Consider the following 57671-nt stretch of genomic DNA (forward strand, 5'->3'; position numbering starts at 1 on the left):
CTTTTATTGATTGGTATAATTTTATAAATATATTATTTATCGTATAAACAATACCTTATATACATTTTTTTAAGAATCTATCATTTTTATTTTATTCTAAAAAGCAAAAAGCCACTGTTCTCAGTGGCTTTTTTATGTACATAAAAACTTAGTTTTTATGACGCATATGTGGGAATAAGATTACATCACGAATACTTGGTGCATTGGCAAACAACATCACCAAACGGTCGATCCCAATCCCTTCGCCTGCTGTTGGCGGCAAACCATATTCCAAAGCTTCAACAAAATCAGCATCATAATGCATTGCTTCATCATCGCCTGCATCTTTTTCAGCAACTTGTGCTTGGAAACGTTCTGCTTGGTCGATTGGGTCATTTAATTCTGAGAAGCCATTTGCCAACTCACGGCCGCCAATGAAAAATTCGAAACGATCAGTGATATGTGGATTATCATCATTACGACGTGCCAATGGCGAAGTTTCTGCAGGATATTCAGTAATAAATGTCGGTTGACGAAGTTTGGTTTCAACTGTTTCTTCAAACACGATGGTTTGAAGTTTACCTAAACCAAAGCCTGATTTTACTTGTTCTTTCAATTCTTCTTGAACAAATTTCGCCAAGAACTCACGATCATTGACATTTTCAGGTGTAAATTCTGGATTGTGTTCTAAAATCGCATCAAACATCGAGATTTTCTTAAATGGACCTTTAAAGCTATATACTTCATCGCCATAAGGAACATCGGTTGAACCCAAAATATCGATTGCCAATTTTTCGAGCATATTTTCAGTCAAAGCCATCAAGTCTTTATAATCTGCATAAGCTTGGTAGAACTCAATCATCGTAAATTCTGGATTATGACGTGTTGAAACCCCTTCGTTACGGAAATTACGGTTAATTTCGAATACACGCTCAAAACCACCGACTACGAGACGTTTTAAATACAGCTCAGGTGCAATACGTAAGAAAAGCGGCATATCTAATGCATTGTGATGTGTTTCAAATGGACGTGCAGATGCACCACCCGGAATCACATGCATCATTGGAGTTTCAACTTCCATGAAACGTTCATTCGTTAAATAACTACGAATACCTGACACAACTTTTGCACGAATTTCAAAAGTTTTACGGGTTTCTTCATTTACAATTAGGTCTAAATAACGTTTACGGTATTTAACTTCAGTATCCGTTAAACCATGAAATTTGTCTGGAAGTGGACGCAATGATTTGGTCAGTAATTCAAAATGCTCAATATGCACATAAAGATCACCTTTACCAGAACGCCCCATATAGCCTTTCACAGCAATGATATCGCCCAAGTCCAAACCTTTAATGGTTTCTAAAACATCTTTTTCTAATTCTTTACGGGGTACATACAACTGAATACGCCCCGTCATATCTTGAATGACAATGAACGAGCCACGGTTTAACATCACACGTCCCGCAACCGAAACATGAATTTGTTCACCAGCTTCAATTTGTTCTTTTGATTGGTCTGCAAATTGGTCTTGTAAATCTTGTGCGTAATGTTCACGCTTAAATGTATTTGGCCAAGGGCTAACACCAGTCGCTTGAGCTTGTTCTTGGATGTGCTTTAACTTGGCATGACGCTGTGCAATTAAATCGTTTTCGGAAATAGCTGGTTCAGAAGTCGATTGAACGTTATGTTGCGTCATCTCTGCCTCGATTGTAATAAAAAACGGAAGTTGCATAGCATAGCAGATTTACAACATAATAAGCAGCATACAATCGCAGCAATTTCCAATTAAAGCCAAATTTAAAATTCAACCTTATGTCAAGATTAGCTGTTATTTTTATTTCAACCCTGTTTCTATCTACAACGACTTGGGCGATTGAATCGAATCAGCAACAAAATAATCTGCCAGAATTATCGCTGCCTACTTTGAAACTCATTGAACACAGCAATTTAAATACGGAAAATTATATTTGGAAAATTCAACTGCTTTTAAACCTAGAAAATAAAAGTATTTCAAGCTACTTAATCAACCCTCATCCAGCATTTCCTATGTTGAACCAACGTGCTTTAGAGCTTGCTCAAAACCATCTTGCAAAAAACTATCATGATGAAAAATTAGCACATCTCCATCCAAGTCAATTGGAAAATCTAAGGTCAAATACGACTCCATCCACACCTGAGCACACACAAAGCTATATGCTAAACGTTAAATTTCCACAGGGTGTGGCATGGAAGATCAAGCCTCGCTTTCAGGAGTTAGCACAAATTTCTGCAAAATTCTGTAAACTCCAACCACAGCATCCAAATTATGAAAATGCCATTATTCGTAAAGATCGTCACTATACTTTTCAAACAAAACTTTATATCAATGCTAATGGTATAGTGAAATCTGTAGAATTGTTGAATCCATCTGCAGATACCACGCTGAACAAGATCGTTCAAAAAGAACTCAGTGCATCACGCTTTCAACCTTATAATGAAAATGGGATTCCCACAGCATTTCTAGCAGAACAACCCATACAACTTGTCTGTCCAAATTAAAATGATGCGTACTGAATTTAGTTAATATTTTATTTTTAAAGCTTATAAAGACATTGGTCACGCCTATAACTTTAGTCTGAGTTCAATGTCTACGCTGAGCAGATTTTTCAAATTAGTAAAATTAAAAACATCTTATTTTAGATCACAGTAATGCTATTTCCACATGCATAAAAATTATTAAAACAACAACTTAAATAACATTTAAATTAAAAAATATTATCTAATGCACAAAAATTCTTTAATCGACAAACATAAACTAAAAATTTCCTAACTAAGCCTTAGACCAAAATCTAACTACATTTTTAAAAGATGATGCGTACAATAATTTTAGAAATAGTTGAAAAGTAAACTATATCAACCTGACTATCTTTGTGACAAAAGACAGTTTTAACGTGATAAAAATGAATATGTATATGTCAAAAATATTATTTATGCATGGGCTTGATTCTTCAAAAGATTCAACCAAATTTCATGCGCTAGATGCTGCACAAAAGTATTGTATTGATATTGATTATCGTAATTTAAACTACGATACCGTAGCGCATTTATATCAGGATATTATTCAAAAAATCCAACCTAAACTTATTGTCGGGCATAGTTTAGGCGGCTATTGGGCATTGAAAATGTCACAACTTTTTCGTATTCCTGCCATCATTGCTAACCCAAGCTTACAGCCTGATTTTCGTTCAGATTATGTACCGATTACAGAGCTAGACCTAGAACATGATATTCCACAAACAGCGTATATCGAACTTGGGGATGAAGTGCTGGATATGTATAAAACATCACATATGCTTGAACCATATATGCATGTAGAAATGATGCAAGGCGGACATCATCGCTTGGCTTTGCCTGAAAATTTAAACCGTATGATCGAGTATATGCAAAATACGTTTATCATATAAAAAGCCTTGCAAGCATATACTTACAAGGCTTTCAAAATTATTTAAAAAATTAATTACTTATAAACTTAAAAATAAACTCAATCAAGCAACTGCGGCTTCAGGTTTAGATTGTTCATCTAAAACAGACCAAATATTTAAACCCAAATCACCATGTAAATCTTGCAAATCAAGGAAGATACTTGCACCTAACACAGTATGATTACACTTATTCATCAACTGTTTAACCGCTTTTAAAGTACCCCCTGTTGCCAATACATCATCCACAATCATGACTTTTTGTGGCTGAATTTCTGCTGACATTTCCAAACGGTCTAAACCATATTCAAGGCTATAACCGACACCAATCACAGGTGGTGGTAATTTTCCAGCTTTGCGTACCAACAATAAACCCTTACCTGTACGCTGTGCCAATAAACTTGCTAAAACAAAGCCACGTGCTTCTACAGCCACAAAACTTTCAACTTGTGCAAGCTGTTCGGTAGGAATACTTGCAATTAATGCATCAGTAAGTGGTTCAAGATTTTTCATGAAAAGTGGTGTTAAATCATAAAAACAAATCCCTGGTTTTGGGAAATCTTGGACAGTACGAATGTGAGACCACAAAGCTGTAGACGTATTCATCATGGGAGAGCATATCAAGAAAAGAATGACACAATTTTAACGAGAATATTGATGTTTTTAAAGCCACTAAGCCAATGAAAAATTAATTCATTTTTATAAGTTATTGATTTAACAATAGCCATTTATTTACTAAATGTTAGCTATTGATTAGTTTAATCTAATTTTACTAAAAAAGTGCACAAAAAGCTGTTAGACCATCGTCTAAATACTCGCATTTTCACTTAATTTATCTTGAATAAAAAAGATACAATGTAAATTAATCTTTTATTTTTAATAACACGCTGCTTTATTTTATATTTCAATAACGCTAAGCATCAGACCAAAACTTAACAAATGCGATAAAACTTAAAATTAAATTTATTATTGTCTAACAAAAACACCCTAAATTTGCCCAAACAACCGTGCTTTTGTCCTACTCTGCCATTCAGCTTTATGATTAGTTCGGTAAACTCCCATATTTATTTTACATTCGTTCTTGAACTACGTAAAAATTTGTTTGAATATGTACCTATTGCAATGCATATCACTCGCATCAAATTAATAGCAGGATTTTTGACTGACAGCAAAACATAAGCCATCTGTCAGATTTTGGAGAAGTAGATGAAAAAATATCAATGCATCGTTTGTGGTTGGATTTATGACGAAGCAGAAGGCTGGCCACAAGATGGCATCGCAGCAGGTACGAAATGGGAAGATATTCCAGATGACTGGACTTGCCCAGATTGTGGTGTTTCTAAAGCTGATTTTGAAATGGTAGAAGTATAAACACCCTGTAAAAGACCATGTTTACATGGTCTTTTTTATCACTTTTAAAAATATAGAAAATAGTGTGGAGAATCATATGCAACCAGTCGTCATCGTGGGTTCAGGAATGGCGGGTTACACCCTCGCAAGAGAATTTCGTAAATTAAGCACAGAGCAAGCGCTTGTAATGATCAGTGCAGACGATGCGGTGAATTATGCCAAACCTACACTTTCTAACGCTTTAGTTGGAAATAAAGCGCCAGACCAAATTGGTTTAGGTGATGCTGAAAAAATGGCAAGCCAACTAAATATGCGTATTGAAACTGAAACTTGGGTCAAGTCAATTGATGCAGAAAAACATCAACTGATCTTAGAAAAAGATGGTCAAGTTTCAACACAAGATTATTCAAAACTGATTTTAGCTGTGGGAGCAAACCCAATTCGCCTTGCGATTGCGGGTGATGGTAGTGATGATATTCATGTAGTGAACTCCCTGATTGACTATCGTGCATTCCGTGATTCACTGGATAATTGCTCAACAGGCGAATGTGATGATAAACGTGTTGTGATTTTAGGTGCAGGTCTAATTGGTTGTGAGTTTGCCAATGACTTACAAAACACAGGTCATCAAGTGACAGTGATTGATTTAGCACCTCAGCCTTTGGGTCGTCTATTACCAAATCATGTTGCCCAAGCATTTAAAGAAAACCTTGAAGAATCAGGCATCAAGTTTGCACTAGGTACAACTGTAGAAAAAGTCTCTAAAACTGAGCGTGGTTATGTGATTTCTTTGGCAAATGGTCAATCCTTAGTTGCCGATGTTGTGCTTTCTGCAATTGGTTTACAGCCAAATATTAACCTTGCTAAAACTGCAAATATTGCCACCAGTCGTGGTGTTATTACCAATACATTATTAGAAACCAATCAAGCAGATATTTATGCGATTGGTGACTGTGCAGAAGTGAACGGTACCTTGCTGCCTTATGTCATGCCATTGATGCAACAAGCACGTGCTTTAGCCAAAACCTTAAGTGGTCAAAGTACCAATGTTCACTACCCTGCAATGCCTGTAGCAGTAAAAACACCTGCTGCACCATTAACTGTCTTACCTGCTCCGATTGGCGTTGATGTCACTTGGGACAATGAAGAATTTGACGATGGTATGTTATCAAAAGCAACGGATGCAGAAGGCACACTTCGTGGTTTTGTGCTTCTCGGTGCAACTGCTGGGAAACAACGTTTAGCACTCACTAAACTTGTGCCAGACCTTATTCCAGCTTCTGTTTAAATTAAAGCTCTATGTTAAGGATGTTCTAAAAACAGAACATCCTTTTTAGGAAAATAAAAAAATGAATAGCGCACTCCAATTTCAAAGCTCCCCATACACCTCTTTTATGCAAGAAACCAAAGTTGATTTAGGCAATGGTATTCAACTGCATGTCGAATCTGGAGGCGATCCTAAAAATCCAACCATCCTGTTGGTGATGGGCTTGGGTGCGCAAATGTTATTTTGGCCTGATTTTTTTTGTAAATCGTTAATTGATCAAGGCTACCATGTGGTTCGTTTTGACAATCGAGATATTGGTCTATCTTCAAAAATTCGCCATAAAGGCCCACGCTTAAACTCATATAAATTAATGGGAAGATTTGCATTAGGTTTACCTAATGATGGTGCACCTTATAACTTATATGACATGGCAGATGATGTCGCACTTTTGATTGACCATTTGGGCTTAGGCAAAGTTAATATTTTAGGTGCATCTATGGGCGGCATGATTTCTCAAATTTTAGCTGCCAAGTATCCTGAAAAGATTGATAAAATTGGATTATTATTTACCAGCAATAACCAACCCTTATTACCTCCACCATTTCCAAAACAACTCTTTAGTCTAATAGGCAAGCCACCTTCTCGTGATGAAGAAGGCATTGTGAACCATTCATTAAAGATATTTCATACCATTGGTTCACCAGGTTATATTAATCAAATGGAAGCGCTGCAGATCGCACGTAAATTATATCAACGTAGTTACCATCCAGCGGGTGTACTTCAACAGTTTTTAGCAATATTATGTACAGGCTCATTACTGCAATTAGATAAGCAAATTCAACAGCCAACTTTGGTGGTACATGGCTCACGTGACCGTTTACTTCCACCGAGTCACGGTAAAGCTGTAGCGAAGGCAATCAAAGGCGCTAAATTTGAATTAATTCAAGGAATGGGGCATGATATACCTCCGCACTTTATTCCTCAGCTTAGCGGTTTATTTGCGCATCATTTTAAATCATAAAATTAGGACACTATGGCTGCATTACCATCCCTAAGACAGCTGTCATACCTCGTAACACTGTCTGAGACGTTGCACTTTACTGAAGCAGCGCGCCGTTCGTTTGTCACTCAATCCACCCTTTCAGGCGGGATTATGGAGCTGGAACGTTTATTGGGTGGCGTACTCGTTGAACGTGATCGCCAAAATGTACGTTTAACCCCATTAGGCGAGCAAGTCGTTGCCCGAGCCCGTGTTCTACTCGCAGATGCTCAAGACTTGATGCGTTTAAGTCGTGAGATGAGTGAGCCTTTAACTGGCGATTTACATCTCGGAATTATTCCAACGATAGCACCGTTTATTTTGTCGCAACTTTTGAATGAGGTGCATAAGCAACTTCCAAAAATTCAATTGCATTTGCACGAAGCGCAAAGTGAAAAAATTGTAGAAAAACTTGAACATGGTAATTTAGACATGATCATGTTGGCGCTACCGTTTGACACACGCGGTTTAAAAGTGGCAGAGATTGCAAAAGAAAACTTATTTTTGGTGTGCAATAAAGCCGACCAAAATGCAGCCAATGCACGCTCTTTAGATGATTTAGACTTATCGCATCTGATGTTACTTGAAGAAGGTCATTGCTTAAGAGATCACACTTTAAGTGCTTGTCCTATCGGTGAGCGTAAAAATGATCATCGTTTAAAAGCAAGCTCTTTGCCAACATTGGTTGAAATGGTAAATTCTAATTTAGGCTTTACCCTTCTGCCTGAAATCGCTGTCCATACACATATGCTGAAAAGCAATGAACAACTGATTGTTAAATCAATTGAAAATGCACCTTCTCGCACTTTGGCATTAGTGACACGTAAAAGTACACCATTGCAAAGTGAGTTTGATGTCTTGGTACAGATTTTACAAAAAATCATTGCTGTAGAATTGCATTAAAATCTTGAAATTGTTTTTTAAGATTTAATAGATCATTCATAAAAAATGGAGTCATTTGACTCCATTTTTTTATCGCTTAATTCTGTTTAAATGCGTCTATTAACGCTCTTTGTGAATTATGCAACTCTTCACCTTCTTTCGGCTCAGCACGTACCCAAGTACCATCCCCTTGTAACAACCAAGCTTGTTGATTATCTTGCAAATAATTCAACAACCCTTGTTGATAAATACGTTTCTTTAACGCAGGATCTTCGACAGGGAAGCAGACTTCTACACGGTTAAATAAATTACGATCCATCCAGTCGGCACTTGAACAATAAATTCGCGCATTCCCATTATTGCTAAAATAATAAACACGTGTATGTTCTAAGAAACGTCCCACAATCGAACGTACGCGGATATTTTCCGAAAGGTTTGGCAAACCCGGACGCAAGCAGCAAATTGAACGGATAATTAAGTCAATTTGTACGCCAGCTTGCGATGCTTCATAGAGCTTATTGATCAACTGAACTTCGGTTAAAGCATTAACTTTCACAATAATCTGCGCAGGCTTACCTGCTTTGGCATTGGCAATCTCATCATCAATAAAAGCCAAAAGCTGTGCATGCAAGGTAAATGGTGCATGCAGAAGCTTTTTCAACTTCGCCATTTTGCCCATACCTGTCAGTTCTTGGAAAATACGATGCACATCCTCACACAATTCTTTGTCAGTGGTCATCAAACCATAGTCAGTATAGATTCGAGCATTGGTTGCATGGTAGTTACCCGTACCTAAATGCACATAACGCACCAGTTTATTGTTTTCTCGGCGTACCACCAAAATCATTTTGGCATGGGTTTTATAACCGACAATGCCATACACCACGACTGCACCCGCTTCTTGCAAGACATTTGCTACTGCAATATTCGACTCTTCATCAAAACGGGCACGCAACTCGATCACAGCGGTGACTTCTTTACCATTACGAGCTGCTTCGGCAAGTACTTGCACAATTTCTGAATCTGCGCCACTACGATATAATGTTTGTTTAATCGCCAATACTTGTGGATCACGTGCCGCTTCACGCAATAAGTTAATAACTGGTGCAAAAGACTCAAATGGATGATGCAATAAAATGTCTTGTTTTTGCATGGCTGCAAAAATATTTTCAGTCTTTTTCAGCACTTTTGGAATCGCAGGAATATGTGCATCATAACGCATATGTGGACGTTTAAAGTTTGAGACCAAACGTGCCAAATTCACAGGGCCATCGACTTTATAAAGTTGCTCTTCGTGTAAATCGAACTCTTCTAAAAGATACTCATAAATCGGCTGAGGACAATTTTCCGTGACTTCTAAACGAACTGCACGACCAAAACGACGTGAGCTTAATTCACCTTTGAGTGCTTTGGCGAGGTCTTCTACATCCTCATTCAATGCCAGATCAGCATTTCGAGTAACACGGAATTGATAACAGCCTGTTGCCGTCATGCCAGGGAACAAGTCAGACACATGCTCATGAATAATGGCAGACAACATCACAAAATGCTCTTTGCCACCTGTGAGCTCATCAGGTAAACGCACCACACGCGGTAATGAACGTGGTGCAGGCACCACAGCTAGGTCGATCTGACGACCAAATGCATCTTTACCTTCCAAAGTCACAATAAAATTTAAACTTTTATTGACTAAGCGTGGAAATGGATGCGCTGGATCAAGACTGATCGGTGTTAACACAGGAGCAACTTGTTCTTGAAAGTATTTTTTAACCCATGCAGATTGTGCAGGTGTTAACTCACCACGACGTAAAAAACAAATGTCTTCTTCACGCAATTTTGGAAAGATTTCATCATTTAAAATACGATATTGACGTTCAATCGCAGCATGCGCTGTTTTAGAAATTGACTCTAAAACTTGGCGTGGTGTTAAACCATCTGGACTACGGCTTTCATTCCCCAAAGCCAGTTGTTCCATCACACCTGCAACACGGATTTCAAAAAATTCATCCATATTACGTGAAAAGATCAATAAAAAATTCATCCGATCTAATATCGGATGTAAAGGGTCAACCGCTTGTTCTAACACACGTAAATGAAAGTCTAAAATTGACAATTCACGGTTAATATAGCGTTCATTATAGGTATATTCAGCTGGTGGATTATTTGGTGCGCTACTCATGCAACTCGCCTGCATTTAAAGATCTTTCTATTAGTATGCTTCAATTTTGTGACAATTTCATAAAAAAAGTGCAATTAGCTGCACTTTTAAAAGATAAATTTATTTGTATTGCAATGTCTTAACATCTAATTAGGTACACGGGTTGATCGCATATATTTTAAGATCAATCCTTTCCGATAGTTCAATTTACGATCATCTGGATGCTCTTGATAATATTTAGGATTTGTCAAAATAGCCGCCAAAAATGCCGCTTGTTCACGGGTCAAACTTTTGGCAGTTTTTCCATAATAATGCCGTGTTGCGGCTTCCACCCCATAAATGTGATCACCAAACTCCACCGAGTTCATATACACTTCTAAAATGCGCTGTTTTGACCACATGCGTTCCATCATGATGGTGGCAATGGTTTCTTGACCTTTACGAATATAAGAACGACGATTATAAAAAAATAGATTTTTCGCCAACTGCTGTGAAATAGTCGAACCACCAGCAACCACTTTTTCCTTTTTCATATTACGTTCAAGTGCATTTTCGATACCATCCCAGTCAAAACCATGGTGATCGAGAAATTTAGCATCTTCAGCAGCCACAATCGCATGTTTGAAATTATCGCTGATCTCATCATAATCACGCCATTGGTGCTTGATCGGTTTAAAATCTGACAAATAAGTCCAACGCATAAACATGGTCGTTTCGACAGGATTGCTGCGCCAATACACCAAACTTGAAAAAATCCACAACTGAATCAGAATAAGAATACTGACAATGATTAACAAACTACGAACAATAAAGGCTTTCATGTCAGTCAGTTACTCCAAATTCAAGAAAAATTCATGTTAAGCTTAAGTCCATAACAACGCACAGAATATAATGTTATGTCAGAAATGCAACCACCTTTCCAAGTTCAACCACGTCAAGCCATAGGGAAAATCACCTTACTATTGATCATCATCAATGTGGGTTTATTTGCTTGGCAAGTTATCTCAGGTGTCAACATAAACAACCCAAGTATTCGAGATGCATTGCTCTGGGGTGCAGATTATGCCCCTTTAACCTTTTTAGAAGAACCTTTTCGTTTATTTAGTAGCATGTTTTTCCATTTTGGTTTAATGCACTTGGGCTTCAACATGTGGGCATTGTATATTTTTGGCAATGTCGCTGAGGAAACTTTTGGCAAGTTTTATTATCTAGGTTTGTATGTGCTTGCAGGTTTAATGGGCAGCTTGCTCAGTGGTTATATTGATATTCAAAATGCCTATACCTTTTTACAAACTCATGATCAAAGCATGATTCCTCGTGTATCCGCAGGTGCATCTGGTGCAGTGATGGGACTAGGTGGTGCGCTTACTTTATTATCACTCTTTCCACCGACACCGCAGCAACGTTTTATTTTAGATAAAAAATCCCTTTTAATCATTTTAGCGATTAACCTTGCCTTTGGTTTCTTTACTCAAGGCATCAATAATGCTGCACACATTGGTGGCATGATCATGGGCGCAACTTTAGCGTTATTGTGGTATGTCATACAACGTAGCAAAGCCAATCCCATCGTGAATGTAGTAATTCTAGTCATCACTGCTGTGACAACATACGCTATCTATATGTATCTACAACAGCTTATTCAGCCAATTAGCCCATTATGGAAAGATGCAGTCATACAAATGAAAAGCCAATTAAAATTTTAAACGTATCTAAGCATTAAGGAAGTTAAGGAAATAGCCTGAAATAGACTATTTCCTATTTTTAAAGTTAAAGTCGCCCTTAGTTATTTACCAAAGGTGTTTCTACTTTAAAGTTTGGTGGTGTGAGTACAGTTTTGCGTAGCTCGCTTGATTGTTCAGGATAATCCAAGGTGTAATGTAAACCGCGAGATTCTTTACGTTGCATGGCACAACGCACGATCATTTCTGATACTAAGACTAAGTTACGCAGCTCAATCAAATTCTTACTGACATGATAATCTTGATAATATTCAGTAATTTCCTGTTTCAGCATCTCTATACGATGTAAGGCACGTTCCAAACGCTTGGTGGTGCGCACGATGCCGACATAATTCCACATGGTCTGACGTAGCTCATCCCAGTTTTGTAAAATCACCACTTCTTCATCAGGACTTACCGCTTGTGTAGCATCCCATTCTGGTACATTTGGAACTTCAAAAGAATGATCAAATTTTTCTTGAATATCTTTTGCAGCACTCATGCCATAGACAAAACATTCTAATAAAGAATTACTTGCCATACGGTTTGCGCCATGCAAACCTGTGTATGAGGTTTCCCCAATCGCATATAAACCTGCAATGTCGGTTTCACTATTTTCATCCACAACTACGCCACCGCAGGTATAGTGGGCAGCAGGAACCACAGGGATCATATCTTTGGTAATGTCGATACCCAACTCCATCAAACGTGCATATAAAGTTGGAAAATGTTCTTTCACAAAATCAGCAGATTTATGGGTAATGTCAAGCCACACATGACGAATACCCAAACGTTTAATTTCAAAATCAATCGCCCGTGCCACAATATCACGTGGCGCAAGCTCTGCACGCTCATCAAAACGCAACATAAACCGTTCACCATCAGGTAAACGTAAATAAGCACCCTCTCCACGCATCGCTTCAGTAATTAAAAAAGAGCGTGCTTGTGGATGGTATAAACAGGTCGGATGAAATTGGTTAAATTCCATATTAGCCACTCGGCAGCCTGCACGATATGCCATCGCAATACCGTCACCTGTAGCAATATCAGGATTAGAGGTATATAAATACGCTTTCATTGCACCACCACATGCAAGTGCGGTGAAAGGTGCTAAAAAAGTATGTACTTTTTCATTACGTTCATCGAGTGCATACAAACCTAAAGCTTTATTTACCAGTTCTTTATGACCTAATTTGTGTGTCGTGATCAGATCAATCGCAATGAAATTTTCAAAAATAGTAATATTTTGTTTTTCTTGAGCACGCTCAACCAGTGTCGTGGAAATGGCTTTGCCCGTTGCATCTGCTGCATGAATAATACGGCGCTGTGAATGCCCACCTTCACGGGTCAGATGCAATTGTTCATCTTCATCTAAGGTGAATTTCACGCCATGTTCAAGTAAAAAGTCAACTGAAGGGCGACCACCTTCAACGGTTTGCTTCACTGCATCCATTTCACATAAATGTGCACCCGCAATCATAGTGTCATCTATATGTTGTTCAATAGAGTCAGTTTCATCAAGCACAGCCGCAACACCACCTTGGGCATAATAAGTACTGGCATCGGTTAAGCTTGATTTGGCTAAAACAGCAATTTTAAAATGTGTTGGCAAAGATAAAGCTAGGCTTAAACCTGCGCCACCACTTCCCACAATAATCACGTCAAATTGGTGCGTGGTTTTTAAATTAGACATGTCCATCAGCTAATTTGAAAAGAGTTTGGTAATGACACTCTTTTTTTAAATAAATTTCAATAGTTATAAGTCTCAGATTTTAGTCTATTCGGCAAATTCATCGTATTTTAAGCATTTTTTAAGTAAAGTATTGTTTTTTAAAAATATAGAAACATTTTATTACGCAACAGTTTATATTTGTGTGTTACAAACAAGTATGTCAATAAAGAACAAAATTTGTAGGTTTACTATCTCATGAAAAATGGCTTTATACAAAAAGGAATGTATGCGGCTGTATTTACAGTTGCAGCAACACAAGCTCAAGCACAAGCACCTGTCGATTTCTCAAACTTGGTAGAACAAGTCAGTCCTGCTGTAGTCAGCGTGAACGTTGTTAAAAAGCTTTCTCAAGAAGAATTATTACAGCAACAAGTTCCTGAGATTTTAAAACGTTTTTTTGGTAATCAAATTATTATTCCTCAGCAACAAATTCCTCAAGAAAAAACAGGTTATGGCAGTGCCTTCTTTATTAGTCAGGATGGTTATCTCCTCACCAACCACCATGTCGTTGAAGATGCCTCTAAGGTGACGATTGTTTTAAATGACCGCCGTGAAATTGATGCCAAAGTGATTGGTAGTGATGAACGTACCGATATTGCTTTATTGAAAGTGGACGGTCGAAATTTCCCATCATTAAGCGTTGGCAATGTTGATCAATTAAAAGTTGGACAGCCTGTACTTGCCATTGGTTCGCCATTTGGCTTTGATTATTCAGCATCAGCAGGGATTGTCAGTGCCAAGTCTCGCAATATGTTAGGTGAAACATCGGTTCCATTTATTCAAACAGATGTAGCTTTGAACCCAGGTAACTCAGGGGGCCCTCTCTTTAACCAACAAGGTCAGGTGGTAGGTGTTAACTCACGTATCTTTAGTGGTACAGGCGGTTATATGGGCTTGTCATTCTCGATTCCAATTGATGTCGCAATGGATGTGGTAGATCAATTGAAGAAGAATGGTAAAGTGACACGTTCGTATCTAGGGGTAATGCTACAAGATATTGACCGTAACTTAGCAGAAGCTTATAAACTGGATAAACCAGAAGGTTCATTGATTACTCAAGTTGCAGCAGGTTCACCTGCGGATAAAGCTGGTTTTAGAGCGGGTGATGTCATCATGAAATACAATGGCTCACCAATTTCACGTACGAGCGAGTTATTAAACTATCTAAATCGTACTCAGCCAGAACAAACTGTACAGTTGGAAATTTTGCGTGATGATAAGCCTAAAGTGATTAGTGCAAAACTCACGATTGCACCAGATGATACACCTGCAAAAAGTGAAAATGCCGTTACATCTCCTAAGAAAAAGGGTCCAACACTTGGAGTAGCCATTCGTTCATTAAACGAAGCTGAAAAATCTCGTTTGGGTATCAAAGGTGGTGTGTTGATCCAAGACATTACACGTGGTGGGTTGGCAGCACAATCTCGCCTTCTTGCAGGAGATATTGTGACGCAAATTAATTCAAAACCAATTTTAAATGCCAATGATTTTGTTGAAGCAGTATCTGAATTAAAAACCAATACTGTGGCACGTGTAGCGATTATTCGTGAAGGGCAACATGCAATGTTAGGTTTGCGTATCCAATAATATATTGCAACAAATAAATCACGTTTAAGAAATAACTGATAGGAAATAGTCTTCAACTCGACTATTTCCTATTTTAAATAGTACTGTTTTAAAAATGCTATTTGACGTTTCTATTATTTAAATGATTAAACCTTATCTTTTCGGAGGAATAGAATAAGTGCCTGTAACATGCGCCACAGGTTGCTCTTGATCAATTGAATAGATCCAAACTTCACCTACAATCAAAGCTTGTCCGACTTTCATCAATTTACATACACCACGCAAATCGACACCACCAGAAGGTTTACGTAAAAAATTAACATTTAAATTGGTCGTGACTGCTAAACCGACAATGCCTATTTCCCCTAAGATTGCGACATATAAAGCAAAATCAGCCAGCGTCATCATGGTTGGGCCTGAAATGGTTCCACCTGGACGAATATCTGTGCCACTCACGTGCCATATCAAAGTTGCACCACATTCAGTCACCTCTTCAATTTCACATTTTTCTAAACTCGGTGGAAAATGTACGGTTAAAAAATCAATAATTTCCTGTTTGCTACTTTTCATTTCTATCTATCCCTAAGCCATTGCTTTATTTCATGACCTTCTCAATATAAATGTTTTTGTGAATAGACTTAAGAACTCTTGGGTTCACTTTTTGAGTGGTAAGGAAATTTTTTGCCAATGCTTTTATTTTGTTCTATTTTAAAACCACTTATAAGATAACTTTTAATAAAAACTATGCAAACACCCTACATTTTCATAGATGCTGATGATGGTACACAAACATCTTGGTTGTATTTGATCGTAGAAAAACCGACACAAATTTTCTATGTTACCCAATGTGCAGGACTAGAAAATGAAATTCGATATATCGAAGGTTTTCTGATTCCCTTGATAGGGGAAACATTCAATACAGATGATGTTTTAGACAATTATTCAAATAAGTTAAGACACATTTTTCATCAAGGTAAATATTGCCAAAGCCAACATTCCTTGAATACTCAACAAATTGATCAACTCAAAGCTTATGTTGAAAATATTACAATTTGGTTCACTACATCTGAACATACAGAAGACGATAAACGTCAGCATTTATTTTTGGACATGAGTCGCTTAGAAGAAATAACTGAAGCGTGGGTTCCTGTTATTTCTCCTTATGGCAAAGCAATTTTAATTTCGAAAAATTGTGATTGATTTAAATTTTTTAACATCAACATATGTTTAAGAAATTGATTTTAATTCTTTTCATATTGACAACTGAGCTCAACCAATGGCCATGGATTGTGTTGCTCATCAGGCGCCCAATTATTTGATATAGATTGGGTTGTAGTAAATTTACCCTTTTTACTTTGGGATATTTGATAAGAACGCAATTTTAAATTCATTGCTTTGGCTTGATCATTAAATTCTGCATCAGACTTTGCATTTAAGGTTTTCGCAGACTTTTCAACCGTTTCAAAAGACTTTTTATTGGGCACCATTAAAGATAATTTTACAAATTCACCTTCTGCACCAATTTGATTATTCACATAATAACTTGAAAATCCATGCACAGTAATTTTTTGATTAATTTTATCAAATGCGGAAGGGAAATCTATTTCCTGGACTTCATCATCAGTCATTTCATCTTTATTTTCATATAGATAAGAATAAACCTCTACTGCTTCATCTAGTGTTACTTTACAGTTAAAAGCATCAGAAATGAGTTGTTCAGTAATTTTTATTTCTTTCGCTTGAGCAGATTGGAGGGCTAAACAGCTCATGAAAGCAATTGAATATTTATAGATATTTTTTGACATGAATTAGATCTCGTTAGATTTTTAATTGCTAAAAATATGTTCAAAACAACGTAGTTTAACAAACCATCCAACGAAATCTATAATAATTTGTAAATGAGAAATATATTTTTTCATTGTCATATCGAGTTCATTGAAAACAAAGAATCCCTCAATATGAAATAAGCATTTATTTGATGCGAATTTAAATTACTCCAAATAACTTAATGCTTCTGCAAAAACTGCTTCCTCAGTTTGAGTCGCATCCAAACGCTTCATACGTTCGGGATCTCGTGCATGAATTTCTGCAAACCCTGAACGTACCGACTCAAAGAAATTTACTTTTTCTTGTTCAAAACGATCTAAAGCACCTCGCTCTCTGGCACGAGTCATCCCTAATTCAATCGGAGCATCTAACCAAAAAGTTAAATCTGGCATTTGAGCAACAAAATTTTCATTTAAAAGTTGTAATTTGTCACGACTCAACCCACGCCCTGCACATTGATAAGCAAAGCTTGAGTCAGTAAAGCGATCACATAATACAATTTTACCAGCAGCCAATGCAGGTAAAATCACCGTTTCGATATGCTGTGCACGTGCTGCATACATCAGTAATAGTTCGGTATCATTACTCATTTTTTCATCGTGATTTATTGACAACAATAACGAACGTATTTGCTCAGCAAGTGGTGTTCCACCAGGTTCGCGTGTTAACACAACATCTTTGCCTTGTTGTTGAAAATATTCAAACAATCTACGAATCAGCGTGGTTTTTCCTACACCCTCTGTGCCTTCAAAACTAATAAACATACTAACTCCTAATTTTTTGAACGCATCACAGAAAGGTATTCTTGTACTGCACGATTATGATCTGCCAAATTGGCTGAGAATTTATGTCCGCCATTGCCTGTAGCAACAAAGTAAATATTGTTAGAGTTGTCAGGATGCATCGCAGCCTCAATGGCTTTTTTACTTGGCAAAGCAATCGGTGTAGGCGGTAAGCCATTAATGGTATAAGTATTATAAGCTGTTGGGGTACGCAGGTCTTGTTTAGTGATATTGCCCTTGTAGTTATCCCCCATGCCATAAATCACAGTTGGGTCTGTTTGCAGACGCATTCCTAATTTTAAACGGCGTACAAAAACGCCTGATACTTGACGAAGCTCACTGTCTACACTGGTTTCACGTTCAATAATTGATGCCATAATCAAAGCTTGATATTTATTTTCATAAGGCAAACCTTGATCACGTTTTTCCCACGCAGCATCTAAGATTTTCATTTGACGCTGATATAAATCGGTTAAAATCTTTTTATCACTTGCGCCTTTGTCAAAGAAATAAGTATCTGGTGCAAACAAACCTTCTGGATGTTCATAAGGAATATTTAAAGCTTTTAGCATTTCAGCAGTGCTTAGATGTGCAACTTCAGTTTTAACATACTGATCTTTTTTCAGAGTGTTGAGTAACTGTTTTGTTGTGGTGCCTTCAATGACTAAAACACGATTCATTTGCGCATTATCAGCGTCAGACACCATCACCAAAACTTGGCGCATATTCATGCCTTTTGAAACTTCATAAACACCTGCTTTCATGGTGTCATGAATAAAAGCTTTACGATAGAGTTTTAAAACAATCGGAAAATTCACCTTATTGTCTTTGGCGAGTTGATCAATAAAACCCGTATAGGTATCACCATTATCAATCACTAGTTTTTGCTTAGCACCGTCTACAGGATAAGCTTTAAACAAACTCATTTTCAAAATGATGGCAACCAAAATTAAAGCTGCAATCAATGCAACTGCAACGCCTTTATAGAATTTGTTTTGTGCATTTTTCGGCACTTTTTTATTGGTTTTTGCAGGAGTCTTAGGCATGAGATTTAAACAAATGTAATTGCAAAGTTTCAAATAATTCAACACAAGGTTGAAGCGCTAAAGGTTTGCTATCCAAAGTTTGAGCAATTTTCATAGGGCTTAACGCATTACAAAAAAATAAACTTTGAATCGCAGATATTTCATGGCTATAAACACAACGTTGTTCACATGAAATATGCTGTTGTTGCATACGTTGTAAAATTTCCGCACGCATCACACCATGCACGCCATTATAACGGAGTTCGGGGCTAATCCATGTATTGTTTATTTGAATAAAACAATTACTGCTCACTCCTTCAACAATACGATCTTGCACATCCACAGCCAAAGCTTCCGACCAACCTTGTTCATGTGCTTCTTTTTTCAACATCACTTGTTCAAGACGATTTAAACTTTTTACACCCACCAATTGTGGCATGCTCAATCCAATACGCTGTGTCAGAACACCACTGTTTATATATTCGGGCTGAAAATCTTGTGTTGTATGAGGATAATAAAATACATATAAGTCAGCCGCATGATCAGGCATCAAATAACCACGCTGCCCTTCGCCACGACTCAGCACAATTTTTAAAGTTCCATTTAAGTATGTGAATTGCTGGCTTAATTGCATCAACATCTGATCTAAAATAGACCAATCTATCTTTAAAAATAATTTTTTAGCAGCATCCTTTAAACGCTGATGATGACGTTGTTCTAATTCAATGTGATTTTGATGAATACGTGCTGTGGTAAAACAACCATCTCCGTACTGAAAAGCTCGATCAAAAACTGATAATGAATCAACAACTTGACCATTTTTACAACAATAAACCATGTTTATTTTCCTAAAAACACATTGAATTACACCCTATTTAAAAGCCAACCTTATGCGTTTTTATTCATATAAAATTCGTTTTTTATTATTTTTTATGGATAAAGACTGGCGTTATGCTGCACCCATATTAACGAAATTAACAATATTTGGGGCATTATCCATGCAATTTTCAAAGTTAAAATTAGCAATCGCAGCAACTTTAATCTCTGTGTCTACTTTCTCGTCAGCAGCCAAAGATTTTTTAAATGTATCTTATGACCCAACCCGTGAATTATACGATAACTTTAATAAACAATTCGCTGGCTATTGGAAATCAAAAACTGGTCAAGAGATCAATTTTAAACAATCGCACGGTGGTTCAGGTAAGCAAGCACGCGCTGTGATTGATGGTTTAGGTGCGGATGTGGTGACTTTGGCGTTGGCTGCGGATATTGATGCCATTGCGGACAAGACCAATTTATTACCAAAAGATTGGCAAAAGAAGTTTCCACAAAACTCAACGCCTTATACGTCAACGATTGTATTTTTAGTCCGTAAAGGCAATCCAAAAGGCATTAAAGACTGGGGCGATTTAGTAAAACCGGGTGTAGACATCATTACACCAAACCCTAAAACCTCTGGTGGCGCACGTTGGAACTATTTGGCTGCATGGGCATGGGCAAAACACAAATACGGTTCTGATGCTAAAGCACAAGATTTTGTTCGCCAAATCTATAAGCAAACCAAAGTATTAGACTCTGGCGCACGTGGTTCTACCACAACCTTTGCAGAGCGTGGTATTGGTGATGTGTTATTGGCTTGGGAAAATGAAGCATTTTTAGCACAACGTGAACAACCAGGTAAATTTGAAATTATTACCCCATCACTTTCAATTTTAGCTGAGCCACCTGTAGCAATCGTTGAGAAAAATGCAGAAAAGAATGGCAGTCTAAATCTCGCTAAAGCGTATTTAAATTATTTGTATTCACCTGCTGGTCAAGAAATTGCAGCAAAAAACTTTTATCGTCCTCGTAATGCAGCAACTTTGAAAAAGTATGCGACTACATTTAGACCATTAAAATTAGTGACGATTGATCAAGAATTTGGTGGCTGGACAAAAGTACAAAAGCAACATTTTGAAAATAATGGTGTTTTTGATCAAATCGTAAAAGCAAATTCTGCTAAGTAATTTATTAAAACACAAAGGAGCATTGACATGATTCATACCATAATTGTTCCCGGCGTTGGTGGCAGTGATTATGATCATTGGCAGTCTTGGTTACAGCGCCAACTCATGTCTTGCTCTCGTGTCCAACAAAAGGATTGGCAGCATCCTGTTTTAGCAGATTGGATTGAAAATTTTGTTAAGACCGTAAATCAAGCAGATGCACCTATACAAATCGTTGCACATAGTTTTGGCTGTTTGACCAGTGTTGCAGCATTAGCACAACATCCTGAATTAAAGTCAAAAGTGAAAAAAATGATTTTAGTTGCACCTGCCAACCCTGCGCGTTTTGGTGAAGCTGGCTTTGCTCGAAATAGTATTGGAAATTATGCTGAATATTTTCAAAATCTTCGTATAGATGTTCCTGTTGATATGCTCATTTCTGAAAATGACCCTTGGTTAAGTTTTCAAGATGCACAAATGCTAGCAAAAGCTTGGAAAGTTAAACCGCATAATCTGGGTCAAGTGGGTCATATCAATGTCGCTTCAGGGTTTGGTGCTTTTCCAGAAATTTTTGATCATTTAATTGTAAGCTCAACTGTTTCTTATATCAGTAATATTGATGAGAGCAAGTTGTTTTTTAAATTTGCAATTTAAGTATTGCCTTTTAAGCTTGGCAAAAGTTTTTAGTTTATTGGCTTGTTGATTTCAACAAGCTTTCTCTCTTTGAGGAGTAGTCATGTCGCAGCGATCCCGAGTGCTGCCAGGATTTGGTCTTTCACTAGGCTTCACCCTTGCGTATTTGTCTTTGATAGTACTGATACCGTTATCTGCCGTATTCATAAAATCATTAGGTGTGGGTTGGGAAGGTCTTTGGGAAATTCTCAGCTCTGAACGTATTTTAAAATCTCTTCAACTGAGTTTTAGTACCGCCATTGTTGCCGCCCTGATTAATGTCGTGTTTGGCTTATTATTGGCTTGGTGTTTAGTGCGCTATACCTTTCCTGGTAAGCGTATTGTGGATGCTTTGGTCGATTTACCTTTTGCATTGCCTACGGCAGTTGCAGGTATTGCCTTAACATCTTTATATGCACCGACAGGTTGGATTGGACAATATTTAGAACCTTTAGGAATTAAAGTTGCTTACACCCCAATTGGGATTACCTTAGCCTTGATTTTTATTGGGATTCCTTTTGTGGTACGTACTGTGCAACCGGTATTGAGTGATTTTGAAACTGAGCTTGAAGAAGCCGCATCAGCATTGGGTGCAAATCGTTTTCAGATCATTACAAAAGTGATTTTACCTGTGTTGTTCCCTGCACTTTTAACAGGTTTTGCTTTGGCATTTGCACGTGGTGTAGGTGAATATGGCTCTGTTATTTTTATTGCAGGCAATCAGCCTTTTGAAACTGAAATTGCACCACTTATGATTATTTCTCGTTTAGAAGAATATGACTATGCAGGCGCAACCACCATCGCTGTGGTCATGCTGGTGATTTCATTTGCAATTTTATTTGTGATTAACCTGATTCAAGCATGGGCGAGTCGCCGTACAGGGAGAACTGCACGATGAGCTTAACTACCAATAGTAATGCTTTGGCTGAAAAGCTTCAGTCACGTGACGCAACTCGTGAACCAAGATGGGTACGTTATACCCTGCTTAGCATCGCTTTAATTTTCTTTCTAAGCTGTTTGATTTTACCTTTGATTTTGGTGTTCGTTGAAGCATTTAAACAAGGTTTAACCGTTTATGTAGAAGCTTTAGTTAATCCTGATACTTTATCGGCGGTTAAATTAACACTGCTTACGGCTGCAATCGCAGTACCACTGAATGTAATTTTTGGTGTTGCGGCAGCATGGTGTGTTGCCAAGTTTAACTTTAAAGGTAAAGCGATTTTAACCACCATTATTGATACACCATTTTCAGTATCACCCGTCATTGCAGGTTTAATGTTGGTCTTAATCTTCGGTTCACAAGGTTGGCTTGGCGGCTGGTTAATGGACAATGACATTAAAATTTTATATGCAACCCCTGCGATTGTACTTGCAACTGTATTTATTACCGTTCCTTTTGTTGCCCGTGAATTGATTCCTTTAATGGAAGCACAAGGTACTGAAGAAGAAGAAGCCGCAATTGTACTTGGCGCTTCAGGATGGCAGACCTTTTGGAAGGTAACTTTACCTAATATCAAATGGGGCCTGATCTATGGGGTGATTTTGTGTAATGCACGTGCAATGGGTGAGTTTGGTGCAGTGTCTGTGGTTTCTGGACATATTCGTGGTGAAACCAACACCTTGCCGTTACATGTAGAAATTTTATACAACGAATATACCTTTAGTGCTGCATTTGCAGTGTCATCACTGTTGGCTTTATTGGCAATTATTACCCTGATTTTAAAAACATGGGTTGAGTTCCGCCAAGAAAAACAAAACCAAAGCAAAGATGATTTAACAGTTTCTTAAGGAATGACCGCATGAGTATTCAAGTTAAAAATATTGAAAAACATTTTGGGGCATTCCATGCACTCAAAGACATCACTTTAGATTTTCCAGATGGTCAATTGGTTGCCTTATTGGGTCCATCAGGTTGTGGTAAAACTACATTACTACGCATCATCGCAGGTTTAGAGTCTGCCGATCGTGGGCAAATTGTGCTTGAAGGTCAAGATGCCACCAATGTGCATGTACGTGAACGTCAAGTTGGTTTTGTGTTCCAGCATTATGCTTTGTTCCGTCATATGACTGTATATGACAATATTGCCTTTGGTTTACGTGTCCGTCCACGTTCAACTCGCCCAAGTGAAGCTGAAATTAAAAAACGTGTGACACGGTTACTCGACCTTGTACAACTTGGTTTCTTGGCTGACCGCTACCCTGCTCAGTTGTCAGGGGGGCAACGTCAACGTATTGCTTTAGCACGTGCTTTAGCTGTTGAACCGCGTGTGTTATTGCTTGATGAACCTTTTGGTGCTTTGGATGCCAAAGTGCGTAAAGAGCTGCGCCGTTGGTTGCGTACTTTACATGATGAATTACACATTACTTCTATTTTCGTGACCCATGACCAAGAAGAAGCTTTAGAGGTTGCTGACCAAATCGTGGTAATGAACAAAGGTGATATTGAACAAATTGGCTCACCTCGTGAAGTTTATGAAAAACCAGCCACACCATTTGTATTTGACTTTTTAGGTCAAGCCAATCGTTTTGAGGGTGAAAATCATCAAGGTACGATTTATTTAGGTGAAGATCGCATTCAACTTGCATCTGCAAAAAATACCGCAGATGGCAAAGTGATTGCATTTGCGCGTCCTGATGAAATGACTATTCATACTCAACCTACTGAAAATGCCATTCAAGCTACTTTCTTACGTGAAGTTTGGATCGCAGGTAAAGTAATGGCGGAATTACATGATCGCCAAGGTAATTTAATTGAAATTTCTTTAAATTCAGAAGAAGCGAAACTCCATAAATTTAGACCAAATCAAACCGTTTGGCTCAGCCCGTCCACTTTACACTTATTTGAAAATCAAGTTGCATAATGCGCTATACGGATGGGTGTGTTGCACTCATCCAAGATTGAGGTATTGATTAAATGAACTTTCAACAATTACGAATTATTCGAGAGACAGTTCGACAAAATTATAATTTAACCGAAGCTTCTGCTGCTCTATACACATCGCAGTCTGGTGTAAGTAAGCATATCAAAGACTTAGAAGATGAACTCGGTGTGCAACTGTTTGTTCGTAAAGGCAAACGTTTACTGGGCTTAACTGAACCTGGTCAAGCGTTGTTGAGTATTGTTGAACGAATGCTGATTGATGCAGATAATATCAAGCGTCTTGCAGACGACTTTAATAAAGTCGATGAAGGCACTTTGACGATTGCCACTACACATACCCAAGCACGTTATGTGTTACCACCGATTGTTAATTTATTTAAAAAAGCTTTCCCAAAAGTACATTTAATTTTACAACAAGCCAGTCCTGTTGAAATTTCTGAAATGTTACTTTTAGGTCTTGCGGATATTGGTATTGCCACAGAATCTTTAACCACTGAGGAAAATTTAGGAAGTGTGCCATTTTATGAATGGAAACACAGTATTATTACACCACAAGATCATCCGCTGACCAAACTTGATCCAAAAGAAATCACTTTAGAAAAATTAGCTGAATATCCAATCATTACCTATCATGGTGGTTTTACTGGACGTTCAAAAATTGACAAAGCTTTTCAAGATGCTGAGCTAGATGTAGATATCGTTATGTCAGCGCTCGATGCCGATGTTATTAAAACCTATGTCGAACTGGGGATGGGTGTCGGTATTGTCAATGATGTCGCCTATGATCTTGAGCGTGACCACCGTCTTAAGCAAATTGATACAGATATTTTTGGTGTAAATACAACATGGATCGCTGTGCGTAAAGGGCATTTATTACGTGGTTATGGCTATGAATTTATTTCTTTATGCTCTCCTGAGGCAGATATAAAAGCACTCAAGAAAATCGCTTATCCTGAAGATTAAAGAATTATATTTTATCCATTCAAAAATTAAATAAAGAGTGTTCAGACACTCTTTATTTTTTAATATATTAAAAATCAGATAATTATTAACATTATTTTATTGCAGATTAAATAAAATAATTTTAAACTTCTCGTACAAAAATAAAGCAATAACACATTTTATATTTGGGTAGGGGTCAACATGTATATTCGTTTATGGGGAACGATATCCTTTGGGATATTGCCTTGCCTAAGTTTTGCCGCAGGATTGGAAAAATCTAATCAATCTATCAGTCCTTTTTTAGAAAAAGGCAATTATTTAGAATTGTCCGCAGCATATATCTCTCCCCATGTTTCTGGACAAGTGACTAACCAAAGTACACTACAAAAAGTTGGTGTGAGTGATTTCTCAACAGGACAACTGATCCAAGATTATTCGATGTTCAATGCTGCACTGAAAGTGCAGTATCAACCTCATGGGTCATTTGGATTTATTTATGATCAACCCTATGCTGCTGAACTCAACTACCAATATGCGCCTGAATCATTGCTTCCAAATAAAACCATTGAGGCAGCTAAGTTTCAAATTAAAAGTCAAAACCTGACTCATCTTTGGGGTTATCAACCCAATCCAAACTGGAATTTTTATACAGGATTTGCACTTCAAGAATTCAAAGGTCATTTAAGCGTGGATGGCTTATCCTACTCCATCATGAGTGGCTATCAAGCTCAGATCAAGCCTGATACAGGTGTTGGATGGCTTACAGGAGTAAGTTATCAAATACCAGAATATGCTTTTAGTAGTTCGATCACCTACCGTTCTAAAATTAAACATGAATCGCATATTCTAGAAAGCTTAGCAGATCAAGCCTTGTTATATGGCCCGAATGACACAACAAAAATCGAAACACCACAATCTGTAAATATTGATTTTAAAACAGGAATTAGTCAAAATAATTTCTTATTTAGTTCTCTACGCTGGGTTAATTGGCAAGATTTTCATATTCAACCGTCACAATTCAGTGCTATTTTAGATACGATAGTCACACAATATCCAGACTTAATCCAAAAATTTAATTTGATTGAATATAAACAAGATCAATGGACCACTCAGCTTGGACTCGCTCATCGCCTTAATCAACAATGGATTATTTCCACTGATTTTATATGGGACTCAGGGACAGGAAACCCAGCAGGTACATTAAACCCTTCAGATGGATTTTATGCTTTAGGAATTGGTGCAATGTATCGTATACAATCGAATAGTTTTATTGCAGCTGGCTTTAAATATTTTCAATTAAACAAGGCTGAAATCACCTCAAATAACCACTTTGTTGCAGGTAACCAAAATACGAACTTAGATACAGTTAACCCCAATTATGCACTTGCATATGGTTTAAAAATTGGACATTCATTTTAAAAATAAAAATATAGTTAAAAAATTCACGATTAAAATAAAAAACGAGCCGAAGCCCGTTTTTTATTTAGGTAAAATTATTACCAATTATAGCTTACACCAACTTTACCAACTGGCATCCACTCATATTTGTCATCATTGGCAATTTTATGAGATTCGTTAGCAAGCTCTTGATTTAAATCATGACCAACTGTTGAACTCGCTGAACCAGCTACAGCTTGAAGATTTACTGATGGATTACCAGTGTAATAAGCACCTACTTCACCAAAAACTCCAATGTTTTTAGTAATTTTTGGTGCGAAACCAAAGCCAACATACGGTGCAATATCATTGTCGTATGCTAAACTACCTGTGATATGTGTACCATTTGGACCAGCTTGGAAGTCTTTATGGTTTACAGTAAAGTTACGACCGCCATTTACTCGACGATCTAAATCATAGTCATTATCTACGTAACCAACACCAGCTGCTACATATAAACCTTGTGCCCAGATATTTTGGCTTGCACCCCATGGACGAATTTCAGCATTTAAATATGCTAATGAGTTATCCATATCCATATCATAAGTTGAGCCATTTACTTTAACGTCATCAGACCAAGAAATGTCACCACCATTATAACCTAGAGCCAAACCAACATATGGGTTAGCTGTCCAAAGTAAAGCACCACCGTAACCTGTCGTGCCTACTTCAGCTCGAACGCCAGTTGGAATAAGTTGGTTTTTATCAAATGCGTAACCACTTTGTACAACTTGGTCATCAGCCATAGCGAAACCAGATGCAGATAATGCTGTTGCTACTGCCAATACTTTTAACATTTTCATAGATGTCTCCTCAAAAAGCCTTTTTTTAATCATTGCTATATTTTTGACTCACATGCATCATATGTTAAAACTGCTTATGTAAAAATATACATATTGATGAGTTTTTGTTAACTTTTGATACAAATATGCTTAATGATTTGAATTTAATGCTTTACAATGGGTTAAAATTAAGAATCAAAAGAACAAAAAATAAACGATGTTTGGATGTGTGATATTTTTTTATAAAATTTTGTTTTTTTATCTCATTTGACATCTTTTGGTGTAAAATCTTGGCAAATTTTTTTGGATGAAAGATCATGTCTCAGCTTTCAACTCTGATTGAGCAAGCGTTTGAAGACCGTGCAAATTTTACAGCAGCAACTTGCCCTGCTGAAATCCGTCAAGCAGTTGAGGAAGTAATTGCTGGCTTAGATAATGGTACACTTCGTGTAGCAGAAAAAATTGAAGGTGAGTGGGTTGTTCACCAATGGCTTAAAAAAGCTGTTTTATTATCATTTAAAATCAATGATAACAAACCAATTGAATCATGTGATCTTCGTTTCTATGATAAAGTTGATACTAAATTTAATGGTTGGACAGATGAACAATTTAAAGCAGCAGGTGTCCGTGTAGTACCACCTGCAGTTGCTCGTAAAGGTTCTTTCCAAGCAAAAAATGTAGTATTAATGCCTTCTTACGTCAACATTGGTGCTTATGTAGATGAAGGTACCATGGTAGATACTTGGGCAACAGTAGGCTCATGTGCTCAAATTGGTAAAAATGTTCATTTATCAGGTGGTGTGGGAATTGGTGGTGTACTAGAACCATTACAAGCGAACCCAACGATTATTGAAGATAATTGTTTCATCGGTGCTCGCTCTGAAATTGTTGAAGGTGTCATTGTAGAAGAAGGTTCTGTGATTTCAATGGGCGTATTCATTGGTCAATCAACGAAAATCTATGACCGTGAAACTGGCGAAATCCATTATGGTCGTGTGCCAGCAGGCTCTGTGGTTGTTTCTGGTAGCCTTCCATCTAAATGTGGTAAATATAGTCTATATGCTGCGATCATCGTGAAAAAGGTTGATGCTAAAACACGTGCTAAAACGAGCTTAAACGATTTATTACGCGAAGATTAATTTTTATTTTTCTGCGAAATCTGTAAAGTTTCTCATCTCTATACTCAGACATGAGTGTAGAGATTTTTCATTTTGTAATCTGTGGTATAAAAGTCATGACTTCTCTTCGTTCTTCGTCTATTCCTGTTTCTGATCCGTCTGCGGGGTTACGTATCACGGAGATTTTCTATTCTTTACAAGGTGAAGCCAATGCCGCAGGCTTAGCGACTGTTTTTATTCGATTAACAGGTTGTCCCCTACGTTGTACCTATTGTGATACCACGTATTCCTTTGAAGGTGGCGAACGTCAATCTTTAGAAAATATTATTCAAACAACTCTCAACTTTAAAACACCTTATGTTTGTGTAACAGGCGGTGAACCTTTGGCACAGCCTAATGCGCTGCCGCTCATGTCTCGCCTTGCTGATTTGGGTTGTGAGGTTTCCTTGGAAACCAGCGGTGCTTTAGATGTATCTAAAGTAGACCCACGTATTTCTAAAGTATTAGACTTAAAAACACCGACATCTGGCGAATCGCATCGTAATTTACTCAGCAATCTAGAATATTTAACTTCAAAAGACCAAATTAAATTTGTGATTTGTAATCGTAAAGACTATGACTGGGCAAAACAGCAAGTAGCAGAGTTCCAGCTCAATGAAAAAGTGAGTACTGTTTGGTTCTCACCTGCTTTTGCAGTCGAAAAAGGTGCTGTACGTTTGCCACAATTGGCACGTGATCTTGCACAATGGATTTTAGATGACCACCTTCCTGTTCGTTTCCAATTACAATTGCATAAATTGCTTTGGAATGATGAAACAGGAAGATAGGCTGAAAAACACTTAGTGTCCTGAAACCGTAAGTGTAGTTCCATTCAGGTTAACGCCACTTAGCTCAACATCACCAAAAGCTTTGGCGTTTGCATCACCTGCACGTGCACCCCAAATCATTGCATTGAATCCGTTAGCATCACCTAACTTATTCACATTCAATTTTAAGCCTTCTGGAGCTACGCCAGCAGTAATATCAAAATCTAAATTTGTAATACCAAACTGACCTGGCGCTGAGTTAGCAATGGAAATGTTATCTAAGGCTAAACTACCGCCCCCACCAATATCATTTAACTTATATCCAGTAATGGTTATACCATTCCTAAATATACCTGATAATTTTAATATTCCACCTTGTGGTGTAGCACCCAATTGAATATTGGTTTTCATATTAGAAATATAAAACTGCATATTATCTAAAATTTTTGTAGGATTAGCCACTCCTCGAGTCACACCTATTTTCTGTTTAGATGCTCCTACCCAAATATCACCAGTATTAATTGTAATATCTTGTGGTAGTCTCACGCCAATATTTAAGAATGGACCAGTTGTTGTAGTCCCTGCATCTGTATCAATGTCCAAAATAACATTAATATTTGCAGAGCCTGAAGACAATGACAATGGGTTAGTCCCAATACCACCCGCTGTCCCTAACATGATTGCTCCTGCTTTTTTAGTCCCGCCAAGCAAGGCATTATCTAAACCATCGTTATCGTGATAAATAACATCAGCTTGAATAGGTCCTGTTGGTAGAATACTAATGGTTAAGCCATCTTGACCAGTTAACGATGAAAGTGCTTCATCGTTTAATGCCTCAAGTGCCCATGTCGGTGAACTTGTAAGGATTAAACCGAGCATCCCTAAACAAGATATCTTTTTCATTTTTTTTATCCCTATCAATTTTTATTGATTGCTTTGACTATAAATCATTCAAATGCGTGTCTATTATAATTGAGCTAATACACAATTCAATCACATCATTGCCATTTATTTGCATATTAATCGACATAACTGGCTTCATTTTTGTAATTCAGATAAACAGCAGGAAACAAGCTATAATACGCTCTTGCTTTTGTGAATATTTTTGTGGAGTGAGATATGCGCCCTCGTGCCGTAGTTTTATTGTCTGGTGGTTTAGATTCAACAACTTGTTTAGCTTGGGCGCAAGCACGTTATGATTGTATCGCCTTAAGTTTTATGTATGGACAGCGTTCAACCACTGAACTTGATGCAGCACGTACAATTACCCAACATGCAGGTGTAGAACATCGTGTGATCAATATTGATCTAGGGAATTTAGGTGGCTCTGCACTGACTGACCATAATATTGCTGTGCCTGATCATGAAACAGATGGTATTCCTGTAACTTATGTTCCAGCACGTAACACTATTTTCTTATCTTATGCTTTAGCTGCGGCTGAGGTTTTTGGCGCTGAAGCGATCGTGATTGGGATCAATGCTGTTGATTATTCAGGATATCCTGACTGTAGACCTGAATATATTGAAGCTTTTGCCAATATGGCACGTTTAGCAACCAAAGTGGGGATTGAAGGCAAACCACTTAAATTTGAAACACCTCTGTTACATTTATCCAAAGCGAATATAATACGTTTAGGTGTAGAACATGGCGTAGACTATAGCCAAACGGTTTCCTGTTACCAAGCAGATGACCAAGGACGTGCATGTGGAAAATGTGATAGCTGCCGCTTAAGAAAACAAGGCTTTAGTGATGCAGGTGTTACTGATCCAACACGTTATATACAGTAATAACAAGGTACAGTTTATGAAAAACTTAAAATCAGGTATTTTTCTTTCAACTTTATTTTCTGCGGCAGCTTTATTTGGTACAACTGCACAAGCAGACAATAATGCTTTACAACAAGCATATAAAAGCTCAAATGTAAAATCAGCATTAATTGGTGTATGTAAAACTGAAACTGCGAAAGGCGGTAAATTAACCAGTGCTGAAGTCAGCAAATACTGTACTTGTGCAATTGAATCTGATGGTAAATTAACCAATGATCAAAAATGGCAAATCCAAAGTGCTATTAACCAAAAGAAAAGTCCTTCAACTTTAGCTTTTGTACAAAAACAGAACCAAGAACTTCAATCATGCTTTGGGCCTCAATTAACAGGTAAATTAAAAACCTTAACTGAAGCTGCAATGAAAGCGGCTGAGAAAAAATAAGTTGTAATGAATTGAAAATAAGCCACATTTTTGTGGCTTATTTTTTTAGAGGTCGCATAATAGAATAAATGAGGAGAAACATATGTCTGAAAATATTCAATTACCTAACCAAAACTTTGCAAGTACTCAAGGTGAAATTAACCTAAATCAAATCACAAATGATTGGTTAATTCTTTATTTTTATCCAAAAGATAATACTCCTGGTTGCACGACGCAAGCGGTTGGTTTTTCAGCTTTAAAAGATCAATTTGATGCACTGAACACGACCATCATCGGGGTTTCTCGTGATTCTGTAAAAACGCATCAGAATTTTACTGAAAAACAGTCATTAACCATAAACTTGATCAGTAACCAAGATGAAAGTTTATGTAAGCATTTTGATGTAATTAAAGAAAAAAATATGTATGGAAAAAAAGTGATGGGAATTGAACGTTCGACTTTCATTTTCCATAAAGGTCAGCTGGTCAAAGAATATCGTAAAGTGAAAGCTGCGGGACATGCAGAAATTGTGTTAGAAGATTTAAAAGCACTGCAAAATACTTAAATACTTTAGTTTTGAATAAAGAATCACAAGATTGTTTAAAGTATTTTCTATGCTTAAATCCTAAAATAAAGATAAAATTAAAAGACATAGCTAAGACTATGTCTTTTAAAGATTAAAAATTTTATTCTAAAATCATACGCGCATTTACAGGTTGTACAGGTCGATTATTCGGATGACTGAGTAATTGAGTAAAGGCATTAAGCTGCGCTTCAGATGCAGATTGAATATTTTTTAATACAATCCATCTCACACCTTCTGTACATGGTGGTGTCGTTAAAGAACCATTAAAACGATAATAATCTAATTTTTTAGGTAAGAAGTTTGCAGCTACTACCTGCTCATTCAAAGTAATATCTTGTCCCACTTGTTTGGGTAGATTTTTCCAAACTTGTTCTAAGCTTTTATTATTTTCGCCCTTTTTGTACATTATTGCCACAACAGCTAATTCACCTTGTGCGTTGGCATGTACTAAATGCATTTCCATTGGATAACTTATACCATTAATTTTATTTTCACTTGGGCTATGTAAATGAAATTGTTTTAAGACAAATTCCTTTCCATCTAAAGTTAAATTATTACCATCATTAAAATTTACTTGTACAGTATGTCCATTATTAATAATCGACTGGGTTTTGGCTGTATAGTTAAATTTTAAAGGTTCAAGCTTTGCCGAAGTGGTATTTTTAATATCAATAGGAGATTGATTTAAACCAGAACAAGCATGGTATTTTTCACTTAAACTCGCCCATTTTTCAGGTGCATTATTCGCCTCATATCCCCAATCATTTGCTTCACCCCCATAAGTGATGGCTGCCAAAGAGCAAGTATATAAACTAAATAGAATTTTTTTCACAAAAACCTCTTATTTTAAGTATAAAAAATTATCACTTTAATGTTGATTACTAAAGTGGATATTTATTTTAAATCAAGTAAATATTTAACTTTGACTATATAATCTATCAAAACCAAATATAAAAACATTAAATAATAAATACTTATAATACTCAATGATAAAAATCATCAATTTCAACGATATATCATTTCTAAATTTATTTTAAAAATCACATAATATTTAAAATATTTTATTAATACTTTTTATAAATATAGCAAGCTTCATGCTAAAGAAAAGTCATGATTTTTGATCAAAATGGGCTATAATCAATCTACATCGCTTCAGGGCGGGGTGAGATTCCCCACCGGTGGTAATTTAAATATGTTCTTTAGACTGTATTTATTCAGCCCACGAGCTGATTATTTATTTAAAAATAATCGGCAGATTTGGTGAAATCCCAAAGCCGACGGTATAGTCCGGATGAAAGAAGACGACGTTACGTTTGAGTAGATTCATGCCTTGGGTCTATTTTGTTACGCCACTATTTCACATGTCCTGAAATGTTCAACCGTATTTTTTATTTTACGAGAGCGTTTCAATGTCTAGTTTAATTCAACCTGAAATTTTCTTTTCAGCACTTTCCCCTGCTGAGCAACGTATCGAACAAGCTTTAGAAGATATGCGTCAAGGCAAACCAGTCTTGGTCATGGACGATTTTGATCGTGAAAATGAAGCCGATCTGATCGTTGCTGCCGAAACACTTACTGTCGAAACGATGGCGCGGATGATCCGTGATGGTTCTGGTATTGTATGTTTGACTTTAACTGCAGAACTTGCTGATCATTTAGAACTAGCCCCGATGGTTGAGGACAATTCCAGTCATTTTAAAACTGCATTTACAGTCACCATCGAAGCCGCTGAAGGCGTAACCACAGGTGTTTCTGCTAAAGATCGTGTCACTACAATTCAGGCTGCCATCAAAAATGGTGCTGTAGCCAGTGATTTAAATCGTCCTGGGCATGTGTTTCCATTACGTGGTTGTGAAGGTGGTGTATTAAGTCGTCGTGGTCATACTGAGGGTTCAATCGACTTAGCTCGTATGGCAGGTTTAAAACCTGCAGGGGTTTTATGTGAGGTCACAAATCCAGATGGAACAATGGCTTCAGGCATTCAGGTACTCTCTTATGCGCAAACCCATCATTTAACGCTTATTACCATTGAAGAAATTGTGCAATATCGATTAGCGCATCAAATTTGATTTTAATTTCTTAAATAAAAATCCCAACATCACATGATCTTGGGATTTTTATTGAACGTATTATTCAGATTTACTGTTCCACAATCCCAAACCATACATTGGCCATTTTTGCTGAGTCTGAAAATTATTCACCACTAAAGCGACCATAACAAGTACAATCGCACCAAGTAAGACAGGAAAAATTAAAAAATACCAATCATAATGAACTGTCTGTGCAGTCAATAAAATGACCAAAGGGTTTGCACCTGCAGGTGGATGAACACAACGTAAATATTGCATCAATGCAATAGCAGCACCAACTGAAACAGCAATACTCAATAGATTTATACCCAACAATTTCAAACAAATTAATCCTGTTGCAGCCGCAATAAAATGTCCTAAGATTATATTTCTTGGTTGTGCCAAAGGTGATTGTGACACTGCATATAGTAAAACACAGCTTGCTCCGAAAGGTGCCATAATCCACGTATAGCCAGACCATTCACTAAGTAATAATAAAATAAAAATAGTGACTGAACCACCGACAAAGGCTCGCAAAATATCTTGATTTTTGGGTCGAGGTGCAAGCTTTTCTTTTCCTGAAAAAATAGACATAAGGTAAATCCTTGAATTGATTTATCGTGATCAGCGCGCTAAAATCAAAATAGTACAGATCTGTACTATTTTCAAGAATTCTTTATGAGAATATAAAATGTCAAAATCAGCAACAAAGATTTTAAGCACCGCAGAACAATTATTTAATGCACATAGCTTTAATGCAGTCGGTGTAGACTTAATTCGTGATGAGTCGGGGTGTTCTAAAACCACGATGTATACTTATTTTAAAAATAAACAACAACTTGTTTGTGAGGTGCTTAAACACAGACATCAATATTTTCAAGACAGTCTGAGTGCTTTTGTCACAGCAACTGACGGTCTTGGTGCCATTGAACAAATTTTTCAATGGCATCTACACTGGTTTCAGACTGATCATTTTAAAGGTTGTCTATTTGTCCGTGCTGTCGCTGAATCTTCTCAGCAAGATGTTGAACTCATTGAAATTGCGATACAACATAAAGTTTGGATTAGAAGTTTTATTTTGCAAAATATTTCTGATTTACAGCATCCTCAACAAATTACGGAATTATTTTTTAATATATTAGAAGGCTTGATTGCTCGTTTTTTAGTGGAAGACTACGACAAAAAAGTCGCAGAAGATGCATACAAGTCATTATTGTTATTAGTGAATTTACTTCAAAACCAAACCGAATAAATGCCATACAATGCAACCACAAGCAAAATTGCACCACAACTGAGTAATATTTTATTATAACTCTTAGACTTAGATAGTGCATTAAAACCGAAGTAAACCACTGACAAGGTAGCAAAATCTAAAACGATCCAAGTTAAAGTCAGTAAGATTAAACTTTGATCTAAATTGTGCATCACATGCGTAAACTGCGGAAAAAATGAAGCAAAGAAAATAATATCTTTGGGGTTTGAAATACCAACAAGAAAACCTTGCTTAAAACTACTCTGTACTTGGCTTGAAATTTCATGTGCTTGCTGAGTTTGGCTCAGAGCTTCTCGCACGATTTGCATACCTAAATAGGCAATATACAAACAGCCTAGGATTTTGATGATATCGAACCAATGACTGGCAATATTTAAAAAGCCTTTTAAAATCAAAACTGAAGTTGCGATCAACACTAAAGATGCGAGATTTGTACCAAAAATCGTATGTAATGCTTTTTTATAGCCGCCTCGTAGACCTGCGCCTGCCACCAAAAGCATGACAGGTCCAGGCGTTGCAATCATCACAATGACAGCAACACAATATAAAATATAGACTGAAAAATCCAAGACTTATCCAAGTAAAAGTTAAAAATCGTTTTGATTATAAAGAATGCAGCTCATCTTCTTCTTCCATCATTTTTAATAAATTATGGCGGATCCCATCTGCTCGCAACCATGCTAAGTCATAACTTGCAGTCGCCAAAGCCAAAACACGATGTTCAAACTCATCCCATAATGGCTTGACTTGTTTAGAGCTAATACCCAAACCACTTTCATCAGCAAGAGAACGATTTTTTTCACATATTTTTAAAGCATGATAAAGCTTACGCCCTTTTGATGCAGTATCTAACACTCGCACGCGCTTACTCGAAATAAAACCTTCAACATGTTTAAGCTGAGCAAAAGGCAACATTGGCACTAAAATTTGATCAAGTTGAGCATCTAAACGTTTCCAAACCGCTAAACGTTGTTCAGGTGTATAAGTGTTCCACTGAATGACTTCATGATTAAAACGTCGACAACCACGACAAACCGAATCACCAAAAACCGTTGAACAACGTCCTACACACGGCGTTAAAGATGGAATTCGACTTTTATTGCTCAAAACATTTTCCTCATTTAAAGCCATATTTATGCTATGGCTTTCTCGCAAAACTTTCTAATTCAGGCTAGAATACGCACCTAAATTTTTTCATATCTTAATACATTTGGAGTATTCCATGAACGCTACTGTAGAACAGCTTGCACCTGTAGAACAGCAAGCGACCACTGGTTGGGTTGTTGCAGCACTTTATCAATTCAAAGAAGTTCAAGATCCTGCTGATCTTCAACAACGTCTTTTAGATTTGGTAAAAACCATCAACCTATGCGGTACTCTAATTGTTGCAGGAGAAGGAATCAACGGTACTGTTGCAGGTGATCGTCAAGCAATTGATGTTATTCATCAATTTCTTTTAGACAATGGTTTTAACAATATGGAATACAAAGAATCACAAAGTGATGATAAACCATTCCGTAAAATGAAAATCAAACTTAAAAAAGAAATCGTGACTTTGGGTGTCGAAGTAAAACCACGTGACTTGGTTGGACACTATCTAGATCCAAAAGAGTGGAATAAACTAATCGCACGTGATGACGTGATCTTGATCGACACACGTAACGATTATGAATATAAAGCTGGAACATTCAAGGGTGCAATCGACCCGAAAACAGAAACCTTTCGTGAATTTCCAGACTACGTGAAAAAAGAACTTGAACAGCACAAAGACAAAAAAATTGCGATGTTCTGTACAGGCGGGATTCGCTGTGAGAAATCAACGTCGTTATTGCTTCAAGAAGGCTTTAATGAAGTTTATCACCTTAAAGGGGGTATTTTAAAATACTTAGAAGAAACCCCAGCGGATGAAAGCATGTGGGAAGGTGAATGTTTTGTTTTTGATGGTCGTACCGCAGTTACACATGGTGTTGAAGAAGGCGTCAATGTGAAATGCCACGCTTGTGGTTGGCCTTTGACACCAGATGAAGTGGCATTACCAAGTTATGAGCATGGTGTGTCTTGCGTGTACTGTATTGAGAAAACATCTGAAAAGCAAAAAGAAGGTTTCCGTATGCGCCAATCACAAATTGTGGCAGCAAAGCGTAAACGCTTATAAAAGCATCTAATTTTACAAATTGTAATTAACCGCATAGTCTATGCGGTTTTTTTTACACTTGAATTACATAATTCATGAAACTTATAAAATGTTGATACCGAAAATAAGTGCTTTGGACAGAAGCTTACAGATTTGCTTGCTAATATCACAATCATTAAATGGCTACTTTTTAAAGCTTTTTCATTTTGCTTTAAAAATTATTATAAGGAAATCAGTATTATGGAAAGAACCTCTTATCTTGCATCTGAAAGTATCAATTATCATTATTCAGATAATGTACCTACAACAACAATTGAAAAAATTAGAACCGAACTCGAACAAGAGTCACATATTTTTATAGTTTGCCTAGGTATGCTAATCGGAACGACTTTATCTTTATTTATTGGTTATCATCTTAATACCACATTAATCAATATTTTTTTATTAATGAGCTTACCCGTTGCTTTAACTTATTGCTTGCGTAAAATTTATATCCATACGCTGATTCATTATCAAGAATAATTTTTTAATATACAACATTTTACAAAGATATACGCAGCATCACTTTACGGAGTTTGTTACACACCATACTATAAATAGCGACTTCCTCAGTGATGCTATAAAAATGACTGAATGGATTATTTCCATTATGGAGCAATTGGGCTATTTTGGTATTGCCCTGCTCATGTTTTTAGACAATGTCTTCCCTCCTATTCCCTCAGAAATCATTATGCCTTCAGCAGGTCTTGCGGCTTCGCAAGGCAAGCTTGTGCTTACAGGGGTGATTATTGCAGGAAGTTTAGGCTCATTAATTGCTGCGGCTTTGTTGTATTGGATTGGTCATAAAATTTCCCAAAAAATTCTATTTGAATGGGTTGAGCGTTATGGCAAATATCTTTTCTTAAAATCTGCTGATGTTGAAAAATCTTTGGATTGGTTTGAAAAATATGGACACCGTATCGTATTTTTTGGACGTATGATTCCAGCAGTTCGCTCCTTGATCAGTATTCCTGCGGGTATGAGTGATATGCCCTTTTGGAAATTTATGCTGTATAGCGGACTAGGTACGATCATTTGGACAACATTTTTAGCCTGTGTCGGATTTTATTTCGGTGAAAATCAAGCCTTAATGCATCAAATATTTAGCCGTGTAAGTTATATAATCATTGCAATTGTCGTCATAATTGTACTTTGGATTGTATATCGTCGATATCAGCGCAAACCTTAGGCTAAAACTCAGCACGCAAGCTCACTTAAAAAATGCTAAACTATAAGTCATTGCTTTGATTTATATTTAGGAATAAGAATGAAGCATTACTATTTACATTTTGCTGCTGTGTATGCCATTGCTTTAATTTTGCTTTTATTCATTCTTATTTTTATTTTTCCATTGGGTTATGCATCATTATTTCCGACGTTAATCCTTGCAGCATTGATCAGTATTCACCACTTTTTTAAACGTGAACAACGTTTAGCTTCTGCTGAAGAAAAAATACAATTGATTTGGGGACTCAGTGCGGTTGCCATCGTGATTGGTAGCTTTTTTACTTTATTTTTGGTGTTAATGAATCCGAATGCCGAACAAATTTTAAAATCAGCAGATCAAGCGGGTTTAGGCTTATCTGCTGTGATTATGTTATGTATGGTTGCAATCCATGCTGCAATATTTTCAATTGTTTATTTGATTTCTGCAAAGTTATTTTTGAATAGAAAACATTAATGCTTCATGCCATATAGCTGCATAATTCTTTGAAATTTAGGACATTGCAAAGGATTATCAAACGTACATTGGGCAACATGGCGCAGACCTGTTCTTAACATATCAAGCTCTTGAATATATTGGTCAATCATCTCAGCCTTTTTCAACAAAACATCTTTGGCAATCGGTGTATCTTTCACTGCAAGCATTTGTTTTAGTTCGTCCAAACTAAACTCAGCCTTTTTACCTAAAGTAATCAACTGCAATGTTGCAATGACATCTTTAGAAAAAACTCGCTGTAAACCTTTACGTCCAATTGAGTGAATTAGACCGATGTCTTCGTAATAACGCAAAGTTGAACTTGAAATTTTAAATAGTGTTGCCAGTTCTGAAATCGTAATTTCTTGCATTGACTTAAAGCTGACTTGAAGTTGTAAGATGATTTCAGTGTATAAAATCAGCGTGAAAACATGAACCTTTTGATTGTAAGTTTTAATGTCATCTTGATCGGTATCGGTGCAACGTTACTAATTGATCTATGGGCATTTTTACTCAAAAAATTATTTAATATTCCTGCTTTAAATTATGCTGTGCTAGGTAGACGGGTCTTAATTTTTCTATATTCTGGAAAATTTAAACATCAAAATATACAGCAAGCACCACCACAAAATTTTGAACATGCTTTCGGTTGGACATTGCATTATTTGATTGGGATTATTTTTGCTTTATGTTTTATTTTGATGGTTGGCACGACTTGGCTACAGCATCCTGATTTATTTTCTGCGATATATTTTGGTATAGCGACAGCATTCTTTCCATTTTTAATTATGCAGCCATGTTTAGGAATGGGATTTTTTGCTTCTAAAACGGCAGAACCTTGGAAAGCTCGTCTTAAAAGCTTGGTGACACATACCTTGTTTGGTGTAGGGTTGTTTTTGAGCGCACTGATTTTATAAAAATCTCGTAGCCACAAACATGTACTTTAGTTAATGTTCCAATCTACAAAAAAAAGCACCTTTCAAAGGTGCTTTTTCTCAAACTTTTATTTTATTGTTCTGAATGGTACATCAAATAAATTTCATTCAAATTATCTGGAATTTCTTCAGCAAGCTCATCCATCAACTGACCATTACGGCGGAAAGATTCCATTTGTGGGTCTTCTTCATCCACACCACTAAACACCATAATCGGTAAAGTTAAATCAACCAATTGCTCTTCAAACTCATCGGTAAACCACGCCTCTTCGTTTAAGAACATCGCATCGACAAAACCAACTGACCAATCACCTAAACTCGAATCAACATCCGCCTCTTCAATTTCAAAAGGAAACTCCACGCCTTCTTCATTGGATAATTTTTGACGAATATCATCTAACCATAATTTAATTTGCGCAATGATTTCTTTTGGTGCTTTGCTTTGATTGCCTTCAAAAAGCTCGTCTAACCAACGATCAAATTTTGGACCTACAGCAATTGCACATAAAAAACCATGAGTCGCTGCGAAATCTAGACCATACTCATTTTGGTCGCCATCTAGATAGTCACTTAACTGGTCTAAATCTAAAGCACTCATTTTGTTTCCAATTGATTTTAATTACGGTAAAAGCATAGCATTTTTTAAATGGCTATGCCTAATCAGTTTTATGCTTCATCATCTTCAAAATCATCGTCATCATCGAAGTCATAATCAAAATCTTTCAACTCTCGATCAAGGCGACGTTGAGCAAGTAAATCATCGATTAAACGACGTTTTTCTAATGATTCTTTGGCGCTAATTTTGTTTGATGACTCATCAAAACTAACATCATCATCACCGTAGTTATCATCTAGTTCAAAATCTGTAGAAGACACTAAAACTACCTCATAATGAAAAAATGTGAATGGGTCTAGCCGCTATTTATCTTTGTTCAGAAATCTTGTCAAGTTTTATTTAATTTTTTTTTATTTTTCTATCAAATTGGGCTTTTTTTGTGCCGAATTTTATGGCATGATATAATCCACCCTACGTCCTTCTATTTTGATGACTCATTTTGAGTGTTTGTAAATAGAAATACGTTTAAGGGCTGAGCTTGAAAATAACAAATTCATCCCCATTTTATTCACAGAAACCAATTTTCATTATTTTATCAGACCCTATTTTACTGATGAAATGCGCAAGCTTTTCCCATTCACATTGTTATGGGGGTATGAGCATGCACGGTTTTTTACTGCCACAGATTCAACGAGAAGAGAGTAAAGATGAGCGATATGCATTCCCCTACTTCACAAGTAGCGGCTCTGATTAGCCGAGGCAAAGAACAAGGTTACTTAACCTATGCTGAGGTTAACGATCATCTCCCAGACTCAATCACAGAAAGTGAACAGATTGAAGACATTATTCAAATGCTTCAAGACGTGGGGATTCCTGTACATGAACGTGCACCCGAATCTGACGATGCAATGTTCGAAGGTAACAGTGAAGCAACAGATGAAGTTGCTGAAGAAGAAGCTGCTGCAGTTCTTGCCTCTGTAGAAAATGAACCTGGTCGTACAACTGACCCTGTGCGTATGTATATGCGTGAAATGGGAACTGTTGAACTTTTAACCCGTGAAGGCGAGATCAGTATTGCAAAACGTATCGAAGAAGGTATTCGTGACGTTTTACATTCAATTGCGTATTGGCCAAATGCGGTAGAAGTCGTTTTACAAGAATATAAAGATTATGAAGCAGGTGAACGCCGTTTAGCAGATATTTTATCAGGTTATTTAGACCCTGAATCAGATGAAGCTATTCCTGAAGTTTTAGAAGAGGAAGCTGAAGAAATTGATGAGGAAGAAGAAGCATCAAAAAAACCAACCAAAGATGTGAAGTTGGATGATGATGACGAAGAGGAAGAAGCTGAAAGCGAAGATGAATCTGAAGGTGAATCTGGACCTGATCCTGAAATTGCTAAAGCACGTTTTGAAGAGTTAGAAACAGTTTGGAATACAGCGAAACAAGCCATTGCAAAATCAGGTCGTAACAGCCCTGAAAGTAAAGAAGCAATGGAGGCACTTGCAAGTGTATTTATGATGTTTAAATTTACACCACGTTTATTTGACATCATTTCAGAAATGATTCGTGGCACACATGAGCAAATCCGCACCTCTGAACGTGAAGTCATGCGTTATGCAGTACGTCGTGGTCGTATGGATCGCACGCAATTCCGCACATCATTCCCTGGTCAAGAATCAAATCCAGCGTGGTTGGATGAACAAATTGCCAAAGCACCCGCTGAGCTCAAAGGCTACTTAGAAAAAGTTCGTCCAGATGTGTTAGCTTTCCAACAAAAGATAGCTGATATTGAAAAAGAATTAGATCTAGATGTGAAAGGCATCAAAGATATTTCTAAACGTATGGCAATAGGTGAAGCAAAAGCACGCCGTGCGAAAAAAGAAATGGTCGAAGCCAACTTACGTTTGGTGATTTCAATTGCGAAAAAATACACCAATCGTGGCTTACAATTCCTTGATTTAATTCAAGAAGGTAACATCGGCTTAATGAAAGCGGTAGACAAGTTTGAATATCGTCGTGGTTATAAATTCTCGACGTATGCAACGTGGTGGATTCGTCAGGCGATCACACGTTCGATTGCTGACCAAGCACGTACTATTCGTATCCCTGTCCATATGATTGAAACAATTAACAAGATCAACCGCGTATCTCGTCAATTGTTACAAGAAATGGGACGTGAACCTACACCTGAGGAATTAGGTGAACGTTTAGAAATGGATGAAGTAAAAGTTCGTAAAGTGCTTAAGATCGCCAAAGAGCCAATTTCGATGGAAACACCGATCGGTGATGATGAAGATTCGCATCTTGGGGACTTTATTGAAGATGGCAACATCACTTCTCCAGTCGATGCTGCAACGTCTGAAGGCTTAAAAGAAGCAACCCGTGAAGTTTTAGAGAACTTAACTGAACGTGAAGCCAAAGTATTAAAAATGCGTTTTGGTATCGACATGCCAACCGACCATACTTTGGAAGAAGTAGGTAAACAATTTGATGTAACACGTGAACGTATTCGTCAGATTGAGGCAAAAGCTTTGCGTAAATTACGTCATCCTTCACGTTCTGAACATTTACGTTCATTCTTGGAAAATGACTAATTACTCATCCTAAAATGGAGACTTGAAAATTTTTCATTCATCTCCATTTATTGATTATGAGAAATACAGCGCCTGCACTTTTGCAGGCGTTGTTGATAATTTGAGGTGAAACATGTTAGACCGCACACCATCTCGTGAATTACGCGAAGATCTTTGGGTATTTCCAATGGATTATCCAATCAAATTGATTGGTGATGCTGGAGAAGAATTACGTGGTGCAGTTATTGAAATTTTGGTAAAACATTTTCCAGAGTTTGATGAAGCAACGCTCAAAGTTCAACCTTCACGTACAGGTAAATACCACTCTATCACTGCGCAATTACGTTTTGATGAGCTTGAGCAAGTGCATCAATTATATGCAGATTTGGCTGCTTGCCCATTGATTAAAACTGCATTGTAATCATCTAGTCAGAAATTAAAAATCAGAGCCGATTGACTCTGATTTTTTATGGCAATATAGTCGAAATCTAGTCCATTTTTCTTAAAAACCATAGGCTTTAAAATAATAAGCTGCCAATTGGTCGTTGCCTTCGTGACGTGGATTATAAGAAGGCTTCATCCAGTTTCCTACTGATTTTATTAAATATTTTACAGAAGGCAAACGCGCAGTTTGTTCAAACTCTTTTTCAATTTCTTTTAAAATTCCCAACATTGAAGTCGGTAATTGACCTTTTTTCAAATTTGAATCTTGTTCAATCGTAAAGCGGATCGCACGTGTCCACAGGATGACAAACAATGGAAATACCAAACTCATGGTAAACTGACGACCCACATAAAAACCAAGTTTGGTTTTGCATAAATATTCAAATAAATCAAATGCAACGGAACGATGTTCAACTTCTTCTGCGCCATGCCAACGGATCAAACGTAGAATTTCAGGATCAAAATTATTGATTGCCTTTTCTTCTAAGACCCACATGCCCAAAATACTGGTAAAATGCTCAATCGCAGCAATCACACCCACCTGAAAAACCAGCCATTTTTTGCCAAACAACTTAGCTAACCATCGTTGTTTTAAAGGTAACTCATCGACCAAATCTTTAAATAAAACTTCTGTTATATGTACAAAGCTAGATAAATCAATGCCATGTTCTTTATAAAAATCAATTACATTACTATGTGAACGAGAGTGAATTGCTTCTTGTCCAATAAAACCTTTGACATCGGCATACAGTTGCGGATCGGTAATTTCTGGCAAAACCCGATTAAATACTCGACAAAACCATAATTCACCTTGTGGTAGAAGAATATGCAAAGGATTAATTGCATGGGTCACAAAAGGCGTTTCAGCCCAATAAATCGGTGATTGTGTCAAATCAAACTTTACTTTACGTGCTTGAATCAAATGTTCTACAGCTGCATTCATTTTATTTTCCTTTTGATGCAGTGGGTGAAGGCTCTTTTCAAACCCTCACACCAAGTTATATTTAAAAAATTCTCAGTTAAGCAATCGCTTTTTGCTCAGGAATTACAATATTACGCTCACGCCAACGACGCATTTGCGGTGTTTCATCATCCAACCAATAGGCATCATCATCGGTGATCACCAACATTTCTTCCCATTTTGCACCGACTCCATTTAAACCAAGATGTGGCTCTACCGCCCACAAACCTGCAACAGGTTTATGGTCTGCCATTTTTCCTGAGTTCCAAATCGGTGACCAACCTTGTACCGCACCCGTACCAATCAAACGCCCTAAAGTTTTTAAAGAATCAATACCAAAACCAAAGAGTGTTTTTGGGTCTTTATTTTGATGACTTGATGAAATTTTAGAAACTTCATGTGCTAGAGTTTCAAATGGATAAGCTTTGTGGCGTGCTTCATAGCCTTTTAAATCAATAAAATGATCGACTTGTTGACTGATTTCTCGAATAGTTCTGCGCTCTTTAACAAGCTCCAAAATTTTCTCACGGAAAAATGCCAAGTCATCCATCACCTGCTCTAATACAGGGTTTTCCCCCAAACACCCTGTATAACCAATATCTGCCATGTATTCACCTAAAATCGGTGCATTGTCCAAAATAAATGGCATACCTTCTTCTAAACGTTTATTGGTTGGAAAAAACTGCAACGCAATTTTAAAGTTATTAAATGCAGTACGTTCACCAAACCATGCAAAAGGTGCATGGAAGAAGTCCGTCACCCCATGATCTAATAACCAGACTTTTTGCATTTTTGCCGCTTGCTTTTCAGTCATACCCGGCTTCAGCTCTTTGGCAACTTCTTCAGCGCATTGATAAGCCAAACGTTGAACTTTTCTAAACTCAGCCAGTTCATCTACAGTTGGATATTGTAATTGATGCTGCGTATATTGAAAAAATGGTGAAAAAATTGGCATGTGCATCCCTCTACAATCATCCTAAAAATGCTTTATTTTTAGTTTTATTTGATAAGCAATTTAGTCAATTTACTGCTTAACAAAAATATCAAAGCATTTTTAAAAAAATAAATTAAAAATATTAAATACAAACACATAATCTAAAAATAAGTGTGTATTTAGTTTGCTTGCGTATAATATAAATTGTCATTTGAGCAAATTTAAAATTATTAAGGGTCAAATTATATCAATTAAGGACAATCCCATATTTTTATTAAGGGTATATTTTAAATTTATTTGCAAATGAAAAGTACTTTCTGTCCGCAAAACATTTTAATATAAGTGAAAGTTAAAGTTTCTAATCGACATTTGTTATGACCGAATCCATAGGATTACCCAACTTAATTATTCGTGAATTTAACCAACTCACCCCTTATGCTGAACGCTTTCAAGACATGAAAGCCTTGACTGAACAGCGAGATGAAAATACGCCTGATGAATTATGGATTTTGCAGCACCCTGATGTTTTAACGCAGGGACAAGCAGGAAAACCTGAGCATATTTTAATTCATACCGATATCCCTTTAGTACAAACTGATCGAGGTGGGCAAGTAACTTGGCATGGACCAGGACAAATGGTGATTTATTTTATGTTTGATTTAAACCGTTTGAAATGGAATGTGCGTACACTGGTTTCGTATGCAGAAAACCTGATGATTGATTTGCTGAAAAAATACCATATTGAAGCCTATGCAAAACCCGATGCACCAGGTGTATATGTAAATGAGCGTAAAATCGGCTCTTTAGGTTTTAAAATTCGTAAAGGTCGCAGTTATCATGGACTGGCTTTAAATATTGATTGTAATTTAGACGGATTTCATACCATTAACCCGTGTGGTTATGCAGGTCTTGAAATGGTTCGTATCTGTGATCTTGTTGAAAATTATCCAAAATTCAATCAATTGGCACAAGATGTCGAAAACTATTTGATTGAAAGTGGCTTTTTTAATGACGTGAAAGTCATTTCACAATAAATGACTTTCTTTTTCTAGAAAAACTATTTAGAGTAATTACTCTAAAATATAAATATTACTGAACAAAGGGATAAGCGAGTGATTTCAAGTAAATCTGTAAAACCCGCTTTGGAACAAGCTTATGTCAAACTCATGATGGATGTGATTGGCAGAGGTTTGGTCATGGCGAGTCAAGTTGATGATGAAATTAGACATGAAGTATCTAAATTCCCTGCTGGCTTTGTACTTTCAATGAAAGTCTTTCCGCACGGACCTGCATTTGTTGCCAAAGTCAATGAACAGCAAAATTTAGAACTCGTAACGTCTTTACAAGGCAAACCAGATCTAACGATTACATTTAAGCATATGCATCATGCTTTTTTGGTGTTTTCTTTCCAAGAAAGTACCGCTCAAGCATTTGCCAATGACCGTATGATCGCAGATGGTGATTTATCTTATGCCATTCGTCTGGTGCGTTGTTTAAATAGAATGGAAGCTTTAATTTTACCGAAGCTGGTTGCCGAACTTGCGGTGAAAGAATATCCACAACAATTAACGTTAAAAGAAAAATTAACTGGTGCAGCAAACATTTACCTCAAAGTTGCTCAATCATATTTAAAAGGGAGTGCATAACACATGACTGCTAAATCATATTACGAATTTTTTTGTCCTGTAAAAATCATCGCAGGTCATGCTGCACTTGAGCATATTCCTTTTGAACTAACTTCATTAGGTGCAAAACGTCCTTTGATCATCACAGATAAAGGTGTACGTACTAATAATTTATTGGCGCCAATTGAAGCTGCGTTTACCTCTACAGAGGTTGAAATTGGTTTTATTTTTGATGATGTGCCGCCTGATTCAAGTTTGGAAACTGTGCGTGCAGTTGCACAAGCATATCGTGCCAATAACTGTGATGCGATTATCGCTGTGGGTGGTGGCTCCGTAATTGATACAGCTAAAGCATCTAATATCTTAGTCACTGAAGGTGGTGATGACCTCACCAAATATTCTGGTGCACATAACCTACCAAAACCATTAAAACCATTTTTTGTGATTCCAACCACATCTGGTACAGGTTCTGAAGTTACGTTGGCTGCCGTTATTTCAGACAATCAAAAGCATGTCAAAATGGCATTTGCATCAAATTATTTAATGCCAAATGCAGCGATTTTAGACCCACGTATGACGCAAACTTTGCCGCCGCATTTAACTGCGATGACTGCGATGGATGCGATGACACATGCAGTTGAAGCATATACTTGTATGGCTGCGAACCCAATTTCAGATGCTTATGCAACGGCAGCAATCAAAAAAATCAGCAATAACTTGTTTAATGTTTTAGATAATCCAAGTGATGCTCAAGGGCGTTTAGAGTTGGCACAAGCTTCTACTATGGCAGGTATTGCATTCTCTAACTCGATGGTCGGTATTGTTCACTCACTAGGACATGCTTTAGGTGCAGTTGCGCATCTGCCACATGGTTTGTGCATGAACCTATTCCTTCCATATGTACTTGAATACAATAAAGATGTGAACGGCGATAAAATTGCAGACTTGTTATTGCCTCTTGCGGGTGCTGACATTTATGCACAAACGCCTGCAAATCAACGTGCAAATAAAGCGATTGAATTTTTAAAGATCATGCGTGATCGTATTCATAGCTTGACTAAGTTGCCACGTACGTTAAGTGAAACGGGCAAAGTCAGCAAAGAACAGTTTGAGGAAATTGCTGAGAAAGCACTAAATGATGGTTCAATCATTTACAATCCAAAAGAAGCGAATTTTAAAGATCTAAAATCTATTTTAGAAAAAGCTTGGTAATTACTGAATAATAAGCCAATATACGCTGTAAATAAGCCTGATGTTGTAAAGCATCGGGCTTTTCATTTGCAGAAAATAAATTTGGATTAATTTTCTACCAAGTGGCATATTTTCTGCTAAAAAAATGCGTAAAGTTACTGACAAAAGTTTGCAATTGGAGTAGATTGGCGCACTTTTGTTTTATTTGTAGGGGGGATCGTTCGTCTCAAACGATCCTTAGATATATGACTGATCCTTGATCAACGATTAAGAGGATAACGCCGTTGACAATTAACACTGGGACTCAATCGGCAGCTAAACTGCAAAAAACGCTAGGTTTCTGGCACATCATTATTATCGGTTTGGCTTATATTCAACCTATGACACTTTTTGATACTTTTGGCTTAGTATCAGAAGAAAGTCATTTCCATGTTCCTACTTCATATATTATTGCTTTAGTTGCAATTTTATTTACCTCCATTAGTTATGGTCATATGATCCGTCGATATCCTTCTTCGGGTTCTGCCTATACTTATGCGCAAAAATCTATTCACCCTAACGTCGGGTTTATGGTGGGTTGGTCATCATGGTTAGATTATTTACTCTCTCCAATGGTCAATATCATCTTAGCTGTGATCTATTTGGAAGCACTTTTTCCTGAAGTAAACCATTGGGTATGGGTGGTTGGATTAACTGCGGTCATGACTGCGGTGAACTTACGTGGGGCGAAGTTCGTTGCAAACTTCAACAGTCTCATTGTTTTTGTGCAGTTAGGTGTCATCGCTTACTTTACTTGGATGGTGTATCAACTGCTTGCCAGTGGTGTCAATGCTGATGGTACTTTGGTCAATGCCAAATATCAGCTTTGGAGCTTAGAGCCATTTTGGAATGAGATGACCAGTCTTGGTGCATTGATTACTGGTGCGACGCTACTTTGTTTCTCATTTACAGGCTTTGACTCGTTGAGTTCGCTTGCTGAAGAAACCAAAGATACTGAAAAAACTCTGCCTCGTGCGATCTTTATGACTGCATTATTTGCTGGGGTTATTTTCATTGTCAGTACTTATTTCATGCAGATTTATTTCCCAAATGATCCTAAGACTTACTTTGAAGATGTGGCAGCAACCCAGCCTGATATTCTCCAAGCAGTTGGTGGTGTCGCATTCAAAACCATCGTGTTGTATTTTGCGATCATTACCGTGATGGCTTCGGGTATCTCAGCACACGCAGGGGTATCACGTTTGATGTATGTGATGGGTCGTGATGGTGTCATTAATAAGAAAATATTTGGTCATATCAGCCCGAAAAATTACACGCCATCTTACAATATCTTAATTGTAGGCGGTGTTGCTTTAACCGCAGGCTTTATGGATTTAGACATTGTCATTTCCATGATTAGCTTTGGTGCTTTAACTGCATTTACCTTTGTAAATTTATCAGTTATTTCACGCTATGCATTACGTGATGGTCGAACCAAATCATTTAAAGACATCTTGAGCTTTGTGATTATTCCTCTACTCGGTTTCATCAGTATCTTTGCGATGTGGCTTGAAATTGAAGACAGAGCATTGAAGTTTGGTTTATGGTGGGCAATGTTTGGTATCTTGTACCTAGGTTATAAAACCAAAGGTTTCCGTTACCCTGCACCGCAACATAATGAACATGAATAATTGTATTTGACGTGTTCAAATCAATAAAAGGCGCTGTATGCGCCTTTTATTTTATTAATTAAGCTACAAATTTATCTGTGATTGCTTGTACACGTTTTGCATAGGCTTTGACTGTATCTAAATCGCCCTGAGGAATCTCATTCACTGAAGCATCTGCTGGACTTTGCACCATTGCCCCACCAAAACTTCCCATATAGTTAATATCATTATGCGTAGCAGCTTTTGTATTTGAAGGTAAAATACCTAAACTTACCCAAATACCACCATGTTGAAGAGCCAAAGCTTGCATTTGAATCAGCGTCATTTGCTTATCACCATTTAAACTACCGCTATTGGTAAAACCTGCAAAAATCTTATCTTGCCAAGTACGTGCAAACCATCGCTTAGATGAATCATCCGCAAACTTTTTAAATTGCCATGGGGTTGATGCCATATAGGTTGGTGCACCAAATACAATCGCATCTGATTGGTCTAAATTATTCCAATCTTGTTCTGAAATATTGCCTTCCTGATCGATTGCAATCAAATCTGCTTGAATTTCTTGCGCAAAATTTTCAGCAATCACTTTAGTATGACCATAACCAGAATAATAAACGACAGTAACTTTTGACATTTTTTAAGTTCCAAATAAATTAAGATATTTATATGATATATTTTTGATACTAACTGTCAATTAGTTACTTTTAGGTAACTGCTTATGTTATCCTAAGTGAAATATTTTGGATTATTCGCTATGAATACAACGCCTCATTTTAATGTGTATCATCCGAACTGCCCATCACGGCTATTTTTTGACAATATGGCTGATAAATGGGTACTGTTTATTTTAGATACTTTAAGAATGAATCCTGAGCATTTCAATGCACTGAAAAAGAAGATTATTGGAATTTCACCGAAGGTTCTTTCACAGAAACTAAAAATGCTCGAACGTGATGGTTTTATTGTGCGTGAGATTTTAGATACACGTCCTATTCGTGTGGAATATGCCTTGACACATCTTGGCGAAGAACTGGCAAAAACGGCTTTTCAATTTAAGCTTTGGGCAGAAAGCCATATGCAGTATGTGATTGAAGCACAAAGAAAATATGATGAAGCTAGTCTATAATTTAGGATTTGGATATCTAGGCTTTAGTCTTCGTTGACTCGAAAAAATCATTCATTTTAAATTAGTTTAATGAAGCAGACATTGCATACCGATTTTCTTAAAATCTTCAGATGCTAAGTCAATCTTTTCAATGAGTTGATCACGTTTAGGTAATTCTTCTGTACTACTGCCTAATTCATCCGCTAAAATTCATATTTTATTCATTTGCCCATCAAGATCATCTATGATCTGCTGCAGAATCTGACAACCTTGCTGAGATTTGTTCGGTGCGAGTTGCTCTTTTCCATTGACAAAATAAATATCTGCTTCACTAATTGAACTCACCCAATGATCAAAATCTTTATTAAATTTCTTTTGTGATTGATCAAATTGTTCAATGATTTGATTGAGTTGCTCTTGCTTTTGTTCTAATGACGCAAGATCACTATTTTTTAATTGATCCGAAGCATAAAGCATTGTCATAGACATCAAAAGTATCAGTAAAATAATTGTACGTCTTAACATGAACAGCTCTATTTTTAAGTTATGACTGATATTAATACCAATTAATAAAAGTTTTATAATATATTTTGGAATGATTTTTTTCTACTTCCAATCATGAATTGAGACGCGGAAACGTCATCCACAGTTGTTTGAGGCAGGATTACTAATGATTGATAATGTTTTTGCAATACATCAATCAATTTATGGTATTTGTCGAGTTCTGTGGATGACAATGGTTTTGCCTACTTTTGCCAAAACAAAAGTAGGTCGAGCCGAAGGCTAGTCCCTAAAGATAAATTTTAGATGTAAGACTCCGTCAAAAATAAACCATTTATATTATGTTAATTTTCAAGAATGGTATAACATCTTAGAAGTATAAAAAATGCCTATTTTTATGAGCATCTCAATGCGTTGGATTATGTCAGTTCTTTAAAGCCCTGCTGTCGCCATGCTTCATATAAAATCACCGCAGTCGCATTAGATAAATTTAAACTACGAGAGTTTGGCGCCATCGGTAAACGAATCCAATGTTGTTCAGGAAATAACATACGCACGTTTTCAGGTAAGCCACGTGTTTCAGGCCCCATAAGTAGCGCTACAGGACGATTTAAATTTGAAGTATGTGGCGTTTCAAAACCTTTAGTAGTTAAAGGGTAAATTGCATCCTGATCAATGCCTTGAGCTTTTAAATGCGCAAGACATTCTGCAAAATTTTCCCAAACTTTCATATGCGCCCATTCATGATAGTCCAACCCTGCACGACGCAACTTTTTATCATCCAGCTCAAAACCAAGTGGCTTCACCAAATGTAATTGCGCACCAGTATTGGCACATAAACGGATGATGTTTCCTGTATTTGCAGGAATTTCGGGTTCGTATAAAACAACATGAATCACAGGAGATTTCTCAACTTTTTAAAATTTACTTAGGCAAAGATGTAGCTTAAATATCACATCTTTTGAGCAAAGCCCTTTAGATCAAAGCGCAATAGAGAGATTTTATAACCACTGAAGCTGTTCACGCAAACTCACCACTTCACCAATAATAGTTAAAGTCGGTGCTTGAATCTGATGCTGTTCAACTTTCGAGGCAATGTCTGCCAAAGTTCCCACTACAACTTTTTGCTCTGGTGTTGTACCTTTAGAAATCAGCGCAACAGGCATATTTGGACGTTGACCATGTGCAATCAACTTTTCACAGATTTTTTCTAAACCGACCAAGCCCATATATAGAACAAGGGTTTGATTTTCATACACCAATTCACTCCAAGGCAGCTCAGGTGAACCTTCTTTTAAATGCCCTGTCAGAAAGCGAACACTTTGCGCATAATCTCGATGTGTGAGTGGAATACCAGCATAAGCAGAACAACCTGAAGCTGCGGTAATTCCAGGAACGACTTGAAAGCCAATGCCTGCATCAAATAATTCTTGGATTTCTTCACCGCCACGCCCAAAAATAAAGGGATCTCCCCCTTTTAGACGGCAAACACGTTTCCCTTCTGACGCATATTTAACTAATAGGGCATTAATGCCCTCTTGCGGCACGGAATGATTAGAACGTGCTTTTCCCACATAAACTTTTTCAGCATCACGGCGACAAAGTTCCATAATCGCAGGTGATACCAAACGATCATAAATAATCACATCGGCTTGTTGCATTAAACGCAATGCTTTCAAGGTTAATAGTTCAGGATCACCCGGTCCTGCACCGACCAAATAAACTTCACCTTTGGGCTTTTGCCACTCAACTAATGCTTGTTCGATCAGACGATCTGCTTCAAGTAAATTGTCATTGAAAACCTGCTCTTTCAAAGGACTGGCATACAAATCTTCCCAGAAAATACGGCGCTCCTCAGGATGACTAATTTTCTCTTTGACGATCTTACGCCACTTTCCTGAAAATTCAGCCAACTTGCCCATTCCATGTGGAATGCTTGCTTCAAGTTGCGTGCGAATCTGACGTGCCAATACAGGGGATGCGCCATTGGTGGCAATTGACACCACCAAAGGTGAACGATCAATGATCGCAGGCACCATAAAACGACAATGTGGTGGATCATCTACACTATTCACCAAAACATTTAAAATTTCACAGGCTTCAAAAACCGCTTGATTGACCGCCTTGTCATTGGTTGCAGCAATGACTAAACGAAAGTTACTTAGGCTAATTTGGGAATTAAATTTTTCAGGATGATATTGCCCATGCGTTGAATGTACAAGTACTAACAAATCCTGTTCAATTTCAGGTGCAATCACCTCTATGATCGCCCCTGCTTTTGCCAGCAATAATGCTTTTCGGTAAGCAATATGACCGCCACCCACCAACAAGCACACCTGACCTTGTAATTTTAATGAGATGGGAAAAATGTCCAACTGAATACCCCTATTGCCTTAAGGCTCAATATTATCATCATACGCTCGACCAATTAAATCAAAAAACGCTGATGAGCGATTTCGATTAAACTGATTGACACGTTTCATCATTGCTTGCCAATGCTGATCATTTGCCAATTCAGGCACATCTAGTTCATCCATATAAAAATCAACCCGTTGTAGATTCATACTCTGATAAATCGGATGCCATTCCCCATTTACCTTAATCACCAATTCAGGATTAATTAAATATTGTCCATGTGCGACACGTTTAAACAAATATTTATTGTACTTATCACTGCCATCCACTTCATTTTTAGATAATAATGCACTGATATAAGTACGTTTTTGACGTTTAGGATCATAAAAAGATTTAGGTAATAGACTAAGATAATCGAGCAATAACGCACTATCAAACGCTTTTTCCCAACGGGCATAACGCTGATAACCCTCTATCAAACTCATGACATACATTAATTGAAAAATCATATATTCAGGTTGATGTGACTCTAACTTGAACAAACGATGATAGATCTGTAAAACAATACTGTCTTGTGGTAAATACGCTGCAAATTCGACTAAGTTGCTAGCATATTTGGGTTGTGTCAGAACACGTTGTAAGGCGATTTGTAAGACATTTAAATTCTGACCATCCAATACATCTACATCCGCCCCATCTTGTAAAAGCTGTTGGTAAAATTCACTATTTCCTGCCCAAACCGCTGCCATCAATGGGGTTTGATTAAACTCATTACGATGATTAATTCCAAACTTTTCGATTTTCTTCAGTAAAGCAGTTGGATGCTTTATTTGATAATTCATATAATATTTTGACAAAAGCCCTTGTTCAGCTTTCTGTGCGCGTACCTGATAACTTGGATTAAACACATTGATCGCAGGCTTAAAACCGATTTTTGCCAATTGCATCAAATAGGCTTGATGTTGATATACCACCGCATATTCAAACAATGCCAATTGGGCTTTTTTCTCTTTCTCAATCAGTGCCTTTTGCTCTAAATGTCGAAGTTCACTGCCTTTTAATACTGTCCAATTTGGCGATTCTTCCTTTAAGATTTCACGACGAATACGCTCTGCCTGTTCTTTTTTACCTTGTAATTCAAGTTTTTGTGCTTCTTTTTGCCATTCTTTTAAACTCGACTGTTGATCTTGCAAATCTAAAGTATCCGCAGCTTGATCCATTCCCAATAATTGAAAAATTTTATGCTGATCTTGCTGCTCTACCCAGTAAATATTGGACATTGCACGCGTCAAACCGACATATAGAGCATTAATATAAAACTTATAAATTTCCAGTGACTTATCAGCTTTGTCTTTGTTGCGTGCATAGCTAAAATCATGTTGTAAGTCTTGCACAGAAATATCACTACAGATTTCACTAAAATGTGTAGTTGATTGGCTAACAAAGTTATATAAAATAATGTTTTGGTATTCTAAACCTTTGGCTTCTTGGATGGCGAAAACCAATGGCGTTTTAAACACACGCTGCGCCATTTTCTTCTGTTCTTCATGCATCACCACCACAGCGAACTGGGTCGAAACTGAGGTTTTTTTATCCAATTCATGCAAGATATCTGGTGTATTTTTTAAAAAATATACACCGCCCTGAATCTCTGCATTACTTTGTACCAAATAATGACTTTCTTTATCAATCGAGCCAAAACGTGCATTTTTTAGTAATAAAACACGATTTGAAATCTCTGTGATTCGCTGTGCATTACGGTAATTGTGTTGCAATATATGCGTGATTTCAGCGCCATGATGTAGCTCCTCATGCCGATGAAACAAACTTTTAACTTTTGCCCACGAAAAAAAATTGGGATGCACAATTTGATTGGCATCACCACACATTAAAAATAAACCTTTTTGACTCAGGCTATTTAAAATTAAATATAATTGAATGGTGGTAATGTCTTGTACTTCATCAATCACCACAAAATCATAACTTGGTTTCACTTTCTGCAAATACTCATAACTGAGAATATTTAAATCTGCCAAACCATTCTTTGCTAAATCCTGTAAATAATGCTTAAAAATTGCATAAACTTCTGCACGATCATGAATACTAAAAATAGATTGTTTAATTCCTAAAGCCAAATAATCTGCTTCAGATAAATAAGCATGATCGGTCATACTGCCTGTGAGTACACCTTTAAACTCTTCATAAAGACTATGTGCGCTGAATTTATGTTTATAATTTTCTTTATACCACTGCATAAAAAAATCAATATCAGCAATCTTTCTATCTGGAACAGCAATACTTTCGATAAAATCTTGATAAGAATAAAAATCGACCAATTGCTTATCATTATAATAATGTTCTGAATAATAAAGCTCTCTGGAGTTTTTTACTAAAAATGAAGATAAAGTAACGTATAAAACCTGACCTTCAAGCTGTTTTATTTTTTCTAATAAAATTGCTGTCTTACCACTTCCTGCTGAACCAATGATCACCAAGGGTGGATATTGTTGATAAATATGCTGCTGCACATCATCAAAAGAAATAAATTTATTTAAATAAACAAACTGCGGATTATTATGATTCACATATACCATTTTTTCATCAGTTTGAATTTCATCAACTGACTCAATGACAGGGATTAAGTCTTCATTGATTTCAATATCCGCATTTAAAAAACGAGAACCTTGATAATCATGCTTTTTTAAATATTCTAAAATTAAAATATAATTCTGAGCTTGGTACTGATAAATTGAAAATAAAATACGATCACTACGATTTAACTTAGCACGATATAAATTTGATTGAATCTTTTTTACATCTGCCGATTTAAAATCATCATTTTTTAAATAATCAACTAACTTATTAAAACCTGATATTTTTTCTGTTTCTAACTCATTATAAATTAGTACCTCCACGTCATCCTCACATTTAGAAAGTAAAGTTTTCAACTATTTTAAAATATACAAAAAATAAGCCAAATATTAAATTTGGCTTATTAAAATCTTACAAATAATCTCAAGATCAATCGATATAGGTTGCACCGCCCATGTATGGACGTAACACTTCAGGGATTTCAATCGAACCATCAGCACGTTGATAATTTTCCATGACTGCAAGTAAAGTACGACCAACAGCCAAACCAGAACCATTCAACGTATGTACAAGTTCGGTTTTCTTTTGATCAGCACGATAACGTGCTTTCATACGACGTGCTTGGAAATCCCACATATTTGAGCATGAAGAAATTTCACGATAGGTATTTTGGCTCGGTACCCAAACTTCAAGATCATAAGTTTTGCATGCGCCAAAGCCCATATCACCACCGCATAATACGATTTTACGATACGGTAAACCTAGTGCTTGCAAGATGCCTTCAGCATGACCTGTGAGGTCTTCCAAAGCTTGCATAGAATCTTCTGGCTTAACGATTTGTACCATTTCA

61 protein-coding genes, 1 pseudogene and 1 riboswitch (1 of these 63 running past the window's edge) are annotated in these 57671 nt (G+C 37.0%); of the genes and pseudogenes, 35 read left to right on the plus strand and 27 right to left on the minus strand.

What is annotated here, in order from left to right; genetic code table 11:
* Window positions 1–148 precede the first annotated feature (148 nt).
* Window positions 149–1675: a lysine--tRNA ligase gene (lysS, locus tag HUS24_RS13880; RefSeq protein WP_217424360.1), complete on the minus strand. Its 1527-nt coding sequence runs from the start codon at window positions 1673–1675 to the stop codon at window positions 149–151.
* Window positions 1676–1791: 116 nt separating this feature from the next.
* Here lysS and HUS24_RS13885 point away from each other — a divergent pair, with 116 nt between their 5' ends.
* Both HUS24_RS13885 and HUS24_RS13890 read left to right on the plus strand, forming a co-directional pair.
* On the plus strand, window positions 1792–2517 hold the full coding sequence (locus HUS24_RS13885) for a hypothetical protein (RefSeq protein WP_173912591.1): 726 nt from the start codon (window positions 1792–1794) through the stop codon (window positions 2515–2517).
* Window positions 2518–2930: 413 nt separating this feature from the next.
* On the plus strand, window positions 2931–3422 hold the full coding sequence (locus HUS24_RS13890) for a YqiA/YcfP family alpha/beta fold hydrolase (protein WP_173912592.1): 492 nt from the start codon (window positions 2931–2933) through the stop codon (window positions 3420–3422).
* An 81-nt stretch (window positions 3423–3503) separates the two neighbouring features.
* On the opposite strand, the gene HUS24_RS13895 is transcribed toward HUS24_RS13890, so the two are convergent.
* Window positions 3504–4046, minus strand: a complete 543-nt coding sequence (locus HUS24_RS13895) for an adenine phosphoribosyltransferase (RefSeq protein WP_173912593.1) — start codon at window positions 4044–4046, stop codon at window positions 3504–3506.
* A gap of 597 nt (window positions 4047–4643) precedes the next feature.
* Here HUS24_RS13895 and rubA point away from each other — a divergent pair.
* The 4 genes from rubA to oxyR all read left to right on the plus strand — a co-directional run bounded on the left by rubA (window position 4644) and on the right by oxyR (window position 7996).
* Entirely contained in the window at window positions 4644–4808 is a 165-nt protein-coding gene (gene rubA / locus HUS24_RS13900) for a rubredoxin RubA (protein WP_065994895.1), read from the plus strand.
* Between the two features lie 76 nt (window positions 4809–4884).
* Window positions 4885–6075 carry an NAD(P)/FAD-dependent oxidoreductase gene (locus HUS24_RS13905; protein ID WP_173912594.1) on the plus strand — a complete coding sequence of 397 codons (1191 nt, stop codon included), beginning with the start codon at window positions 4885–4887 and terminating at the stop codon, window positions 6073–6075.
* Between the two features lie 61 nt (window positions 6076–6136).
* Window positions 6137–7075: an esterase EstB gene (gene estB, locus HUS24_RS13910; RefSeq protein WP_217424361.1), complete on the plus strand. Its 939-nt coding sequence runs from the start codon at window positions 6137–6139 to the stop codon at window positions 7073–7075.
* Window positions 7076–7087: 12 nt separating this feature from the next.
* Window positions 7088–7996 carry a LysR family transcriptional regulator OxyR gene (oxyR, locus tag HUS24_RS13915; RefSeq protein ID WP_173912595.1) on the plus strand — a complete coding sequence of 303 codons (909 nt, stop codon included), beginning with the start codon at window positions 7088–7090 and terminating at the stop codon, window positions 7994–7996.
* A gap of 76 nt (window positions 7997–8072) precedes the next feature.
* Here oxyR and ppk1 read toward each other — a convergent pair whose 3' ends face one another.
* Both ppk1 and mtgA read right to left on the minus strand, forming a co-directional pair.
* A complete protein-coding gene (gene ppk1 / locus HUS24_RS13920; protein WP_173912596.1) occupies window positions 8073–10154 on the minus strand; it encodes a polyphosphate kinase 1 in 2082 nt (693 codons plus the stop codon).
* 125 nt (window positions 10155–10279) lie between these two features.
* Window positions 10280–10954: a monofunctional biosynthetic peptidoglycan transglycosylase gene (gene mtgA, locus HUS24_RS13925; protein ID WP_173912597.1), complete on the minus strand. Its 675-nt coding sequence runs from the start codon at window positions 10952–10954 to the stop codon at window positions 10280–10282.
* 75 nt (window positions 10955–11029) lie between these two features.
* On the opposite strand from mtgA, the gene HUS24_RS13930 reads away from it, so the two are divergent.
* On the plus strand, window positions 11030–11839 hold the full coding sequence (locus HUS24_RS13930; protein WP_173912598.1) for a rhomboid family intramembrane serine protease: 810 nt from the start codon (window positions 11030–11032) through the stop codon (window positions 11837–11839).
* A 76-nt stretch (window positions 11840–11915) separates the two neighbouring features.
* On the opposite strand, the gene nadB is transcribed toward HUS24_RS13930, so the two are convergent.
* The gene (nadB, locus tag HUS24_RS13935) at window positions 11916–13553 is read right to left on the minus strand and encodes an L-aspartate oxidase (RefSeq protein WP_173912599.1); all 1638 of its coding nucleotides are present in this window, start codon (window positions 13551–13553) and stop codon (window positions 11916–11918) included.
* A gap of 228 nt (window positions 13554–13781) precedes the next feature.
* Here nadB and HUS24_RS13940 point away from each other — a divergent pair, with 228 nt between their 5' ends.
* Window positions 13782–15173: a Do family serine endopeptidase gene (locus HUS24_RS13940; RefSeq protein ID WP_173912600.1), complete on the plus strand. Its 1392-nt coding sequence runs from the start codon at window positions 13782–13784 to the stop codon at window positions 15171–15173.
* Between the two features lie 132 nt (window positions 15174–15305).
* Here HUS24_RS13940 and HUS24_RS13945 read toward each other — a convergent pair whose 3' ends face one another.
* Complete coding sequence (locus HUS24_RS13945; RefSeq protein ID WP_171530921.1) at window positions 15306–15722, minus strand: PaaI family thioesterase; 417 nt, start codon at window positions 15720–15722, stop codon at window positions 15306–15308.
* Window positions 15723–15896: 174 nt separating this feature from the next.
* Here HUS24_RS13945 and HUS24_RS13950 point away from each other — a divergent pair, with 174 nt between their 5' ends.
* Window positions 15897–16352 carry a DUF6210 family protein gene (locus HUS24_RS13950; RefSeq protein ID WP_173912601.1) on the plus strand — a complete coding sequence of 152 codons (456 nt, stop codon included), beginning with the start codon at window positions 15897–15899 and terminating at the stop codon, window positions 16350–16352.
* Window positions 16353–16393: 41 nt separating this feature from the next.
* On the opposite strand, the gene HUS24_RS13955 is transcribed toward HUS24_RS13950, so the two are convergent.
* The 4 genes from HUS24_RS13955 to pabC form a co-directional block, all read right to left on the minus strand.
* The gene (locus HUS24_RS13955; RefSeq protein ID WP_173912602.1) at window positions 16394–16957 is read right to left on the minus strand and encodes a hypothetical protein; all 564 of its coding nucleotides are present in this window, start codon (window positions 16955–16957) and stop codon (window positions 16394–16396) included.
* A gap of 186 nt (window positions 16958–17143) precedes the next feature.
* Complete coding sequence (gene tmk / locus HUS24_RS13960; RefSeq protein WP_173912603.1) at window positions 17144–17743, minus strand: dTMP kinase; 600 nt, start codon at window positions 17741–17743, stop codon at window positions 17144–17146.
* Window positions 17744–17751: 8 nt separating this feature from the next.
* The gene (gene mltG / locus HUS24_RS13965; protein WP_173912604.1) at window positions 17752–18807 is read right to left on the minus strand and encodes an endolytic transglycosylase MltG; all 1056 of its coding nucleotides are present in this window, start codon (window positions 18805–18807) and stop codon (window positions 17752–17754) included.
* Window positions 18800–19624: an aminodeoxychorismate lyase gene (gene pabC, locus HUS24_RS13970; RefSeq protein ID WP_173912605.1), complete on the minus strand. Its 825-nt coding sequence runs from the start codon at window positions 19622–19624 to the stop codon at window positions 18800–18802. Before pabC ends, mltG begins: the two co-directional genes overlap by 8 nt.
* A 160-nt stretch (window positions 19625–19784) precedes the next feature.
* Here pabC and HUS24_RS13975 point away from each other — a divergent pair, with 160 nt between their 5' ends.
* The 7 genes from HUS24_RS13975 (at window position 19785) to HUS24_RS14005 (ending at window position 26685) form a co-directional block, all read left to right on the plus strand.
* Window positions 19785–20792, plus strand: a complete 1008-nt coding sequence (locus tag HUS24_RS13975) for a sulfate ABC transporter substrate-binding protein (protein ID WP_173912606.1) — start codon at window positions 19785–19787, stop codon at window positions 20790–20792.
* Between the two features lie 27 nt (window positions 20793–20819).
* Window positions 20820–21425: an alpha/beta hydrolase gene (locus tag HUS24_RS13980; RefSeq protein WP_173912607.1), complete on the plus strand. Its 606-nt coding sequence runs from the start codon at window positions 20820–20822 to the stop codon at window positions 21423–21425.
* A gap of 82 nt (window positions 21426–21507) precedes the next feature.
* Entirely contained in the window at window positions 21508–22341 is an 834-nt protein-coding gene (gene cysT / locus HUS24_RS13985; protein WP_173912608.1) for a sulfate ABC transporter permease subunit CysT, read from the plus strand.
* The gene (gene cysW / locus HUS24_RS13990; protein WP_171530915.1) at window positions 22338–23231 is read left to right on the plus strand and encodes a sulfate ABC transporter permease subunit CysW; all 894 of its coding nucleotides are present in this window, start codon (window positions 22338–22340) and stop codon (window positions 23229–23231) included. The genes cysT and cysW overlap by 4 nt, the downstream gene beginning before the upstream one ends.
* An 11-nt stretch (window positions 23232–23242) precedes the next feature.
* Entirely contained in the window at window positions 23243–24304 is a 1062-nt protein-coding gene (locus tag HUS24_RS13995) for a sulfate/molybdate ABC transporter ATP-binding protein (RefSeq protein ID WP_173912609.1), read from the plus strand.
* 53 nt (window positions 24305–24357) lie between these two features.
* Window positions 24358–25287, plus strand: coding sequence for a CysB family HTH-type transcriptional regulator (locus HUS24_RS14000; protein WP_173912610.1), 930 nt, complete (start codon window positions 24358–24360; stop codon window positions 25285–25287).
* Between the two features lie 180 nt (window positions 25288–25467).
* Window positions 25468–26685, plus strand: a complete 1218-nt coding sequence (locus HUS24_RS14005; protein WP_173912611.1) for an outer membrane protein transport protein — start codon at window positions 25468–25470, stop codon at window positions 26683–26685.
* Window positions 26686–26762: 77 nt separating this feature from the next.
* Here HUS24_RS14005 and carO read toward each other — a convergent pair whose 3' ends face one another.
* Window positions 26763–27506, minus strand: coding sequence for an ornithine uptake porin CarO (carO, locus tag HUS24_RS14010; protein WP_173912612.1), 744 nt, complete (start codon window positions 27504–27506; stop codon window positions 26763–26765).
* A gap of 296 nt (window positions 27507–27802) precedes the next feature.
* On the opposite strand from carO, the gene dapD reads away from it, so the two are divergent.
* Window positions 27803–28624, plus strand: coding sequence for a 2,3,4,5-tetrahydropyridine-2,6-dicarboxylate N-succinyltransferase (gene dapD, locus HUS24_RS14015; protein WP_173912613.1), 822 nt, complete (start codon window positions 27803–27805; stop codon window positions 28622–28624).
* A 95-nt stretch (window positions 28625–28719) separates the two neighbouring features.
* Window positions 28720–29430 (plus strand): 7-carboxy-7-deazaguanine synthase QueE, encoded by a 711-nt coding sequence (gene queE, locus HUS24_RS14020; RefSeq protein ID WP_173912614.1) that lies wholly within the window; start codon window positions 28720–28722, stop codon window positions 29428–29430.
* 12 nt (window positions 29431–29442) lie between these two features.
* On the opposite strand, the gene HUS24_RS14025 is transcribed toward queE, so the two are convergent.
* Window positions 29443–30312 (minus strand): hypothetical protein, encoded by an 870-nt coding sequence (locus HUS24_RS14025; protein ID WP_173912615.1) that lies wholly within the window; start codon window positions 30310–30312, stop codon window positions 29443–29445.
* Window positions 30313–30528: 216 nt separating this feature from the next.
* Between HUS24_RS14025 and queC the strand changes: the two genes are divergently transcribed.
* From queC to HUS24_RS14040, 3 genes are all read left to right on the plus strand, one after another.
* Window positions 30529–31197 carry a 7-cyano-7-deazaguanine synthase QueC gene (gene queC / locus HUS24_RS14030; RefSeq protein WP_173912616.1) on the plus strand — a complete coding sequence of 223 codons (669 nt, stop codon included), beginning with the start codon at window positions 30529–30531 and terminating at the stop codon, window positions 31195–31197.
* 16 nt (window positions 31198–31213) lie between these two features.
* Window positions 31214–31618, plus strand: coding sequence for a hypothetical protein (locus HUS24_RS14035; RefSeq protein WP_173912617.1), 405 nt, complete (start codon window positions 31214–31216; stop codon window positions 31616–31618).
* 82 nt (window positions 31619–31700) lie between these two features.
* Window positions 31701–32162, plus strand: a complete 462-nt coding sequence (locus HUS24_RS14040; RefSeq protein ID WP_173912618.1) for a peroxiredoxin — start codon at window positions 31701–31703, stop codon at window positions 32160–32162.
* 121 nt (window positions 32163–32283) lie between these two features.
* On the opposite strand, the gene HUS24_RS14045 is transcribed toward HUS24_RS14040, so the two are convergent.
* Window positions 32284–33015, minus strand: a complete 732-nt coding sequence (locus HUS24_RS14045) for a carbonic anhydrase (RefSeq protein ID WP_254433871.1) — start codon at window positions 33013–33015, stop codon at window positions 32284–32286.
* Window positions 33016–33328: 313 nt separating this feature from the next.
* Window positions 33329–33490: riboswitch (FMN riboswitch) on the plus strand.
* Between the two features lie 102 nt (window positions 33491–33592).
* On the opposite strand from HUS24_RS14045, the gene ribB reads away from it, so the two are divergent.
* The gene (gene ribB / locus HUS24_RS14050; protein WP_173912619.1) at window positions 33593–34252 is read left to right on the plus strand and encodes a 3,4-dihydroxy-2-butanone-4-phosphate synthase; all 660 of its coding nucleotides are present in this window, start codon (window positions 33593–33595) and stop codon (window positions 34250–34252) included.
* Between the two features lie 60 nt (window positions 34253–34312).
* On the opposite strand, the gene HUS24_RS14055 is transcribed toward ribB, so the two are convergent.
* Entirely contained in the window at window positions 34313–34846 is a 534-nt protein-coding gene (locus tag HUS24_RS14055; protein WP_173912620.1) for an HPP family protein, read from the minus strand.
* A gap of 97 nt (window positions 34847–34943) precedes the next feature.
* Here HUS24_RS14055 and HUS24_RS14060 point away from each other — a divergent pair, with 97 nt between their 5' ends.
* Complete coding sequence (locus tag HUS24_RS14060; RefSeq protein WP_173912621.1) at window positions 34944–35504, plus strand: TetR/AcrR family transcriptional regulator; 561 nt, start codon at window positions 34944–34946, stop codon at window positions 35502–35504.
* Here HUS24_RS14060 and HUS24_RS14065 read toward each other — a convergent pair.
* Complete coding sequence (locus HUS24_RS14065; protein ID WP_173912622.1) at window positions 35486–36094, minus strand: LysE family translocator; 609 nt, start codon at window positions 36092–36094, stop codon at window positions 35486–35488. The two genes, HUS24_RS14060 and HUS24_RS14065, sit on opposite strands and share 19 nt — an antisense overlap.
* 34 nt (window positions 36095–36128) lie before the next feature.
* Complete coding sequence (locus HUS24_RS14070; protein ID WP_173912623.1) at window positions 36129–36632, minus strand: DUF1289 domain-containing protein; 504 nt, start codon at window positions 36630–36632, stop codon at window positions 36129–36131.
* A 115-nt stretch (window positions 36633–36747) separates the two neighbouring features.
* Here HUS24_RS14070 and HUS24_RS14075 point away from each other — a divergent pair, with 115 nt between their 5' ends.
* From HUS24_RS14075 to HUS24_RS14090, 4 genes are all read left to right on the plus strand, one after another.
* Complete coding sequence (locus HUS24_RS14075; RefSeq protein ID WP_173912624.1) at window positions 36748–37680, plus strand: rhodanese-related sulfurtransferase; 933 nt, start codon at window positions 36748–36750, stop codon at window positions 37678–37680.
* A gap of 219 nt (window positions 37681–37899) precedes the next feature.
* Window positions 37900–38181, plus strand: coding sequence for an FUSC family protein (locus tag HUS24_RS14080; protein WP_173912625.1), 282 nt, complete (start codon window positions 37900–37902; stop codon window positions 38179–38181).
* Between the two features lie 97 nt (window positions 38182–38278).
* Window positions 38279–38887, plus strand: coding sequence for a DedA family protein (locus HUS24_RS14085; protein ID WP_173912837.1), 609 nt, complete (start codon window positions 38279–38281; stop codon window positions 38885–38887).
* A gap of 78 nt (window positions 38888–38965) precedes the next feature.
* Window positions 38966–39379 (plus strand): ABZJ_00895 family protein, encoded by a 414-nt coding sequence (locus HUS24_RS14090; RefSeq protein ID WP_173912626.1) that lies wholly within the window; start codon window positions 38966–38968, stop codon window positions 39377–39379.
* On the opposite strand, the gene HUS24_RS14095 is transcribed toward HUS24_RS14090, so the two are convergent.
* Window positions 39376–39768: a MerR family transcriptional regulator gene (locus tag HUS24_RS14095; protein WP_173912627.1), complete on the minus strand. Its 393-nt coding sequence runs from the start codon at window positions 39766–39768 to the stop codon at window positions 39376–39378. The two genes, HUS24_RS14090 and HUS24_RS14095, sit on opposite strands and share 4 nt — an antisense overlap.
* 60 nt (window positions 39769–39828) lie before the next feature.
* On the opposite strand from HUS24_RS14095, the gene HUS24_RS14100 reads away from it, so the two are divergent.
* Window positions 39829–40314, plus strand: coding sequence for a DUF2938 domain-containing protein (locus tag HUS24_RS14100; RefSeq protein WP_173912628.1), 486 nt, complete (start codon window positions 39829–39831; stop codon window positions 40312–40314).
* Between the two features lie 91 nt (window positions 40315–40405).
* On the opposite strand, the gene HUS24_RS14105 is transcribed toward HUS24_RS14100, so the two are convergent.
* Together HUS24_RS14105 and HUS24_RS14110 are read right to left on the minus strand one after the other, a co-directional pair.
* Entirely contained in the window at window positions 40406–40930 is a 525-nt protein-coding gene (locus HUS24_RS14105) for a YecA family protein (RefSeq protein WP_173912629.1), read from the minus strand.
* Between the two features lie 68 nt (window positions 40931–40998).
* Window positions 40999–41208: a PA3496 family putative envelope integrity protein gene (locus tag HUS24_RS14110; protein WP_065994931.1), complete on the minus strand. Its 210-nt coding sequence runs from the start codon at window positions 41206–41208 to the stop codon at window positions 40999–41001.
* A gap of 384 nt (window positions 41209–41592) precedes the next feature.
* Between HUS24_RS14110 and rpoD the strand changes: the two are divergent.
* Both rpoD and HUS24_RS14120 read left to right on the plus strand, forming a co-directional pair.
* Window positions 41593–43485: pseudogene (gene rpoD / locus HUS24_RS14115) on the plus strand (RNA polymerase sigma factor RpoD); the annotation flags it as partial.
* A gap of 112 nt (window positions 43486–43597) precedes the next feature.
* Window positions 43598–43885, plus strand: a complete 288-nt coding sequence (locus HUS24_RS14120) for a YbeD family protein (RefSeq protein ID WP_173912631.1) — start codon at window positions 43598–43600, stop codon at window positions 43883–43885.
* 81 nt (window positions 43886–43966) lie between these two features.
* Here HUS24_RS14120 and HUS24_RS14125 read toward each other — a convergent pair whose 3' ends face one another.
* Together HUS24_RS14125 and HUS24_RS14130 are read right to left on the minus strand one after the other, a co-directional pair.
* Window positions 43967–44851, minus strand: coding sequence for a metal-dependent hydrolase (locus tag HUS24_RS14125; RefSeq protein WP_173912632.1), 885 nt, complete (start codon window positions 44849–44851; stop codon window positions 43967–43969).
* A 76-nt stretch (window positions 44852–44927) separates the two neighbouring features.
* A complete protein-coding gene (locus tag HUS24_RS14130; RefSeq protein WP_173912633.1) occupies window positions 44928–45824 on the minus strand; it encodes a M24 family metallopeptidase in 897 nt (298 codons plus the stop codon).
* A 353-nt stretch (window positions 45825–46177) separates the two neighbouring features.
* Here HUS24_RS14130 and lipB point away from each other — a divergent pair, with 353 nt between their 5' ends.
* The 4 genes from lipB (at window position 46178) to HUS24_RS14150 (ending at window position 50289) form a co-directional block, all read left to right on the plus strand.
* On the plus strand, window positions 46178–46837 hold the full coding sequence (gene lipB / locus HUS24_RS14135) for a lipoyl(octanoyl) transferase LipB (protein ID WP_173912634.1): 660 nt from the start codon (window positions 46178–46180) through the stop codon (window positions 46835–46837).
* A gap of 78 nt (window positions 46838–46915) precedes the next feature.
* Window positions 46916–47449, plus strand: coding sequence for a hypothetical protein (locus HUS24_RS14140; RefSeq protein WP_173912635.1), 534 nt, complete (start codon window positions 46916–46918; stop codon window positions 47447–47449).
* Between the two features lie 3 nt (window positions 47450–47452).
* Window positions 47453–48640: an iron-containing alcohol dehydrogenase gene (locus HUS24_RS14145; RefSeq protein ID WP_173912636.1), complete on the plus strand. Its 1188-nt coding sequence runs from the start codon at window positions 47453–47455 to the stop codon at window positions 48638–48640.
* 263 nt (window positions 48641–48903) lie between these two features.
* The gene (locus HUS24_RS14150; protein WP_173912637.1) at window positions 48904–50289 is read left to right on the plus strand and encodes an APC family permease; all 1386 of its coding nucleotides are present in this window, start codon (window positions 48904–48906) and stop codon (window positions 50287–50289) included.
* 58 nt (window positions 50290–50347) lie between these two features.
* On the opposite strand, the gene HUS24_RS14155 is transcribed toward HUS24_RS14150, so the two are convergent.
* On the minus strand, window positions 50348–50902 hold the full coding sequence (locus HUS24_RS14155) for a flavodoxin family protein (RefSeq protein ID WP_173912638.1): 555 nt from the start codon (window positions 50900–50902) through the stop codon (window positions 50348–50350).
* Window positions 50903–51022: 120 nt separating this feature from the next.
* On the opposite strand from HUS24_RS14155, the gene HUS24_RS14160 reads away from it, so the two are divergent.
* Window positions 51023–51394 carry a helix-turn-helix domain-containing protein gene (locus HUS24_RS14160; RefSeq protein ID WP_173912639.1) on the plus strand — a complete coding sequence of 124 codons (372 nt, stop codon included), beginning with the start codon at window positions 51023–51025 and terminating at the stop codon, window positions 51392–51394.
* A 189-nt stretch (window positions 51395–51583) separates the two neighbouring features.
* On the opposite strand, the gene HUS24_RS14165 is transcribed toward HUS24_RS14160, so the two are convergent.
* From HUS24_RS14165 to serS, 5 genes are all read right to left on the minus strand, one after another.
* Window positions 51584–51898, minus strand: a complete 315-nt coding sequence (locus HUS24_RS14165) for a hypothetical protein (protein ID WP_173912640.1) — start codon at window positions 51896–51898, stop codon at window positions 51584–51586.
* A gap of 395 nt (window positions 51899–52293) precedes the next feature.
* Window positions 52294–52773 (minus strand): tRNA (cytidine(34)-2'-O)-methyltransferase, encoded by a 480-nt coding sequence (locus HUS24_RS14170; RefSeq protein ID WP_173912641.1) that lies wholly within the window; start codon window positions 52771–52773, stop codon window positions 52294–52296.
* A gap of 102 nt (window positions 52774–52875) precedes the next feature.
* Complete coding sequence (gene cysG, locus HUS24_RS14175) at window positions 52876–54249, minus strand: siroheme synthase CysG (protein ID WP_173912642.1); 1374 nt, start codon at window positions 54247–54249, stop codon at window positions 52876–52878.
* Window positions 54250–54267: 18 nt separating this feature from the next.
* Complete coding sequence (locus tag HUS24_RS14180; RefSeq protein WP_173912643.1) at window positions 54268–57144, minus strand: UvrD-helicase domain-containing protein; 2877 nt, start codon at window positions 57142–57144, stop codon at window positions 54268–54270.
* Between the two features lie 106 nt (window positions 57145–57250).
* Window positions 57251–57671, minus strand: the end of a protein-coding gene (gene serS, locus HUS24_RS14185) for a serine--tRNA ligase (protein WP_173912644.1). 851 nt of this gene lie beyond the right edge of the window; the window shows 421 of its 1272 coding nt (coding positions 852–1272); its start codon lies beyond the right edge, outside the window; it ends in the stop codon at window positions 57251–57253.

It is taken from the genome of Acinetobacter sp. Marseille-Q1618 (genome assembly GCF_902809855.1).
Taxonomy (GTDB): Bacteria; Pseudomonadota; Gammaproteobacteria; order Pseudomonadales; family Moraxellaceae; genus Acinetobacter.

What these genes read in the sequence shown, in the direction of transcription:
- lysS (WP_217424360.1), bottom strand. Translation starts at nt 1,675, where the DNA reads ATGACGCAACATAACGTTCAATCGACTTCTGAACCAGCTATTTCCGAA.
- HUS24_RS13885 (WP_173912591.1), top strand. Translation starts at nt 1,792, where the DNA reads ATGTCAAGATTAGCTGTTATTTTTATTTCAACCCTGTTTCTATCTACA.
- HUS24_RS13890 (WP_173912592.1), top strand. Translation starts at nt 2,931, where the DNA reads ATGTCAAAAATATTATTTATGCATGGGCTTGATTCTTCAAAAGATTCA.
- HUS24_RS13895 (WP_173912593.1), bottom strand. Translation starts at nt 4,046, where the DNA reads ATGATGAATACGTCTACAGCTTTGTGGTCTCACATTCGTACTGTCCAA.
- rubA (WP_065994895.1), top strand. Translation starts at nt 4,644, where the DNA reads ATGAAAAAATATCAATGCATCGTTTGTGGTTGGATTTATGACGAAGCA.
- HUS24_RS13905 (WP_173912594.1), top strand. Translation starts at nt 4,885, where the DNA reads ATGCAACCAGTCGTCATCGTGGGTTCAGGAATGGCGGGTTACACCCTC.
- estB (WP_217424361.1), top strand. Translation starts at nt 6,137, where the DNA reads ATGAATAGCGCACTCCAATTTCAAAGCTCCCCATACACCTCTTTTATG.
- oxyR (WP_173912595.1), top strand. Translation starts at nt 7,088, where the DNA reads ATGGCTGCATTACCATCCCTAAGACAGCTGTCATACCTCGTAACACTG.
- ppk1 (WP_173912596.1), bottom strand. Translation starts at nt 10,154, where the DNA reads ATGAGTAGCGCACCAAATAATCCACCAGCTGAATATACCTATAATGAA.
- mtgA (WP_173912597.1), bottom strand. Translation starts at nt 10,954, where the DNA reads ATGAAAGCCTTTATTGTTCGTAGTTTGTTAATCATTGTCAGTATTCTT.
- HUS24_RS13930 (WP_173912598.1), top strand. Translation starts at nt 11,030, where the DNA reads ATGTCAGAAATGCAACCACCTTTCCAAGTTCAACCACGTCAAGCCATA.
- nadB (WP_173912599.1), bottom strand. Translation starts at nt 13,553, where the DNA reads ATGGACATGTCTAATTTAAAAACCACGCACCAATTTGACGTGATTATT.
- HUS24_RS13940 (WP_173912600.1), top strand. Translation starts at nt 13,782, where the DNA reads ATGAAAAATGGCTTTATACAAAAAGGAATGTATGCGGCTGTATTTACA.
- HUS24_RS13945 (WP_171530921.1), bottom strand. Translation starts at nt 15,722, where the DNA reads ATGAAAAGTAGCAAACAGGAAATTATTGATTTTTTAACCGTACATTTT.
- HUS24_RS13950 (WP_173912601.1), top strand. Translation starts at nt 15,897, where the DNA reads ATGCAAACACCCTACATTTTCATAGATGCTGATGATGGTACACAAACA.
- HUS24_RS13955 (WP_173912602.1), bottom strand. Translation starts at nt 16,957, where the DNA reads ATGTCAAAAAATATCTATAAATATTCAATTGCTTTCATGAGCTGTTTA.
- tmk (WP_173912603.1), bottom strand. Translation starts at nt 17,743, where the DNA reads ATGTTTATTAGTTTTGAAGGCACAGAGGGTGTAGGAAAAACCACGCTG.
- mltG (WP_173912604.1), bottom strand. Translation starts at nt 18,807, where the DNA reads ATGCCTAAGACTCCTGCAAAAACCAATAAAAAAGTGCCGAAAAATGCA.
- pabC (WP_173912605.1), bottom strand. Translation starts at nt 19,624, where the DNA reads ATGGTTTATTGTTGTAAAAATGGTCAAGTTGTTGATTCATTATCAGTT.
- HUS24_RS13975 (WP_173912606.1), top strand. Translation starts at nt 19,785, where the DNA reads ATGCAATTTTCAAAGTTAAAATTAGCAATCGCAGCAACTTTAATCTCT.
- HUS24_RS13980 (WP_173912607.1), top strand. Translation starts at nt 20,820, where the DNA reads ATGATTCATACCATAATTGTTCCCGGCGTTGGTGGCAGTGATTATGAT.
- cysT (WP_173912608.1), top strand. Translation starts at nt 21,508, where the DNA reads ATGTCGCAGCGATCCCGAGTGCTGCCAGGATTTGGTCTTTCACTAGGC.
- cysW (WP_171530915.1), top strand. Translation starts at nt 22,338, where the DNA reads ATGAGCTTAACTACCAATAGTAATGCTTTGGCTGAAAAGCTTCAGTCA.
- HUS24_RS13995 (WP_173912609.1), top strand. Translation starts at nt 23,243, where the DNA reads ATGAGTATTCAAGTTAAAAATATTGAAAAACATTTTGGGGCATTCCAT.
- HUS24_RS14000 (WP_173912610.1), top strand. Translation starts at nt 24,358, where the DNA reads ATGAACTTTCAACAATTACGAATTATTCGAGAGACAGTTCGACAAAAT.
- HUS24_RS14005 (WP_173912611.1), top strand. Translation starts at nt 25,468, where the DNA reads ATGTATATTCGTTTATGGGGAACGATATCCTTTGGGATATTGCCTTGC.
- carO (WP_173912612.1), bottom strand. Translation starts at nt 27,506, where the DNA reads ATGAAAATGTTAAAAGTATTGGCAGTAGCAACAGCATTATCTGCATCT.
- dapD (WP_173912613.1), top strand. Translation starts at nt 27,803, where the DNA reads ATGTCTCAGCTTTCAACTCTGATTGAGCAAGCGTTTGAAGACCGTGCA.
- queE (WP_173912614.1), top strand. Translation starts at nt 28,720, where the DNA reads ATGACTTCTCTTCGTTCTTCGTCTATTCCTGTTTCTGATCCGTCTGCG.
- HUS24_RS14025 (WP_173912615.1), bottom strand. Translation starts at nt 30,312, where the DNA reads ATGAAAAAGATATCTTGTTTAGGGATGCTCGGTTTAATCCTTACAAGT.
- queC (WP_173912616.1), top strand. Translation starts at nt 30,529, where the DNA reads ATGCGCCCTCGTGCCGTAGTTTTATTGTCTGGTGGTTTAGATTCAACA.
- HUS24_RS14035 (WP_173912617.1), top strand. Translation starts at nt 31,214, where the DNA reads ATGAAAAACTTAAAATCAGGTATTTTTCTTTCAACTTTATTTTCTGCG.
- HUS24_RS14040 (WP_173912618.1), top strand. Translation starts at nt 31,701, where the DNA reads ATGTCTGAAAATATTCAATTACCTAACCAAAACTTTGCAAGTACTCAA.
- ribB (WP_173912619.1), top strand. Translation starts at nt 33,593, where the DNA reads ATGTCTAGTTTAATTCAACCTGAAATTTTCTTTTCAGCACTTTCCCCT.
- HUS24_RS14055 (WP_173912620.1), bottom strand. Translation starts at nt 34,846, where the DNA reads ATGTCTATTTTTTCAGGAAAAGAAAAGCTTGCACCTCGACCCAAAAAT.
- HUS24_RS14060 (WP_173912621.1), top strand. Translation starts at nt 34,944, where the DNA reads ATGTCAAAATCAGCAACAAAGATTTTAAGCACCGCAGAACAATTATTT.
- HUS24_RS14075 (WP_173912624.1), top strand. Translation starts at nt 36,748, where the DNA reads ATGAACGCTACTGTAGAACAGCTTGCACCTGTAGAACAGCAAGCGACC.
- HUS24_RS14080 (WP_173912625.1), top strand. Translation starts at nt 37,900, where the DNA reads ATGGAAAGAACCTCTTATCTTGCATCTGAAAGTATCAATTATCATTAT.
- HUS24_RS14090 (WP_173912626.1), top strand. Translation starts at nt 38,966, where the DNA reads ATGAAGCATTACTATTTACATTTTGCTGCTGTGTATGCCATTGCTTTA.
- HUS24_RS14095 (WP_173912627.1), bottom strand. Translation starts at nt 39,768, where the DNA reads ATGCAAGAAATTACGATTTCAGAACTGGCAACACTATTTAAAATTTCA.
- HUS24_RS14100 (WP_173912628.1), top strand. Translation starts at nt 39,829, where the DNA reads ATGAACCTTTTGATTGTAAGTTTTAATGTCATCTTGATCGGTATCGGT.
- HUS24_RS14105 (WP_173912629.1), bottom strand. Translation starts at nt 40,930, where the DNA reads ATGAGTGCTTTAGATTTAGACCAGTTAAGTGACTATCTAGATGGCGAC.
- HUS24_RS14120 (WP_173912631.1), top strand. Translation starts at nt 43,598, where the DNA reads ATGTTAGACCGCACACCATCTCGTGAATTACGCGAAGATCTTTGGGTA.
- HUS24_RS14125 (WP_173912632.1), bottom strand. Translation starts at nt 44,851, where the DNA reads ATGAATGCAGCTGTAGAACATTTGATTCAAGCACGTAAAGTAAAGTTT.
- HUS24_RS14130 (WP_173912633.1), bottom strand. Translation starts at nt 45,824, where the DNA reads ATGCCAATTTTTTCACCATTTTTTCAATATACGCAGCATCAATTACAA.
- lipB (WP_173912634.1), top strand. Translation starts at nt 46,178, where the DNA reads ATGACCGAATCCATAGGATTACCCAACTTAATTATTCGTGAATTTAAC.
- HUS24_RS14145 (WP_173912636.1), top strand. Translation starts at nt 47,453, where the DNA reads ATGACTGCTAAATCATATTACGAATTTTTTTGTCCTGTAAAAATCATC.
- HUS24_RS14155 (WP_173912638.1), bottom strand. Translation starts at nt 50,902, where the DNA reads ATGTCAAAAGTTACTGTCGTTTATTATTCTGGTTATGGTCATACTAAA.
- HUS24_RS14160 (WP_173912639.1), top strand. Translation starts at nt 51,023, where the DNA reads ATGAATACAACGCCTCATTTTAATGTGTATCATCCGAACTGCCCATCA.
- HUS24_RS14165 (WP_173912640.1), bottom strand. Translation starts at nt 51,898, where the DNA reads ATGTTAAGACGTACAATTATTTTACTGATACTTTTGATGTCTATGACA.